Origin of the sequence: Leclercia sp. S52, assembly GCF_039727615.1 — a bacterium.
Classification (GTDB): Bacteria; Pseudomonadota; Gammaproteobacteria; order Enterobacterales; family Enterobacteriaceae; genus Enterobacter; species Enterobacter adecarboxylatus_B.
In genome coordinates this window covers 3565882-3623552 of sequence record NZ_CP152474.1, presented here as the reverse complement: position 1 = coordinate 3623552, position 57671 = coordinate 3565882, and the positions used below count along the sequence as shown (strand labels likewise).

The window sequence follows — 57671 nt, the reverse complement described above, 5'->3', positions numbered from 1 at the left end:
TGGCCGTGGAAGGGCGTAAAGGCTTCTATGCCTCCTTCCAGTACGTAACGTTGATAGGCGGCCAGCTGCTGGCTATCCTGGCGGTAGTGATCCTGCAGCAGGTGCTAAGTGATGAAGATCTTCGTGCCTGGGGATGGCGTATTCCATTTGCACTCGGCGCGGTACTTGCCGTGGTGGCATTGTGGTTACGTCGCCAGCTGGAGGAAACTTCCCGAAAAGAGGTGCGCGCTTTAAAAGAGGCGGGTTCATTTAAAGGTTTGTGGCGTAACCGGAAGGCATTTTTGATGGTGCTTGGCTTTACCGCAGGCGGTTCGCTCACCTTCTATACCTTCACGACCTATATGCAGAAGTATCTGGTTAACACTACGGGTATGCACGCTAATGTGGCGAGTATGGTCATGACGGTGGCGCTCTTTGTCTTTATGCTGATTCAGCCCCTCATCGGTGCGCTGTCAGATAAAATCGGCCGGCGTAGCTCAATGCTGATTTTTGGCGGGTTGTCGACGTTATGCACTGTGCCCATTCTCACGGCACTTCAGCATGTTTCATCTCCTTATGCCGCTTTTGCACTGGTAATGGTAGCGCTGCTCATTGCCAGTTTTTACACCTCTATCAGCGGTATCCTTAAGGCAGAGATGTTTCCGGCTCAGGTACGTGCGCTGGGCGTTGGGTTGTCTTATGCGGTAGCGAATGCGCTGTTTGGCGGCTCGGCGGAGTATGTCGCGCTGTCACTGAAATCGGCAGGCAGTGAGACCATCTTCTTCTGGTACGTCACGCTGATGGGGGCGCTGGCATTTATTGTCTCTTTGATGCTGCACCGAAAAGGAAAAGGGGTCCGCCTTTAGTGCTCTGCCAGTTGCCACAGGCTATAGCCGGTCGTTGCGCCGGCGATATCCCAGGCAAAATCTTTCCAGCTCCAGCCGCTCCCCGCCGGGCGGCTGTCCCATAGCTCCTTCGATGCGCCCAGACTGACCGAAAACATTAAACCGTACGCAGCGCTACGATCGCGGCTAACGCCCTGACGTTGAGCGTATTCATTACCCGCAGCGGATAGCATCGCCGAGGCTAAAAAGTGTTGTGCCTTATCCTGACCAGACCAGCTATCCTGAGCCATATGGCTGCAGCCGGACAGTATCAGACTGCCCATCAACAGGAAATAACGCACAACGACCTCCATAAAAAAAGCCCCGTCAATGACAGGGCTGAAGATTACAAAATGCGGCTAATCAGGCGATCGATTCGGATCCTGCGCAGACGGCGGATCAGCTTTCTGACCTTAACCGGGTAATCGGCAATGCTCTGCAGATCGCGATAGTGGTTAACCACAGTGGTATGGGTACGGATCAGCTCCAGCTCGCGATCGCGCTGAGCAGCCAGTTCATGACGAGGATCGTGGATCAGAATGGCATTCTCAAGATCCAGTCGCCACGCGCGCGGGTTGAGGTTATTCCCCGTCAGCAACATCCACTCATCATCAACCCACATCCCTTTCAGGTGATAGCTGTTGTCCTCATCTTTCCAGAGACGCACCACCAGCTGATCGGTATTCACATAATACTGCAGGCGGCTGAGGAAGCGGCGGAGGTTGATTTCATACAGATAAGGCAGGGCGCCGATGATCTTAAACGGCTGATCTTCCGGGATAAAGAAATCGTTCGCGGTTTTATCGCCGACGATAATCTCAACCTTTTTACCGTCGCGTAAAAGCTGAATGATATTACGCACCAGCACGGCCGGCAGGTTGAAGTACGGTGTGCAGATGGTCAGCTTATGCTCGGTGCACGGCATAAGATGGAAGATGGTTTTATTCAGCAGGCTGGATTTGCCCAGACCCACCAGCGGGGTTACCGCCAGCTGTTCGTTATCCGCATCGCCCTGGAAATGGTACATGGCATCGCGCAGTTCCTGACGGAAAAGGCGAATGTCATTTTTAATCTCCGGGCTTTTTGGACGATGGGGATCGTCGAGACGATTCACGCCGCGACCGCGCACCAGGTGCTGATCCACCCACCCGAACATGACGTCCGCCATGCGGGTATTACGCACCAGGTGATAGCGATCGTAACGGTATTTATCGAGCTGATGCAGATAGACGTCATTCAGACTCGCGCCGCTGTACAGCACGCTGTCATCAATGATGAAGCCTTTGAAATGGAGGACGCCGAGTGCTTCGCGGGTGTTAACCGGGACACCATAAACCGCCACGTCTACGCCAGGGTTCTCCTGCGCCATGCGGCAATACCAGTCGGCATTGGTGTTGGATGCGGCCGCGCCAATACGTCCGCGTTGGGCGCGATGCCAGTCAACCAGGATGCGTACATCCAGTTCAGGGCGCTGACGTTTGGCTTCGTATACTGCGCGTAAAATGGCGCTGCCGCCTTCATCCTGTTCAAGATAAAGCGCGATAATGCAGATACGATGCGTTGCGCTGGCAATTTTTTCCAGCAGCGTCTCCCGAAAATCGGCGGGAGCATAAAAGAACTCTACATCATCAACTGACTGAGAAAGCTTCGGTAGTTGAGCAAGGTGTTGTTGATGTTTATTACGCTTAAATTTGGACAACATCACAGTGCGTTTCTTCTCTGTTCATTGAAGGATTATATGGACTATGCAGACAACAGAAGCGGGCAATCATACCACCAGTGCCGTTTAAAGTGGTCAACATTTCCAGTACCTTACTCTTGTTTACCTGCCGACATTAGCGCCAGCGTCAACCCGACAATGCCGTCTTCCAGCTGAACATCAACGGTAAAGCCTAATTTTCGCGCCAGGGCGATCATGCCACGGTTGTTGGGCATAGTAATGCCATTGAGGCGGATAAGTCCGTGATCTCGCGTATAACTGATTAGCTTTTCCAGTAACCGTCTTCCTAATCCCAGGCCTTTTAGATCGGAACGAACCAGCACTGCAAACTCCGCATCGACGTTATCCGGATCGGAGATCGCACGCGTGACGCCAAGGATCTCATCGCCCTCATCCGTGCGGCGGACGGCAACAAAAGCCATTTCCCGATCGTAGTCGATCTGCGTCATATTGGCTAAATCTTCGTGGGTAAATTCGTTGATTTCACTAAAGTAGCGGTAGTAGAGATCTTCTTTAGTCACCTGGTCGATAAAGCGCTGCAGCTGGGGTTCATCTTCGGGCAGGATGGGACGAAACAGGGACTGCTCGCCGTTTTTCATCTCCACCCACTCTTCAAGCTGATGGGGATAAGGGCGGATCGCGAGACGGCTTTCACGATCGCCGGTAAAGGCTGCCACATCCATCGTTACATCCAGTGCCGTCAGCTCGCTACCGGATACCAGCAAAGGATGAATGTCCAGGCGCTGGATTTCCGGGCTGTCGACAATCAGGTTCGATACCTGCACCAGGAACTGGCTCAGGGCGGCGATATCCAGCGGCCGCAGGGCGCTGCGCCCGCGGATCTTCTTGCTCTTGATCGCCTGGATCACCAGATAACGCGCAAGGTTCATGTTCAGCGGAGGCAGGGCTACTACCGCCTGATCTTCAGGGCGCCACTCCACGCCCCCTTCACCCAGCATGATCAGCGGGCCGAAGACCGGATCGTGTTCCACCACAACCCGTAGCTCCTGCGCCCCTGCGCGGTTGGCCATGCTTTGCACCAGCAGGCCATGAATGCGCGCCTGGGGCCAGGTCATTTTGACGCGATCGATAATGGCATCGGCCGCCTGCTGCACTTCCGCCGCGGTGCGCAGATACAGCATTACTCCCTGAACTTCTGACTTATGCGGGATATCGGGGGAGCGCAGTTTCAGCGCCACCGGATAACCAATCTGCTCGGCGATGTGCACCGCTTCCGCGCTGTCGCTGGCGATCCAGGTCGGCAGGGTATGCATGCCGAAGGCGTTGAGGATCGGCTGCACCTCATGGGTATCCAGCGAACGAGCGCCGTCATCGATGGCGCGTTGTAGCAGGGCCCGGGCGTGGCCGGTATTGGCGGTCAGATTGCCGGGGAGCGCAGGCGTTTCCCGGAGCTGTTTCTGGTTACGCCGGTACTCCACCATATGCATAAACGCGGTGATGGTGCCTTCCGGGGTGCGGTATGTCGGCAATCCCGCCTCGCTGAACAGGCGGCGCGCCTCCTGAGAGGAAAACTCGCCGCACCAGTTGGTCAGAAGCGACACGTATTTGCCTCGCGGATGCTTTTTCACGGCCTCAATCAGTGAACGGGCGCTTTCGCTACCCGGTGCCGCAGCACTCGGAGAGTGAATGACCATCAGGGCATCAAAATCCTGGCTTTCCAGCAGAATGTTGAGGGCGCTGATATAGCGATCGCTGCTGGCATCATCGCGTAAATCGAGGGGATTACCCGGCTCCACGCCGGGCGGTAGCGTATCACGCAGGCGCTGGAGCGTCTCTTCACTCAGTGCAGCCAGCTTCCCGTTGCGCAGCCAGAGTTCGTCCAGCGCCAGCGCGGCCGGCGCGGCACCGTTGCTGATGATCATCAGCCGCTCTCCCCGCAGCGGGCGCATATGGCTGAGCGTTTCGACAGCGGAAAAGAGTTCGTGGGTATCCTGAACGCGCAGTAAACCGGCGCGCTGGATGGCGGCATCCCATGCCGGATCCATCCCTGAATGGGAGTGCAGAAGACGTTGAGCGGCCGGGCTACGTCCGCTTTTGATCACCAGAATCGGTTTATTACGCGAGGCGCTACGGGCCGCCGATACAAAGCGTCGCGCATCGCTGAGATGCTCCAGATAGAGCAAAATCGCGCTGGTTTTGGTGTCTCGCGCCAGGAAATCCAGCAGCTCGTCAACATCGATGTCCAGCCCGTCGCCCAGGGCGATGAAGTAGGAGAACCCCATCTCGCGCTGCTGAGCCCAGTCGAGGATGGTATTGGAGACCGCCGCCGACTGGGAGATGAAGGCCAGTTTGCCTTTACGTATCGGCACGGGAGAGAAACTGGCGTTCAGCCCCTGCCAGGGTGCCAGCAGGCCAAGGCTGTTTGGCCCCAGCAGCCGCATCTGGTATCGCGCCGCGCAGGCCAGCAGCTCCGCCTGTTGTTCCGGCGGCGAGGAGAGAATAATGCAGGTTTTACAGCCTTTTTTCCCCAGCGCTTCGAGTAGCGCGATATTACGTCGGGCATGCGTACACAGCACCGCGAGATCGGGGATAAAGGGCAGGCTGTCCACGTCAGGCCAGGCCAGAACGCCCAGCACCGCTTTATAAGCCGGCGTCACCGGCAGGATCGGGCCGTTAAAACCGCCTGCGAGCAGGTTTCGCATCATCAGGTAACCGGCGCGTTCGGGTTTCATCGACGCGCCAATCACGGCGATGGATTTAGGGCGGAGTAAGGCTTCTAACCCGCGCTGGCTCATACAAGTCTCCTGGAAGGGCGAGTGACCTGATGATTTTAAACGCTTTCCGGCTCCGCTGCTGTGATGCTTCCCTTATGAATGGTTTTTCCGGCCAGATAGCGTTCACGAAAACGCGTGAAGTGATCGCCCAGTGCGCCCGCTGCCTGCACATCACCCGCCAGATCCAGCAGGGCAATCGCCACTTCGGCGGTGCAGTACTGGCCTTCGGCATGGGCTTCGCGCAGGCGATAAGCGGAAACGCGGGACAGATCGACGGAAATCACCGGCAGGGCATCCAGGTAAGGGCTCTTGCGAAACATTTTGCGCGCCTCGGTCCAGGTGCCATCCAGCATAATGAACAGCGGTGGCTTGCCGGAGGGTGGGGCGGCGAGTACTGGACGAGTATCGCCGGCATAGGAGGCCGGGAACACCACCATCGGTTGATAATCGGGGCAGGCGACCAGATCGAGCAGGGCCTGCGGTGGCTCGGTGCGTGACCACTGGAAGGCGGCAGTATCCGGTAAAATGTCGGCGATCAGCCGCCCGGTATTGCTGGGTTTCATCGGTTCGGTATCGAACATCACCAGACAAAAACGGCTGTGGGCATGGCTGGGAGTCAGGGTCGCACAAAGGCACTGCTTAAGCGGCAGCAGGCAGCGCTGACAGCGACGAATGCGGTTACCACGGGCAAGAAAGGGACGAGTCGCACGCGGCAGGCGTTCGGCGCGCAATTGCAGTACGGCGTTATCAGTCATGGGGGAGTGCGCAGAAAAAACGCCATTCTCGCAGAGGCGAGAGCGGGGCACAAGTTACGTGCCCCGGAATATCAGAGGGATTCGTTCAGCCAGCTGTCAAACGGGGCTTTCGGAACGGCGCCGTTCAACATATCAACAACTTCGCCATTCTTGAAAATCATGATGGTCGGGATACTGCGAATGCGGAAACGGGCGCTCAGCTCGCGTTCGGCCTCGGTGTTCACTTTAACGAAACGCATTTTCCCGCTACGCTCTTCTGCGACATCTTCAAAGATCGGCGCGAAGTTACGGCACGGGCCGCACCACGGGGCCCAGAAATCAACCACTACCGGCAGATCGTCCTTCAGCAGTTTATCCAGAGTTGCACCGGTAGCATTAATGACATCACCATCGAACAATTCATGACCGCAGCGTCCGCATTTTGCTCCATCATCAATTCGATCATCCGGAATGCGGTTAAGAGCCTGGCAGTTGGCACATACGGTATTCATAACTAACCTCAGGTAGAGCAGGGGGACAAAGCGGCACTATGCCGGTTATGTTTCCAATATGTTACATATTATCAACGACCCTGTTTGAAACGACAATGCGTTTTATTCAATGAGAACAATAGTCACAGGCTTTTATACGAAGTAATGGCTATGCGCGGGTACATCGGGTAATCTGCGCGCTTCGCGCAGCGCTGGTGGAGAAAAGCATGAACGACGAACTGAAAAACAAAAGCGGCAAGGTCAAAGTGATGTATGTCCGCAGTGATGATGACTCTGATAAACGCACCGAAAATCCGCGTACCGGAAAAGGTGGCGGGCGTCCAGGGCCATCTCGTGCAGACGGTGGCCGTCGCCCCGCCCGCGATGAGAGAAACAGCCGCGGTGATGACCGCAAACGCGACGATCGTAAACGTGACGACCGTAAGCGTGATGATTTCAAACGCGACGACTTTAACCGCGATGCGTCCCCGTGGCGTACCGTTTCCCGCGCACCGGGCGATGAGTCAAAGGCACCCGTCGATCACGGCAGCATGGCCGGTAAAGCGGTAATCGATCCCGAAGTGATCCGCCGTCAGCGCGCGGAAGAGACCCGCGTCTACGGTGAAAACGCCTGCCAGGCCCTGTTCCAGAGCCGTCCTGATTGCATCGTTCGCGCCTGGTTTATCCAGAGCGTCACGCCGCGTTTCAAAGAAGCGCTGCGCTGGATGGCGGCCAACCGCAAAGCCTACCACGTAGTAGACGATGCTGAGATCACCAAAGCGTCTGGCACCGAACACCACGGTGGCGTTTGCTTCCTGATTAAGAAACGTAACGGAACGACCGTTAAGCAGTGGGTTAGCCAGGCAGGTGAAGATGACTGCGTGCTGGCCCTGGAAGATGTGGGCAACCCGCACAACCTCGGCGCGATGATGCGCAGCTGCGCTCATTTCGGCGTGAAAGGGGTACTGTTGCAGGATGCGGCTCTGCTGGAATCCGGTGCGGCAATCCGTACGGCGGAAGGCGGCGCGGAGCACGTTCAGCCGATCACCGGCGACAGCGTGCTGGAAGCCATTGAGCAGTTCCGTAAAGCCGGCTACGCCATTGTGACCACCTCCAGCCATAAGGGCACCACGCCGCTGTTTAAAGCGACACTGCCGCGTAAAATGGTGCTGGTGTTGGGTCAGGAGCGTGATGGTCTGACCGATGCGGCACTGTCCAGCGCCGATCTGAGCGTCTCAATCGATGGCACCGGCAATGTGGAAAGCCTCAACGTATCCGTTGCGACCGGCGTTCTGCTGGCGGAGTGGTGGCGTCAGAACAAAGCGTAATTCCGCTTTGTTCGTGTAGGCCGGGTAAGGCGAAGCCGCCACCCGGCATTTTGCCCGGTGGCGCTACGCTTACCGGGCCTACAAAACAACTCTATTCGCTTTCAGCCGGTAACTCTGGCATCCAGTCAATCGGCGTTTCGCCCTGTTTCTCCAGCCACTCATTCGCCAGCACAAAATGGTTGCAGCCAAAAAAGCCGCGATGCGCTGACAGCGGTGACGGGTGCGGTGCTTTCAGCACATGATGGCGCTGGGTATCAATGATTGCCACTTTCTTCTGCGCGTGCGATCCCCACAGCAAAAACACCACCCCTTCCCGATGCTGGTTAATCAGGCTGATGACTTTATCCGTAAACGTCTCCCAGCCGAGGCTGGCATGGGAGTGCGCCTGTCCCGCGCGAACCGTTAGCACGGTGTTGAGCAGCAGAACACCCTGGCGCGCCCAGCTTTCCAGATAGCCATGCGCGGGCCGGGTAAAGCCGGGTACCGAGGCTTCCAGCTCCTTATACATATTCAGCAGGGAAGGTGGGGTCGCAACGCCCGGACGCACGGAAAAGGCCAGACCGTGCGCCTGGCCCGGCCCGTGATAGGGATCCTGACCCAGGATCACCACTTTGACATCGGCCAATTCGGTATATCGAAAGGCGTTAAACACGTCTTTCTGCGGCGGATAAATAGTGACGCCGTCCTGACGTTCGGCGGCAACCGTGTTCAGCGTGTTGACGAAGTAAGGCTGTTTTTTCTCATCGGCCAGTACGTCGTGCCAGGTTAAAGGTGTTGTCATCTCGCTCTCCTGCGAATTTTCTCTGCCCCTAGCTTAACTGCTTATGACGAGGGAGCAAAATTGCCGGGGAAAAAAGGTCATCCTGTTGAAAAATATTTAAAATTTACGAGATTTTTTGAAATCAGGTGGTGGGGAAAATTGATATAAAACAATAATCTCCTTGTATCACCCTTTCGCTGGTGTGGTTTTTATTGATTTAAGTCAATGAATGGCGGTGGGTTGACTGATATATATACACTCAAGCAACAATGGTTTTACCAATTGCCCTGAACAACGGGCGACACCCAATAGTGTAGTTTAAGGGAGGCAACACATGATTACTGGTATCCAGATTACTAAAGCTGCAAACGACGACCTGCTGAACTCTTTCTGGCTGCTGGACAGCGAAAAAGGCGAAGCGCGCTGCGTATGTGCAAAAGCAGGCTTTGCTGAAGATGAAGTTGTTCAGGTTAACGCGCTGGGCGAGTTTGAATATCGCGAAATCCCTATGGAAATCAAACCGGAAGTGCGTGTTGAAGGCGGTCAGCATCTGAACGTTAACGTGTTGCGTCGTGAAACACTGGAAGATGCTGTTAAGCACCCGGAAAAATATCCGCAGCTGACCATCCGCGTTTCTGGCTATGCCGTTCGCTTCAACTCACTGACTGCAGAACAGCAGCGTGACGTGATTGCACGTACCTTTACCGCCAGCCTGTAATCGTTGGCTGCGTGCAGATATAAAAACGCCGGGTTAACCCCGGCGTTTTTTTTACTCTTCTTTCTGTGAAGCTGGCTCGCTGCCGCTTGGCTTACGACGCTTGCCGATGTTTTTGCTGTCACGGTGACGTTGCTTCACGCGCGGCTTCTCTTTTTCTTTCTCTTTTTTCTCTGCGCGCTTAGCGAGCACTTTCTTCGACGGCTTACCCGTCATTCTCTCACTCGGCGGACGCGTAGTCGGGCGCAGTTCATCAATCACGCGCGCTTTTACCGGCTCGTCGATATAGCGGCCCACTTTCTGCAGCAGCAGATAGTCATGTGCCTCAACCAGAGAGATAGCCGTGCCTTTCAGGCCAGCACGTCCGGTACGACCGATACGATGCAGGTAGGTATCTCCGCTGCGCGGCATGTCGAAGTTAATCACATGGCTCACTTCAGGAATATCGATACCACGCGCCGCCACGTCGGTGGCAATCAGCACATTCACGCGACCTTCGGTCAGGCGTTTAATCCCTTCGGTACGTTTAACCTGCGCCATCTCGCCTTCGAGATAACAGTTGTTAATCCCTGCGGCCCGCAGTTGTTCCGCCAGCTCATGCACACGTTCGCGTTTACGGACAAAAACGATGGTACGTGTCGTATCATCCTGTTTTAACAGATGCTTAAGTAACTCGAGCTTATGCTCGTAGTTATCGGCGCGATAATACCACTGGTGAATTTTTTTACGCTCACGCGTGGACGGCGTGGCAGAAACTTCTGCCGGATCGTCAAGCAGACGCTCAGCAAAGTCCTTAATGGCATCGCCTTCAAGCGTCGCGGAAAACAGCATGGTCTGTTTGCGCCAGCGCGTTTCGCCTGCGATGTGTTCAATATCCTGCGCAAAGCCTAGTTCCAGCATGCGGTCCGCTTCATCCAGAATCAGCGTTTCAACAGCACGACAGTCAAAGTTTTCTTCTTTGATGTACTGCATTAAGCGCCCGGTTGTCGCGACCACGATATCCTGGTTCTCACTGAACACTTCGGCGTGGTTCATATAGGCAACGCCACCGGTGATGGTCGCAATATCCAGATGGGTATTGGCGGCCAGTTCACGTGCATGCTCCGCAACCTGAACGGCTAACTCACGTGTCGGGGTCAGAATAAGGATGCGCGGCGGGCCGGATTTCTTACGCGGAAAATCAATAAGGTGCTGCAAGACGGGCAGCAGGTACGCCGCTGTTTTACCGGTGCCTGTCGGCGCTGAACCGAGTACGTCACGGCCTTCTAACGCAGGCGGAATGGCTGCCGCCTGGATGGCAGTCGGGCGTGTGAAGCCTTTATTCTGGAGAGCTTCCAGAAGGCTTTCGTCGAGTTCAAGTTCGGAAAAAGTCGTTACAGTCATGTTCTACCTCTGTGTGGGGCGCTGATTATAGACGTTATGGCTGCGATCTTCATCTGTTTGTGTGGATATCCCTTTTCCCTCGTTGCGCTTTCACCTATGCTACTCCCGTTTCATTTTGAAGGTTGCTCTGACATGTCTCAACTCAAAGCGCAGCTGCGCCGCGATGGTTTTACCTTTAAGCAGTTCTTTGTCGCGCACGATCGCTGTGCGATGAAAGTCGGCACTGATGGCATTTTACTGGGGGCATGGGCACCTGTAGCAGGCGTTAAACGTATCCTCGATATTGGCAGCGGCAGCGGATTATTAGCCCTGATGCTGGCGCAGCGTACCGGAGAGTCTGTTACCCTGGATGCGGTTGAGCTGGATCCGCAGGCGGCCGAACAGGCGGCGGAAAACGTGGCTGAATCCCCCTGGGCTTCTCGTATTACTCTCCATTGTGCGGATGTTCTGACCTGGGCGCCAGAGCAAACGGCTCGCTATGACTTAATTGTCAGCAATCCTCCTTATTATGAACCCGGCGTCGGGTGCGCAACGCCCGAGCGCGATCAAGCTCGTTCTACCGGCTCCCTCGATCACAGTTCACTGTTAGCCTGTGCGGCAGCGTTGATCACCGAAGAGGGTTTTTTCTGCATGGTATTACCGGAAAGCGCGGGCAGTGCGCTTATCAATAACGCACTGGAGATGGGCTGGTATTTACGTCTGCGTACCGATATTGCTGATACGGACGGCAGGTTACCGCACCGGGTTCTGGTGGCGCTGTCGCCGAAAGAAGGAGAGTGCTTCAGCGACAGGATGGTGATCCGTGGGCCGGATCAGCGTTATTCCGAGGATTACACGGCGCTGACCCACCCGTTCTATCTGTTTATGTGAGTCAGCGGAGAGAGCACGGACGGCCCGGAGTGCTCAAGTTGTTCCGGATAGTCGAGCGTATAGTGCAGCCCGCGGCTCTCTTTACGCATCATCGCGCAGCGCACAATCAGCTCCGCCACCTGAACCAGATTGCGTAACTCCAGCAGGTTGTTCGAGACGCGGAAGTGAGCATAATACTCGTCAATCTCCTGCTGTAGCATGGTTATGCGGCGCAGGGCGCGCTCCAGCCGCTTGGTGGTGCGCACAATTCCGACGTAATCCCACATAAACAGGCGCAGCTCGTGCCAGTTATGCTGGATCACCACCAGCTCATCCGGGTTTTCCACGCGACTCTCATCCCAGGCAGGCAGGTTTTCCGCCTGACGGGCGTAAGGCATGCGCTTGGTAATATCTTCCGCCGCCGACCAGCCGTAAACCAGGCACTCCAGCAGGGAGTTTGACGCCATACGGTTGGCGCCATGAAGGCCGGTATAACTCACTTCCCCGATAGCATACAGGCCGTCAACGTCGGTTCGGCCATGATCGTCCACCATCACCCCGCCGCAGGTATAGTGCGCAGCGGGCACTACGGGCATCGGCTCTTTGGTGATGTCGATGCCTAATCCCAACAGTTTTTCATAGATGGTCGGGAAGTGCTGACGCACAAATTCTGCCGGTTTATGGCTGATATCCAGATACATGCAGTCCACGCCCAGGCGTTTCATTTCATGATCGATGGCGCGGGCCACGACATCACGCGGTGCCAGCTCACCACGCTCGTCGAAGTCCGGCATAAAGCGCGTGCCGTCCGGGCGTTTCAGGTGTGCACCTTCACCACGCAGGGCTTCGGTCAGTAAGAAATTGCGCGCCTGAGGATGGAACAGGGCGGTGGGGTGGAACTGGTTAAATTCCAGGTTGGCCACGCGACAGCCTGCACGCCAGGCCATGGCAATCCCGTCGCCTGAAGAGATATCCGGGTTGGTGGTGTACTGATATACCTTAGAGGCACCGCCCGTTGCCAGCACCACCGATTTTGCCCGGCAGGTTTCTACCGTCTCTTTATTCCGGTTCCAGACCCAGGCACCCACGACGCGGCGCGTACCCGGCAGGCCAATCTTGTCGGAGATGATCAGGTCCACCGCGTTGCTGCGTTCCAGCACCTGGATGTTCGGATGGTTTAACGCCTGGCTGACCAGCGTCGTTTCGACCTCTTTCCCGGTGGCATCCGCAGCGTGCAGGATGCGGCGATGGCTATGCCCGCCTTCCCGGGTCAGGTGGTAACTCTCTTCCCCGTTGGGCTGCACATGCGTATCAAACAACACACCCTGATCGATAAGCCACTGCACACAGTGACGGGCATTACTGGCGACAAACTCCGCGGCGTGTTTATCCACGATACCGCCGCCGGCAATCAGGGTATCTTCCACATGCGAGTCGATACTGTCCGTTTCATCAAACACAGCGGCAATCCCGCCCTGCGCATAGAAGGTGGAGCCTTCGCTGATGGGACCTTTGCTGAGGACAATCACTTTCTGGTGTGAGGCGAGGCGCAGCGCCAGAGAAAGGCCGGCGGCACCGCTGCCGATAATCAGTACGTCACAGGAGAGTTCAGACATTGCGTTCATGATGTGTGTTTAATTTACTAAACAGTGTTTGGTCAGCATAGCATTCGAATGCGATGAATCGCACGTTTTTTTTGCGACTTGTTGCAATGACTAAACAGCCGCTGTTGCGGTGATAAAACAGAAAAAGGGCGAAAATATTTTGCGAAGCAGATCGTTAGCTTCAGATTTTGTGGTGAAATAAAGCCTGTCTTGCGGTACCCTGCAAGCGGTAAAATGGCAATTCTTATCAGAAACTGGGTGCGTTTCAGTATCAGACTTATAATGATAGAAAATGAACAGTCTGCGACGCGATTAACAAAAACAAAGGCGTGACGGAACTTTTTGAAAAAAAGACCCTCAAAGCAACTGCTTGCTCACAGTGCAGTGTTTGGAGTGGCGTTTCGATAACGCGTGGATTTTAGGTTTGGGGAGACATTACCTCGGATGAGCGAGCAGTTAACGGACCAGATTCTGGTTGAACGGGTCCAGAAGGGAGATCAGAAAGCCTTTAACTTACTGGTGGTGCGCTACCAGCATAAAGTGGCGAGTCTGGTGTCCCGCTATGTACCGTCAGGAGATGTTCCTGATGTGGTACAGGAATCTTTTATCAAAGCCTATCGCGCGCTGGAATCTTTCCGGGGAGATAGTGCTTTTTATACCTGGCTGTATCGTATTGCTGTCAATACCGCCAAGAACTACCTCGTCGCTCAGGGGCGTCGTCCGCCTTCAAGCGACGTTGACGCAATCGACGCCGAAAATTTTGAAAGCGGCGGGGCGTTAAAAGAAATTTCGAACCCTGAGAACTTAATGTTGTCAGAAGAACTGAGACAAATAGTTTTTCGCACCATCGAGTCGCTCCCGGAAGATTTACGCATGGCAATTACGTTGCGGGAGTTGGATGGCCTGAGCTATGAAGAGATAGCCGCTATCATGGATTGCCCGGTCGGTACGGTTCGCTCACGGATATTTCGTGCGCGAGAAGCTATTGATAATAAAGTTCAACCGCTAATCAGGCGTTGACGATAGCGGGATACTGGAAAAGGTATTAGGCATGCAGAAAGAACAACTTTCCGCTTTAATGGATGGTGAAACGCTGGACAGTGAGATGCTCAATGAGCTCTCTCGCTCTCCTGAGATGCAAAAAACCTGGGAGAGTTATCATCTCATCCGCGATACCATGCGCGGCGATACCGGCGAGCTCCTCCATTTTGATATCTCATCTCGCGTAATGGCTGCCATCGAGAATGAACCTGTTTCTCAGGCCACTCCGCTGATTCCTGAAGCCCAACCGGCACCGCACCTGTGGCAGAAGATGCCTTTCTGGAACAAAGTGCGCCCTTGGGCGAGTCAACTGACGCAAATGGGCGTCGCTGCTTGCGTATCGCTTGCAGTTATTGTTGGCGTCCAGCACTATAACACCCAATCTGAAGTGAGCCAGCAACCTGAAGCGCCAGTGTTCAATACGCTGCCGATGATGGGCAAAGCCAGCCCGGTAAGCCTGGGTATTCCTTCTGATGCATCGGCAGGCGCCGGTCAGCAGCAGCAGGTACAAGAGCAACGCCGTCGTATTAATGCGATGTTGCAGGACTACGAATTGCAGCGTCGTCTGCATTCCGAACAGCTTCAGTTTGAGCAGGCGCAAACCCAGCAGGCTGCTGTGCAAGTGCCCGGAAACCAAACTTTAGGAACGCAATCGCAGTAATGAAGCAACTTTGGTGCGCCATGTCTCTGATGGCGGGTAGCCTGTTGTTCACTGTCAACGCCTCGGCTGATGTATCGTCCGGGGCGTTGTTACAGCAAATGAACCAGGCCAGCCAGTCACTCAACTACGAGCTGGCTTTTATCAGTATCAATAAGCAGGGTGTAGAGTCGTTACGCTATCGCCATGCCCGTCTTGATAAACAGCCGCTTGCCCAGCTTTTGCAGATGGATGGTCCGCGCCGCGAAGTCGTGCAGCGTGGCAACGAAATCAGCTATTTTGAGCCGGGTCTCGAACCCTTTACGCTGAACGGCGATTACATCGTTGATTCGCTGCCTTCGCTCATCTATACCGACTTCAAACGGCTGGCACCTTACTACGACTTTATCTCCGTAGGGCGTACCCGTATCGCTGACCGGCTGTGTGAAGTGCTGCGCGTTGTCGCACGAGACGGGACGCGTTACAGCTATATCGTCTGGATGGATGCGGAGACCAAGCTGCCGATGCGGGTCGATCTGCTGGATCGTGATGGCGAGACGCTGGAACAGTTCCGGGTGATCTCCTTTACCATTGACGATCAGGTCGGCAACAGCATGCAGAATCTGGCAAAAGCCAGCCTGCCGCCGCTGCTCTCCGTCCCGGCCGGCGATCCTGTCAGCTTCAACTGGGCACCAAACTGGATCCCGCAGGGCTTTAGCGAAGTCTCCAGCAGCCGACGTCAGCTGCCGACGATTGATACCCCGGTCGAGTCCCGTCTTTACTCTGACGGCTTGTTCAGCTTCTCGGTTAACATTAACCGGGCAACGCCGGTGAGTGCCGATCAGATGCTGCGCACCGGACGCCGCACCGTCAGTACCACCGTGCGTGATAACGCCGAGATTACCATCGTCGGCGAACTGCCGCCGCAAACGGCTAAACGCATCGCAGACAGCATTAAATTCAGGGCCGGACAATGATCAAAGAGTGGGCTACTGTCGTTTCATGGCAGGAGGGCGTTGCGCTGGTGAACTGTGACGTTAAAGCCTCCTGCAACAGCTGCGCCTCCCGCGCCGGTTGCGGAAGCCGGGTGCTTAACAAACTCGGGCCGCAGACGTCGCACACCATCAGCGTACCCAGCGCAGAGCCGCTGGTGGCAGGACAAAAAGTCGAGTTAGGGATCGCCGAAGGCAGCCTGCTGGGCTCGGCGATGCTGGTCTATCTCTCCCCGCTGGTGGGGCTGTTTGCCCTGGGCGGCGTATTCCAGGTGCTGTTCGGCACCGATCTGGCCGCGATGTGCGGCGCAGCCCTGGGTGGCGTGGGTGGCTTTTTACTGGCCCGCGGCTTTTCATCGAGGCTTGCCGTACGCGAAGAGTGGCAGCCCGTTATCCTCAGCGTTGGACTGCCCCCCGATGAGCTTCGCGTCGAAATGCTCTCTTCTGAAGCCCGGTGATATCACCGGGCTTTGCTTTATTTACATCTCATAAAAGAAAACGCTGAATCTTCACGCTAAGCTTGCTGGAAGAGCATTTCCCGGTTACGGAGATGTAGTGTAGAATGCTGCGTTTTCGCACTGAAAAACGTCAGGCTAAGAACAGCGGCCTCCAGGAATTCGTAAGGCATAATTATTTAACTATATGAAGAACATACGTAACTTTTCGATCATTGCTCACATTGACCACGGTAAGTCGACGCTGTCTGACCGTATTATCCAGATTTGCGGTGGCCTGTCTGATCGTGAAATGGAAGCCCAGGTTCTGGACTCCATGGACCTGGAACGCGAACGCGGCATCACCATTAAAGCGCAGAGCGTCACGCTCGATTACAAAGCCGCTGACGGTGAAACCTACCAACTTAACTTTATCGACACCCCAGGCCACGTTGACTTCTCCTATGAAGTGTCCCGTTCGCTGGCGGCCTGTGAAGGCGCGCTGCTGGTGGTTGATGCCGGGCAGGGCGTAGAAGCCCAGACGCTGGCCAACTGCTATACCGCGATGGAAATGGATCTCGAAGTGGTGCCGGTACTGAACAAAATCGACCTGCCAGCCGCCGACCCTGAGCGCGTAGCGGAAGAGATTGAAGATATCGTCGGCATTGATGCGACCGATGCGGTGCGCTGCTCGGCGAAAACCGGCGTCGGCGTGACGGACGTACTGGAACGTCTGGTGCGTGACATCCCGGCTCCGGAAGGCGATGCCGATGGCCCGCTGCAGGCGCTGATCATCGACTCCTGGTTCGATAACTACCTCGGCGTTGTCTCGCTGGTGCGTATTAAAAACGGTACCATGCGTAAAGGCGACAAGATTAAAGTGATGAGCACCGGCCAGGTCTATAACGCAGACCGTCTGGGGATCTTCACGCCAAAACAGGTTGACCGTACCGAACTGAAATGCGGCGAGGTAGGCTGGCTGGTTTGTGCCATCAAAGACATCCTCGGCGCACCGGTGGGCGATACCCTGACCCAGGCACGTAACCCGGCAGATAAAGCGCTGCCAGGCTTTAAAAAGGTGAAACCGCAGGTTTATGCGGGTCTGTTCCCGGTCAGCTCCGATGATTACGAGAACTTCCGTGATGCGCTCGGCAAGCTGAGCCTGAACGATGCTTCCCTGTTCTATGAGCCAGAAAGCTCAACGGCGCTGGGCTTCGGTTTCCGCTGCGGCTTCCTCGGCCTGCTGCACATGGAGATCATCCAGGAGCGTCTGGAGCGTGAATACGATCTGGATCTGATCACCACCGCACCGACGGTCGTCTACGAAGTAGAAACCACCTCGAAAGAGGTTATCTACGTCGACAGCCCGTCCAAGCTGCCGCCGCTGAACAATATTCATGAGCTGCGCGAGCCGATCGCGGAGTGTCACATGCTGCTGCCGCAGGAGTTCCTGGGTAACGTCATCACGCTGTGTATCGAAAAACGCGGCGTACAGACCAACATGGTTTACCACGGTAACCAGGTAGCGCTGACCTATGAAATCCCGATGGCAGAAGTGGTGCTCGACTTCTTCGACCGCCTGAAGTCCACCTCCCGCGGCTATGCGTCGCTGGATTACAACTTCAAACGCTTCCAGGCCTCTAACATGGTGCGTGTGGACGTGCTGATCAACAGCGAGCGCGTCGATGCGCTGGCGCTGATCACCCACAACGACAATGCTCCGTATCGCGGTCGCGAGCTGGTCGAGAAGATGAAAGAGCTCATCCCTCGCCAGCAGTTCGACATTGCGATCCAGGCGGCGATTGGCAACCACATCATCGCCCGTTCGACGGTGAAACAGTTGCGTAAAAACGTTCTGGCAAAATGCTATGGCGGCGACGTCAGCCGTAAGAAAAAGCTGCTCCAGAAGCAGAAAGAAGGTAAGAAGCGTATGAAGCAGGTCGGTAACGTCGAGCTGCCGCAGGAAGCTTTCCTCGCCATTCTGCACGTGGGTAAAGACGGAAAATAATCCTTTAAGGAGTTGGCATGGCGAACATGTTTGCCCTGATCCTGGTGATTGCCACCCTGGTGACGGGGCTGTTGTGGTGTCTGGATAAGTTTATCTTTGCCCCGAAACGTCGCGAACGTCAGGCCGCCGCACAGGCGGCCACGGGCGACCAGTTAGATCCAAAAACCCTGAAAAAAGTCAGCCCTAAGCCGGGCTGGCTGGAAACGGGCGCTTCGGTCTTTCCGGTGCTGGCGATTGTGCTGGTGGTGCGTTCATTTATCTATGAACCTTTCCAGATCCCATCCGGTTCGATGATGCCAACGCTGCTGATCGGTGATTTTATTCTGGTGGAGAAGTTTGCCTACGGCATTAAAGATCCGATCTACCAGAAAACGCTGATCGAAACAGGTCATCCGAAACGTGGCGATATCGTGGTGTTTAAATATCCGGACGATCCGCGTCTGGATTACATCAAACGCACCGTGGGCGTGCCGGGCGATAAGGTCACTTATAATCCGGTCTCCAAAGAGGTGACGGTTCAGCCTGGCTGCAGTTCCGGTACGGCTTGCGGAAGCGCGCTGGCGGTCACTTACTCCGGCGTTGAGCCAAGCGACTTTGTGCAGACGTTTGCCCGTCGTAACGGCGGCGAAGCCACCAGCGGATTCTTCCAGCTGCCGAAAGGCGAGACCAAAGAGAACGGTATTCGTCTGAACGAGCGTAAAGAGACGCTGGGTGATGTGACGCACCGTATCCTGACCGTCTCCATCGCTCAGGATCAGCTGGGGATGTACTATCAGCAGCAGGGGCAGCAGCTGGCGACCTGGATTGTGCCGCCGGGACACTACTTCATGATGGGTGATAACCGCGACAACAGCGCGGACAGCCGTTACTGGGGCTTTGTGCCGGAAGCGAATCTGGTCGGTAAAGCGACCACCATCTGGATGAGCTTTGAGAAACAGGAAGGCGAATGGCCGACCGGCGTACGCTTAAATCGTATTGGCGGCATCCATTAATTCCTGATAAATGAGCACGTAGTCTCTTTAATTAGAGGCTACGTGAATTATTTAGGTGATAAATCTCTTCTGACTAACGACAACCCCTGTCGTTGCGTATAGAATATTCCCCCGAAGTTTAAGGTTGGCGCTGATTCAGTGCCACGGCACACGAAACCGCGTTGGCTTTTTCAGGACGGTTTCGTGTGCTGCATTTTTGACGCATTTATTCTATTGGTATCGCATGAACCCCATCGTAATTAATCGGCTTCAACGGAAGCTGGGCTACACTTTTCAGCATCAGGAGTTGTTGCAACAGGCATTAACCCATCGCAGTGCCAGCAGCAAACATAATGAGCGACTCGAATTCCTGGGCGACTCCATTTTAAGTTTTGTTATTGCGAATGCGCTTTATCACCGTTTCCCGCGCGTGGACGAAGGTGATATGAGCCGTATGCGCGCAACGCTGGTACGTGGCAATACGCTTGCCGAAATTGCCCGTGAGTTTGAACTGGGTGAGTGCCTGCGACTCGGGCCTGGCGAACTGAAAAGCGGCGGCTTCCGTCGTGAATCTATTCTCGCGGATACCGTCGAAGCGTTAATCGGTGGCGTTTTCCTCGACAGCGATATCCAGACGGTTGAGCAGCTGATCCTGAACTGGTATCAGTCGCGTCTGGATGAAATCAGCCCGGGTGATAAACAGAAAGATCCAAAAACCCGTTTGCAGGAGTACCTGCAGGGTCGCCATCTGCCGCTGCCATCCTATCTGGTGGTGCAGGTACGTGGCGAAGCACACGATCAGGAATTTACCATCCATTGCCAGGTCAGTGGCCTGAGTGAACCGGTGGTTGGCACAGGTTCAAGCCGTCGTAAGGCGGAACAGGCTGCCGCCGAACAGGCGTTAAAAATGCTGGAGCTGGAATGAGCGAAGAAAAGAGTTACTGCGGTTTTATTGCCATCGTCGGACGTCCGAACGTTGGCAAATCGACCCTGCTGAATAATCTGCTGGGTCAGAAGATTTCCATCACCTCCCGTAAGGCGCAGACCACCCGTCACCGTATCGTCGGGATCCATACCGAAGGGGCGTATCAGGCGATTTATGTCGATACCCCGGGTCTGCATATGGAAGAGAAGCGCGCCATTAACCGTCTGATGAACAAGGCGGCGAGCAGCTCTATCGGTGACGTTGAGCTGGTGATTTTCGTGGTCGAAGGCACCCGCTGGACGGCCGACGACGAGATGGTGCTGAACAAGCTGCGCGACGGCAAAGTGCCGGTGATCCTCGCGGTCAACAAAGTTGATAACGTGCAGGAAAAAGCCGATCTGCTGCCGCATCTGCAGTGGCTGGGTAGCCAGATGAACTTCCTCGATATCGTTCCGCTCTCTGCCGAGACTGGTCTGAACGTGGACACCATCGCGGGCATCGTGCGTAAGCACCTGCCGGAAGCGATCCATCACTTCCCGGAAGATTACATCACTGACCGTTCTCAGCGCTTTATGGCGTCTGAAATCATCCGTGAAAAGCTGATGCGTTTCCTCGGCGCTGAACTGCCGTACTCCGTGACCGTGGAGATCGAACGTTTCCAGACCAACGAGCGCGGCGGATACGATATCAACGGGCTGATCCTCGTTGAGCGCGAAGGGCAGAAGAAGATGGTAATTGGCAACAAAGGTGCCAAGATCAAAACCATCGGCATTGAAGCCCGTAAAGACATGATGGAAATGTTCGAAGCCCCGGTTCACCTGGAGCTGTGGGTGAAAGTGAAATCTGGCTGGGCCGATGACGAGCGCGCGCTGCGTAGCCTCGGTTACGGCGACGACGTTTAAGTCAAAACAACGTGGATGGATGGCAGCGTGCCTTTGTCCTTCACAGCCGTCCGTGGAGCGAAACCAGCCTGATGCTGGACGTCTTCACGGAAGAGTCAGGCCGCGTGCGCCTTGTTGCCAAAGGCGCACGTTCCAAACGTTCTAACCTGAAGGGCGCTCTGCAACCCTTTACACCTTTGCTGGTACGCTTTAGCGGGCGTGGGGAAGTGAAAACCCTGCGCAGTGCTGAAGCCGTCTCTCTGGCGCTCCCCCTCTCTGGTATTACGCTGTACAGCGGTCTGTATGTGAACGAGCTGATCACGCGCGTTCTTGAACATGAGACCCGCTTCTCTGAACTCTTTTTCGACTATCTGCACTGTCTGCAGGCGCTGGCGGGCGCAACCGGCTCGCCGGAACCGGCGCTGCGTCGCTTTGAGCTGGCGCTGCTCGGCCATCTGGGATACGGCGTCGATTTTCTGCACTGTGCGGGCAGCGGCGATCCGGTCGAAGACACCATGACCTACCGCTATCGTGAAGAGAAGGGCTTTATTGCCAGCGTTGTCATCGACAACAGCACCTTCACCGGACGGGATCTGCGGGCGCTGGCGGAGCGTGAGTTTCCCGACGTCAGCACCCTGCGGGCGGCAAAACGCTTTACCCGCATTGCGCTCAAGCCGTATCTTGGTGGCAAGCCTTTAAAGAGCCGCGAATTATTCCGGCAGTTTATGCCGAAACGTTAGACCACAGAACAAAAGAAATCCGAGGATTGTCATGGCTGAATTACTGTTAGGCATCAACATTGACCACATTGCCACCCTGCGTAACGCACGCGGCACGGCATATCCGGATCCGGTTCAGGCGGCATTTATCGCCGAGCAGGCGGGGGCCGATGGTATTACCGTGCACCTGCGCGAAGATCGCCGCCACATCACCGATCGCGACGTTCGCATCCTGCGCCAGACCCTGGACACCCGCATGAATCTGGAGATGGCCGTCACCGAAGAGATGCTGGCGATCGCTGTCGAGACCAAACCGCACTTCTGCTGCCTGGTGCCGGAAAAGCGTCAGGAAGTGACCACCGAGGGCGGGCTGGACGTGGCCGGTCAGCTCGATAAGATGCGTGACGCCTGCAAACGCCTGGCCGATGCCGGGATCCTGGTGTCGCTGTTTATCGATGCCGATGAAGCGCAGATCAAAGCCGCCGCCGACGTTGGCGCGCCGTTCATCGAGATCCATACCGGCTGCTACGCCGATGCCGAAGACGAAGCCACTCAGGCAAAAGAGCTGGATCGCATCGCCAGAGCGGCCACCTATGCGGCCGGTCTGGGTCTTAAGGTCAATGCCGGCCACGGCCTGACCTACCATAACGTCAAAGCCATTGCCGCCATCCCGGAGATGCACGAGCTGAACATCGGCCATGCGATTATCGGTCGCGCGGTGATGAGCGGTCTGAAAGAGGCGGTGGCAGAGATGAAGCGTCTGATGCTGGAAGCCCGCAAGTAATGGCCATTCTCGGCTTAGGCACGGATATCGTTGAGATTGCCCGTATCGAAGCGGTGATCGCCCGTAGCGGCGATCGCCTTGCCCGCCGGGTGCTCAGCGATAACGAATGGGCCATCTGGGAGACGCACCAGCAGCCGGTGCGTTTTCTTGCCAAACGTTTTGCGGTGAAGGAGGCGGCGGCGAAAGCATTCGGCACCGGGATCCGCAACGGCCTGGCCTTTAATCAGTTTGAAGTGTTTAACGATGAGCTGGGCAAACCTCGCCTGCGGCTGTGGGGCGAGGCGTTAACGCTGGCGGAAAAGCTGGGCGTGGCGCATATGCACGTCACGCTGGCCGATGAACGCCATTACGCCTGCGCCACGGTGATAATCGAAAGTTAAATCTTATCCGCATGGTGCATCAGGACAAATTTGTCCCACAGCTGCTCTTCGGATTCAGAATGTGCCGGATCTTTCAGGATAGTATTGGGGATTGGGCACACCTTCTGGCAGGTTGGCGTTTCATAATGACCAATGCATTCGGTGCAGCGGTCGCTGTTAATCTCATAAATGCTGTCCCCCATTGAAATCGCCTGGTTCGGGCATTCAGGTTCGCACATATCGCAATTGATGCATTTTTTGGTGATTAACAGCGCCATCAGGAAATTCTCAGAAACAACACAAACAGGGCGGGCATTATACGCTCGGTCATTCCCTGCTCAAACCAGTTTTTTTACCAGCGCCTCACTGTGGCGGATGCGTTCCGGAGCCCGCTCCAGATCCTGCTGAACCAGCGCCATAAACAGCAGGTCGGTCAGCATCATCTGCGCGCTGGTGGAGGAGATGGCCGCGCTGCGGGTGGCCTGCTCTTCGGCAATGGTGTACAGACAGCGGGTGGCCCGCTGCTGCAGCGCATTGGGGGTAAAGCCGGTAATTGCCAGGATTTTCCCACCCACGCGCAGGGCTTCATCGGCGGCAAGGTTAATCTCGCGACGTTCGCCGGTATAGGAGATGGCCAGCAGCAGATCGTCAGGCGCCATCGCCTGCACGGTGGCCAGCAGGGCGTGCATATCCTGTTCGACAATGGCGATCAGGCCGATCTTGTTCAGCTTCCAGCCAAAATTACGCGCTACCAGCCCTGAAGCGCCGATCCCGGTGAGGATCACCCGCCGCGCCGCGTGCAGCATGGCGACGCTTTCCAGCAGTTTCTCTTCGCTGTTGACGTCCAGCGTGGCGTGCATCGCCGCGACGTTCTCCTTGATCAGCTTTTCACCTACCAGACGCATCGGATCGTCGCCGCGGATCTGGTTGTGCACCGGCATGGATTGCGGATTCGGGTTGCTGGCCAGGGCTTCGCTCAGCGCCAGCTTCAGCGCCGGGAAGCCTTTAAAGCCAATTTTTTGCGCGAATTTAACCACGCTGGACTGGCTCACGCCCGCCTCGCTTGCCAGCTGCTGGGAGCTCAGATGGCGGGCGCGATCGGGCTGGGTGAGCAAAAAGTCCGCCAGCTTCTTATCGCTCTGGGCAAAACCCGCGTATCGCTGGCGGATACGAATTAAACAGTTCATAAGGACTCCTGGCGAAATGTGATGACTGCAGCAAATGCGAATTCTGCTCGCCTGAATGAATTTTATATTCCATTATAATGCGACTATTATGAATTAAAAATTCTTGAGGCACAAAAAAATGAATCTTGGCTCACTGGTATCAGAATCCCGCAATCCACAAACCCTGGATCTCGACGCGCTCTCCACGCTTGAGCTGGTTAATCGCTTTAACCAACAGGATACGCTGGTCGCGCAGGCAGTGAAAGAGACATTGCCCGAGGTGGCGAAAGCCGTGGACGCAGCCGCCGAGGCGCTGAAAGCGGGCGGACGCATTATCTACATGGGGGCGGGCACCAGCGGGCGTCTTGGGGTGCTGGACGCCTCCGAATGTCCGCCGACTTTTGGCGTGCCGCATGGCCTGGTCATCGGCCTGATTGCCGGTGGCCCGGGAGCGCTGCTGAAGGCGGTGGAAGGGGCCGAGGACAGCAAGCAGCTTGGGGAAGACGATCTCAAAGCCCTCAACCTGACCGCGCAGGATCTGGTGGTCGGACTGGCGGCCTCCGGGCGCACACCGTACGTGATTGGCGGCCTTGAGTACGCGAACCAGACCGGCTGCACCACCGTGGCGATCTCCTGTAATCCGGGCTCACCGATTGCTCAGGTCGCTGCTATCGCTATCTCGCCGGTTGTCGGCCCGGAGGCGTTGACCGGCTCCACCCGCCTTAAATCCGGCACCGCGCAAAAGCTGGTGCTGAACATGATCTCCACCGGTGCGATGGTGAAGTTCGGCAAGGTCTACCAGAACCTGATGGTGGACATGAAAGCCACCAACGTGAAGCTCATCGACCGGGCCTGCCGCATGGTGGTGGAAGCCACCGGCACCACGCGCGAAGAGGCGGAAGAGGTATTGAAACAGACCGGGTATGACGTCAAACCGGCGATTCTGATGATCTTAAGCGGGCTGGATGCCGCGGCGGCGCGCGCCAGGCTCGACGCGCATCAGGGATTCTTACGTGCGGCATTAGAAAACTAAAGAGGCGTACATGGAAAAAACAGCAGCCCTCGCCAGCGATATCCTTGCGGGTATAGGCGGGCAGAACAATATCCGGCGTCTGGAAAACTGCATGACGCGGGTGCGGGTGGAAGTTCAGGATGATGACAAGCTTGATCTGGCGCGGCTGAAAAAACTGCCCGGCGTCAGCGGCTACGTGAAGCAGGGGGAGCAGCATCAGCTGATCGTCGGCCCCGGCAAGGCCGCGCAGGTGGTGGATGCCATGCGTTCGCTGATGGGCGGGGCGGTGATGGATGATGCCGAGCGCACCAAAGCGCAGGCGAAGGCCAAATATAAAGCCCCGATGAGCGACGCGCTGCGCCAGCTGGCCAACGTCTTCATACCGCTGATCCCGGCCTTTATTGCCTCGGGGCTGATCACCGGGATCATCAATATCCTTAAACGCCCGGACATTGTCGGCGACTTCGCGACCCACTATCCGAACCTGCTGGGGATCCTCGGCATTTTCGGCAGCGCGGTCTTTGCCATCATGAACATTCTGGTGGGGGTGAACACCGCCAAAGTGTTTGGCGGCTCGCTGGCAATGGGCGGGGTGATGGCGGGGATCCTCTCCAGCCCACAGCTGGCGCAGATCACCCTGTTTGGTGAAGCGCTGCAGCCGGGGCGGGGTGGGGTGATCGCCGTGCTGCTGGTGGTGGTGTTGATGTGCTGGATCGAGAAACGGCTGCGCAATATCCTGCCGGGCTCGCTGGAGCTAATCTTCAATCCGCTGCTGACCACCTTAATCACCGGCAGCGTGGCGATTATTGCTCTACAACCGCTGGGTGGCGTGATATCCGAATCTATCGCCCATGGAGCCTCCTGGGCTATCGATCGCGGGGGATTCCTCGTGGGTGGGGTTCTCTCGGGCACCTTCCTGCCGCTGGTGTTAACCGGCTTACATCAGGGCCTGGTGCCGATCCACGTTGAGCTGGTGCAGGCGCATGGCTATAACGCGCTGCTGCCTATTCTGGCGATGGCCGGTGTGGGGCAGATCGGCGCGGCGATTGCGGTGCTGATGAAAACCCGTAATGAACGCCTGAAAAAGGTGATCAAAGGGGCGCTGCCGGTCGGGCTGCTGGGGATCGGTGAACCGCTGATTTTCGGCGTCACCCTGCCGCTGGGCAAGCCGTTTATCGGCGCCTGTCTTGGCGGCGCGGTTGGTGGGGCGCTCATCAGTTACTGGAAAGTGGCGACCGTAATCACCTTTGGTATTTCCGGATTACCGCTGGCATTAACCATCGTGACCGGAAAAGTCATGCTCTATCTGTTAGGCTATTTGGTAGCGGTGATCGCCGGGTTCCTGTTTACCTGGCTGTTAGGGTTCAACGATCCAGAGGAGTAAGGTTTGGCCAATCACGAGCGTCGCGTAGTCTTTTTTGATCTGGACGGAACGCTGCATCAGCAGGATATGTTCGGCACTTTTATGCGCTATTTGCTGCGCCGACAGCCCCTGAATGCCCTGCTCGTGTTACCCCTGCTCCCCATCATCGGCGGCGCGTTGCTGATTAAAGGCCGCGCCGCCCGCTGGCCGATGAGCCTGCTGCTGTGGGGCTGCACCTTCGGCCACAGCGAAGCGCGGCTCAGACAGCTGGAGAAAGAGTTTGTCACCTGGTTTCGCGGGCATGTCACCGCCTTCCCGGTGGTGCAGGAGCGGCTCACCAACTACCTCAACGCCAACGATGCCGACATCTGGCTGATCACCGGTTCGCCGCAGTCGCTGGTCGAGCAGGTCTATTTCGATACCCCCTGGCTGCCGCGCGTCAACCTGATCGCCACCCAGATGGGGCGCGCCTGGGGTGGCTGGGTGCTGACCATGCGCTGCCTCGGCCACGAGAAGGTGGTGCAGCTGGAGAAAAAAATCGGCACCCCGCTGCGGCTCTACAGCGGCTACAGCGACAGCAAGCAGGACAACCCCCTTCTGTACTTCTGCCAGCACCGCTGGCGCGTCACGCCCCTGGGCGAACTTCAGCAACTGGAATGATTTTGTGATTATGCATAGCGGGTGTGTATAATGCGCCCGCTTTTCAGACTGGAGTATGCTGCGTTGTCCGACCCTGAACTTAATCATGAATACTGGATGCGCCATGCGCTCCAGCTTGCCAAACGTGCCTGGGAAGAGGGCGAAGTCCCGGTGGGCGCCGTGCTGGTCCACAATAACCAGGTCATTGGCGAAGGCTGGAACCGCCCGATTGGGCGTCACGATCCCACCGCCCACGCCGAAATCATGGCCCTGCGCCAGGGCGGGCTGGTGTTGCAAAACTACCGCCTGCTGGACACAACGCTTTATGTCACCCTTGAACCCTGCGTGATGTGCTCCGGCGCGATGATCCACAGCCGGATTGGCACGGTGGTGTTTGGCGCGCGGGATGAAAAAACCGGGGCGGCAGGTTCGCTGCTGGACGTGCTCAGACATCCCGGCATGAACCATCAGGTTAATGTGTTGGGAGGGGTGCTGGCACCAGCGTGTTCGGAGATGCTAAGTGAGTTCTTTCGAATGCGGCGTCAGCAGAAAAAGAGACAAAAGGCAGAATCGAAGTTATCGGGCGAGTAAGCTCGTCCGGCGACACCACTGGATAGCTTTGTGCCAGCTGCTGTGCCGCCTGCGCCTCTCGCTCTTTCTCCATCAGATACCCTACCAGGCTTATCTGATATTTGCGGATATTCTCCACGTAGGCGTACGCCTCGTGGCCGCGCGCATAGCCATAGGTTAATTTGTCGTAATACGGCTTCTGGCTCAGCAGCGGCAGGCGCTGTTTAACGTCTGCCCAGCTGTCGGGATTACCTTTGGTTTTTGCCGTCAGGGCGCGGGCATCAATCATATGGGCATACCCCATGTTGTAGGCCGCCAGTGCAAACCAGATCCGCTCCTCTTCCGGTACCGTCTCCGGTACCTTAGCCATCATATCCTGCAGATAACGTGCGCCGCCGCTGATGCTCTGCTCGGCGTCGGTGCGGTCGGTCAGGCCCAGGCTCTGGGCGGTGTTTTTGGTCAGCATCATCAGGCCGCGTACGCCGGTGGGTGAGGTGGCCAGCGCATCCCAGTGCGACTCCTGATACGAGATGGCCGCCAACAGGCGCCAGTCGATCTCCTGGGCGTACTTCTCAAACAGCGGCTGCAGGTCCGGCAGCACGTTATCCACCGCCCGCAGGAAGCTGCGGGTATCGACATAGTCGAAGTCATCCCCGTGGCCGAGGTATTTCTCCTCCAGACGCGCCAGGGTGCCGTCCTCATTCATCCCGTTGAAGAAATCGAGCATCGCGGCGGAGAGCGTCTGGTCGCCATCGAGGGGGGCTGAACCAGGTAACGGGCTGCTCGTCTGTAACGTCCAGCGCCACCGCCAGCTCCGGGTGGACACGCTGGAACAGGCTGATAGCGACCGAATCTGCGATGGTGTAGGGCAGTTTGCCGTCGGTGACCTGCTCGAGCAGCGCCGTGGTGCCCTGCTTCTCATCCACCGTCCAGCTGAGGTTGGGGTACTTCTTCTCTTTCAGCGCCCGCAGGTCATCAATCACCACATGACCCGGGGCGACGGTAAGCTGCTCGGCGGTGAGGCTGGCAAGGTTACGCGGGCGCAGGCTGCCGACGCGATAGACCAGCTGCTGCGACACGGAGTAATAGGTGGGGCCGGGCTGGTAGTTCTTGCTGCGCTCGCTGTTGTAGACCAGACCGGCGGCCAGCATATCGGCATCGTCATTATCCAGATCGTCAAACAGCTGGCTGATGTTCTGACGTACGGTAATTTTAAGCTTCACGCCCAGGTAGTCAGCAAAGTGCTGCGCCAGTTCATAATCCAGGCCAATCACTTTGTTGTTGATCGCGCTGTAGGTCAGCGGCGAGGACAAGGTACTGACGCGCAGCTCCCCCCCGCGCCTGAATAGCGGCGATACGGTTTTCGGCTTTGCCGAACCAGGGGATTGAAGGCCACAGGGCCGCTGCCAGCAGCAAGGTCACTATGCCGATGAACAGATAATTAATCTTTAATTTTTTCAATAAGTTGATTCTATGTGCTGTCTATTGTTCTGGTTAGTATTGGCCATAGTAAAAACAAGTATTACCAAAGATTTCGCGGCATTTTGCGCAAAGTAACGCCACTTGGCAACTTATTAGCGGGAAAGGCAACACCGATGGTTAAATGGCAACGTCGATTTTATTACGACGCAAACGGTTTCGTCGGCGCTCAGGATCCACTATAATGGCGCCCGTTTTCCCCCTTGCGCACACTGTAAGCGCCTCCGGCGCTTCGAAGACGAGAGACTTATGATGGAAATTCTGCGTGGTTCGCCTGCACTGTCTGCCTTCCGTATCAACAAACTGCTGGCACGTTTTCAGGCGGCCGACCTTCCGGTAAGCAATATTTACGCTGAGTATGTCCATTTTGCTGACCTGAATGCTCCCTTAACGGCAGAGGATTTGGTCCGGCTTGAGCGCCTGCTGAAGTACGGCCCAAGCCTGAGCAGCCATACCCCGAACGGTAAACTTCTGCTGGTTACGCCTCGTCCGGGCACCATCTCCCCCCTGGTCTTCTAAAGCAACCGACATCGCCCGCAACTGTGGTCTGAGCCAGATTGACCGTCTGGAGCGCGGCGTGGCGTATTACGTTGAAGCCTCTACCCTGACCGACGCCCAATGGGCCGTTGTAGCAGCCGAACTGCACGATCGCATGATGGAGAGCGTGTTTGCCTCTCTGGACGACGCACAGCAGCTCTTCTCTCACCATCAGCCTGCCCCCGTCCAGAGCGTGGACCTGCTGGGTGAGGGCCGTCAGGCGCTGATTGACGCCAACCTGCGTCTGGGCCTGGCGCTGGCCGAAGATGAAATCGACTACCTGCAGGATGCGTTCGTTAAGCTGAACCGCAACCCGAACGACATCGAACTCTATATGTTCGCCCAGGCTAACTCCGAGCACTGCCGCCACAAGATCTTTAACGCCGACTGGGTTATCGACGGCGAGCAGCAGCCGAAGTCGCTGTTCAAAATGATCAAAAACACCATGGAGAAAACCCCTGACCACGTGCTGTCTGCCTATAAAGACAACGCCGCGGTAATGGAGGGTTCCGAGGTGGGCCGCTTCTTCGCCGATCGCGAAGCAGGGCGCTATGACTTCCACCAGGAGCCTGCGCATATCCTGATGAAAGTCGAAACCCATAACCACCCGACGGCGATCTCGCCGTGGCCGGGTGCGGCAACCGGCTCCGGCGGTGAAATCCGTGACGAAGGCGCAACCGGTCGTGGCGCTAAGCCAAAAGCGGGTCTGGTGGGCTTCTCCGTCTCCAACCTGCGTATCCCGGGCTTCGAACAGCCGTGGGAAGAAGATTTCGGTAAGCCGGAACGTATTGTTACCGCGCTGGACATCATGACCGACGGCCCGCTGGGCGGCGCGGCCTTTAACAACGAATTTGGTCGTCCGGCCCTGAACGGTTACTTCCGTACCTATGAAGAGAAAGTGGAGAGCCACAACGGCGAAGAGCTGCGCGGCTACCACAAACCGATCATGCTGGCGGGCGGGATCGGCAACATTCGTGCCGATCACGTGCAGAAAGGCGAGATCGTGGTGGGTGCGAAGCTGATCGTCCTCGGCGGCCCGGCGATGAACATCGGTCTGGGCGGTGGGGCGGCCTCCTCAATGGCCTCCGGTCAGTCTGATGCGGATCTCGATTTCGCCTCCGTACAGCGCGACAACCCTGAGATGGAGCGCCGCTGTCAGGAAGTGATCGACCGCTGCTGGCAGCTGGGCGACGCCAATCCGATCCTGTTTATCCACGACGTGGGCGCGGGCGGTCTCTCTAACGCCATGCCGGAGCTGGTAAGCGACGGCAACCGCGGCGGCCGCTTCAACCTGCGCGACATCCTGAGCGATGAGCCAGGCATGAGCCCGCTGGAGATCTGGTGTAACGAATCTCAGGAGCGCTACGTGCTGGCCGTTGCTCCGGATCAGCTGCCGCTGTTTGATGAGCTGTGCCGCCGCGAGCGCGCGCCGTACGCGGTGATCGGTGAAGCCACCGAAGAGATGCATCTCTCCCTGAGCGATACCCACTTCGACAACCAGCCGATTGACCTGCCGCTGGACGTGCTGCTGGGCAAAACGCCGAAGATGACCCGCGACGTACAGACCCGCAAAGCCAGCGGCAAAGCCCTTGACCTGCAGGGTGTGACCGTTGCCGAGGCGGTTAACCGCGTTCTGCATCTCCCGGCCGTGGCGGAGAAAACCTTCCTCGTCACCATCGGCGACCGTACCGTGACCGGCATGGTTGCCCGCGATCAGATGGTTGGCCCGTGGCAGGTGCCGGTGGCGAACTGCGCGGTGACCACTGCCAGCCTCGACAGCTACTACGGTGAAGCGATGGCGCTGGGCGAACGCTCCCCGGTTGCCCTGCTGGACTTCGCCGCCTCTGCCCGTCTGGCCGTAGGTGAAGCGCTGACCAACATCGCCGCTACCCAGATTGGCGACATCAAACGCATCAAGCTCTCCGCGAACTGGATGGCCGCAGCCGGTCACCCGGGTGAAGACGCCGGGCTGTACGAAGCGGTGAAAGCGGTGGGCGAAGAACTCTGCCCGGCGCTGGGCCTGACCATTCCGGTGGGCAAAGACTCTATGTCGATGAAAACCCGCTGGCAGGAAGGCAGCGAGCAGCGTGAGATGACCTCGCCGCTGTCGCTGGTCATTACCGCGTTTGCCCGTGTGGAAGATGTGCGTCATACCATCACGCCACAGCTTACAACTGAAGACAACGCCCTGCTGCTGATTGACCTGGGTAAAGGTCATAACGCGCTGGGGGCCACCGCGCTGGCGCAGGTTTACCGCCAGCTGGGTGACAAGGCGGCAGACGTGCGCGACGTGGCGCAGCTGAAAGGCTTCTACGACGCTATTCAGGCGCTGATTGCTCAACGCAAACTGCTGGCCTACCACGACCGTTCCGACGGCGGCCTGCTGGTTACCCTGGCCGAGATGGCCTTCACCGGCCACTGCGGCGTGGAAGCCAACATTGCCAGCCTGGGCGACGATCGTCTGGCGGCGCTGTTCAACGAAGAGCTGGGCGCGGTAATTCAGGTGCGTGCAGCGGATCGCGAGGCGGTGGAAGCGCTGCTGGCGCAGCACGGTCTGGGCGACTGCGTACATTATCTGGGTAAAGCGGTGACCGGGGATCGCTTTGTTATCGAGGCCAACGGTCAGGCCGTCTTTGCCGAAAGCCGCTCCACGCTGCGCATGTGGTGGGCTGAAACCACCTGGCAGATGCAGCGTCTGCGCGACAACCCGGCCTGCGCCGATCAGGAACACGAGGCGAAAGCCAACGACCAGGATCCGGGTCTGAACGTCAAGCTGTCCTTCGACATCAACGAAGACATTGCCGCGCCGTATATCGCGAAGAGCGCCCGTCCGAAAGTGTCCGTTCTGCGTGAGCAGGGCGTGAACTCCCACGTCGAGATGGCGGCCGCCTTCCACCGTGCCGGCTTCGATGCCATCGACGTCCATATGAGCGACCTGCTGGCAGGCCGTACCGGTCTGGCCGATTTCCAGGCGCTGGTGGCATGCGGCGGCTTCTCTTACGGCGACGTGCTGGGGGCAGGCGAGGGCTGGGCGAAATCCATCCTCTTCAACGACCGCGTCCGCGATGAGTTCGAAACCTTCTTCCACCGTCCGCAGACCCTGGCCCTGGGCGTCTGTAACGGCTGCCAGATGATGTCGAACCTGCGCGAGCTGATCCCGGGCAGCGAAGCCTGGCCGCGCTTTGTGCGTAACCAGTCCGACCGCTTCGAAGCGCGTTTCAGCCTGGTAGAAGTGACCCAGAGCCCATCTCTGCTGCTGCAGGGGATGGTGGGATCGCAGATGCCAATCGCCGTGTCTCACGGTGAAGGTCAGGTTGAAGTGCGTAATGCCGCGCATCTGGCGGAACTGGAGAGCAAAGGCCTGGTGGCGCTGCGCTTTGTCGATAACTTCGGTAAAGTCACGCAGACCTACCCGGCGAACCCGAACGGCTCAGCCAACGGTATCACCGCGGTGACCAGCGAAAGCGGTCGCGTGACGGTGATGATGCCGCACCCTGAGCGCGTGTTCCGCACCGTCAGCAACTCCTGGCACCCGGAGAACTGGGGCGAGGACAGCCCGTGGATGCGCATCTTCCGCAACGCGCGTAAGCAGTTGGGTTAAGAGATCGTTGTTGTGCCCGGTGGCGCTTCGCTTACCGGGCCTACAAAGGCCGGTTGAGTTTTGTAGGCCGGGCAAACGCAGTGCCGCTCGGCATTTCTCTGGTGTCGCAAATGTGCGACAACCCTCACATATTGATGTCGTCAATTGGCGACATTTAACTTATTGATATTTATAGAGCCGATAATAACCCTGTAAGGGTGTTGCTAATAAGCGACAGATAGCCTGCAAATCATCCTTTCCGCACCTGCAGTAAATCCCTATAAAACCTTATATAAATTAACAATTTAATATTTTTATTTGCAATATGGCACATCTGTTGCATAATAATAACCAGTGGCTCATTCACCCTCTTATGTCAGCCCCTTCGGGACGCGCTACATAAACTTCGAATGACGCACAAAAAGGTGCCTGCCGTCCAACTACTGATCATAGCGCTGCTTTATCAGACCCAGGGCGAAACGTCGAGTTAGGCACCGCCTCATTCCATAACAAAGCCGGGTTTTTAACCCGGCTTTGTTGTATCTGAAGGGTTGTCCAGCTAGCATCCTCTTACCCCCTCGTAACAGAGAGTAATGCGTTGAAACGCTGGCCTGTTTTTCCTCGCTCCTTGCGACAGTTAGTCATGATGGCATTCCTGCTGATCCTGCTGCCTCTGCTGGTCCTGGCATGGCAGGCATGGCAGAGCCTGAACGCCCTCAGCGCCCAGGCGGCGCTCACCAACCGTACCACCCTGATTGATGCCCGCCGCAGCGAGGCGATGACCAATGCCGCCCTGGAGATGGAGCGCAGCTACCGGCAGTATTGCGTGCTCGACGACAGAACCCTGGCGCGGGTGTATCAGAATCAGCGTAAGCGCTACAGCGAAATGCTCGATGCCCATGCCGGCGTGCTGCCGGACGATAAGCTCTATCAGGCCTTACGCCAGGATATCAACGCGCTGGCACAGCTCCAGTGCCTTAACAGCGGCCCCGATGCGATGTCTGCCATGCGGCTGGAGGCTTTTGCCAACGCCAATACCGAGATGGTGCAGGCAACCCGGGCAGTGATCTTCTCCCGCGGGCAGCAGCTCCAGCAGGAGATTGCCGAGCGCGGCCAGTTCTTCGGCTGGCAGGCGCTGGTGCTGTTTCTGGTCAGCCTGGTCTTAGTTCTCCTCTTCACCCGCATGATTATCGGCCCGGTAAAGGGCATTGAGCGGATGATCAACCGGCTGGGGGGAGGGGCGCTCGCTGGGCAATACCGTGGTCTTTACCGGCCCGCGCGAGTTGCGCTCGGTCGGGCAACGCATCATCTGGCTCTCTGAGCGGCTGGCGTGGCTCGAATCCCAGCGCCACCAGTTTCTACGCCATATCTCCCACGAACTGAAAACCCCGCTCGCCAGCATGCGCGAGGGGACCGAACTGCTGGCCGACGAGGTCGCCGGGCCGCTGACGCCGGAGCAGGGAGAGATTGTGGAGATCCTCGATGCCAGCAGCCGCAATCTGCAAAAACTGATTGAGCAACTGCTCGACTACAACCGCAAGCTGGCCGACGGCATTCCCGAGCTGGAGCGCGTCGAGCTGGCCCCGCTGGTGGAAATGGTGCTCTCCGCCCATAGCCTGCCTGCACGGGCTAAAATGATGCATACTGAACTGGCACTTTCGACGCCCGCCTGTTTAGCTGAACCCATGCTGCTGATGAGCGTGCTGGATAATCTTTATTCCAACGCGGTGCACTATGGCATTGAATCCGGTACCATTTATGTTCGCAGTTTTACGCGCGGCTCGCGAGTCTGTATCGATGTCGCCAACACCGGAAACCCGATCCCCGACGATGAAAAAACGATGATCTTCGAACCCTTTTTCCAGGGGGAGCCATCAACGCAAAGGGGCGGTTAAGGGAAGCGGTCTGGGGCTGAGCATCGCCCGCGACTGCATTCGTCGTATGCAGGGAGAGCTTAATCTTGTCAATGACGACCGTACCGATGTCTGTTTTCGCATCGAACTGCCGCTTGAGTCGGAAAAATCACTGAAATGAATCTAAGTCTGGTGAGTATGTCACACGTCTTTTCCCGCGCCATTAACGCGGTATTTTCCGGCCACTTTATCCGCCTGAGTCTTCCCTGCCTGCTGCTGGCCGGCTGCGTCACCCACGCACCCGCTCCAACGATTAGCGACAAGCAGGATGAAAAATTGCCTGAACATCAGCTGGCGGACTTCCTCTCTACGGACTGCAATAATATCTGGCAGCTTCACGGTCAGGAGACCGACAGCAACCCGCTTTTCTGGCTGCGCGGCATGGACTGCGCGGATCGTCTCTCACCCGCGGCCGCGCGCGCAGAGGCGCGGGGCTGGACCGATGACACCTGGCAGGAGAGCTTTAAACGCGGACTCCTGCTGGCGAATGCCAAAATTAACCCGGTGGAGCGGCGAGAGTTGACCACCCGGCTGGATGCGCTGAGCCCGCAAATCCCGGCCCAGGTGCGCCCGCTGTATCAGCTCTGGCGACACGGGCAGGTACTGCAGCTGCAGCTGGCGGAGGAGCGCTCCCGCTACGGCAAGTTACAGCAGACGACCGACGGTGAGCTGGATACCCTGCGCCAGCAGCAGCAATATTTACGCACGCAGCTGGATACCACCACCCGGAAGCTGGAAAACCTGACCGATATTGAACGGCAGCTCTCCACCCGCAAGCCGGTCAGTAACTATCTGCCGGATGCGCCGAAAGCCGCCGATGGCGACGCGACGGTGCCGGACAGCGATACCCCGAAACAAGAGGACGTAAAGCCATGACAAGCCGAAAACCTGCACATCTTTTGCTGGTGGATGATGACCCCGGCTTGCTGAAGCTGCTGGGTATGCGTCTGGTGAGCGAGGGCTTCAGCGTGGTGACCGCCGAGAGCGGTCAGGAAGGGCTGAAGGTGCTGGGACGCGAGAAGATCGATCTGGTCATCAGCGACCTGCGGATGGATGAAATGGACGGCATGCAGCTGTTCACTGAGATCCAGAAGCTGCAGCCCGGCATGCCGGTCATTATCCTTACCGCTCACGGTTCGATTCCCGATGCCGTGGCGGCCACCCAGCAGGGGGGTCTTCAGCTTCCTCACCAAGCCGGTGGACAAAGACGCGCTCTATAAAGCGATTGACGATGCGCTGGAGCACGCCGCGCCGTCCGGGGATGAGACCTGGCGGGAGACGATTGTCACCCGCAGCCCGATTATGCTGCGACTGCTGGAGCAGGCGCGGATGGTGGCGCAGTCCGATGTCAGCGTGCTGATTAACGGCCAGAGCGGCACCGGGAAGGAGATCCTCGCCCAGGCGATCCACAACGCCAGCCCGCGCGGCAAAAACGCCTTTATCGCCATCAACTGCGGGGCGCTGCCCGAGCAGCTGCTGGAATCGGAGCTGTTTGGTCACGCGCGCGGGGCCTTTACCGGGGCGGTCAGCAGCCGGGAAGGGCTGTTCCAGGCCGCTGAAGGCGGGACCTTATTCCTCGATGAAATTGGCGATATGCCGGCCCCCCTGCAGGTCAAACTGCTGCGCGTGCTGCAGGAGCGCAAGGTCAGGCCGCTCGGCAGCAACCGCGATATCGACATCAACGTGCGCATTATCTCCGCCACCCACCGGGATCTGCCCAAGGCGATGGCGCGCAACGAGTTCCGTGAAGACCTCTTCTATCGTCTCAACGTCGTCAACCTGAAGATCCCGGCGCTGGCGGAGCGGGCAGAAGATATTCCGCTGCTGGCCACCCAGCTGTTGCGCCAGTCCGCCGAGCGGCATAAGCCCTTTGTGCGGGCCTTCTCCACCGACGCCATGAAGCGGCTGATGACCGCCAGCTGGCCCGGTAACGTGCGTCAGCTGGTGAACGTGATTGAGCAGTGCGTGGCGCTCACCTCCTCGCCGGTGATCAGCGATGCGCTGGTGGAGCAGGCGCTGGAGGGAGAGAACACCGCCTTGCCGACCTTCGTCGAGGCCCGCAACCAGTTTGAGCTTAACTACCTGCGTAAGTTACTGCAGATCACCAAAGGCAACGTTACCCACGCCGCGCGAATGGCCGGACGTAACCGCACCGAGTTTTATAAGCTGCTGTCGCGCCACGAGCTGGAAGCAAACGATTTTAAAGAGTGATGCGCTAAATTCCGCCTGAATATGATACTGTGAGCAACCGATTACGAGGCAGCTGACAGGCATAAGTTTAAGGACCACCATGAAAAAGATTGATGCGATTATTAAACCTTTCAAACTGGATGATGTACGTGAAGCGCTGGCGGAAGTCGGCATCACCGGTATGACGGTGACAGAGGTGAAAGGCTTTGGTCGTCAGAAGGGCCACACTGAACTGTACCGTGGCGCGGAATACATGGTCGATTTCCTGCCGAAGGTAAAAATTGAAATCGTGGTGTCGGACGACATCGTGGAGACCTGCGTGGATACCATTATCCGCACCGCGCAGACCGGCAAAATCGGTGACGGTAAAATCTTCGTCTTTGACGTGTCGCGCGTGATCCGTATCCGTACCGGCGAAGAAGACGACGCCGCGATTTAACATTGCTAACGGTTTTGTAGGCCGGGTAAGGCGCAGCCGCCACCCGGCGAAAAAAAGCCCCTCGTGAGAGGGGCTTTTTTGCATTACAGCACCTTATGCGGGCCGAAGCATTCGTAGTGAATGTTGTCTTTGTTAACGCCCAGCTCAACCAGCTGCGCCGCGGCATACTGCATAAAGGCTACCGGGCCACAAACGTAGAACTGCATCTCCGGGGCGTGGAACTGCTCTTTATGCTGGCTTAACGCCATCAGGCCTTCGCTGTCAAAGCGGGCTGCGGCACGGTCGTCATCCGACGGCAGGCGATACCAGGTATGGGCGGTAAAGTGCGGCAGCCCGGCAGCCAGGGATTTCACTTCATCAGAAAACGCATGTACTTCGCCATTCTCTGCGGCGTGGAACCAGTTGACCTGGGCTTTATGCTGCGATTTCGCCAGGGTATCCAGCATCGCCAGCATTGGCGTCTGGCCGACACCGGCGGAGATCAGCGTCACCGGGGTATTGGCATCCACCGCCATAAAGAAATCGCCCGCCGGCGCGGCCAGATGCACCACGTCACCGACGCGGGCTTCGTCATGCAGCCAGGTTGAGACCTGACCGCCTTCCTCGCGTTTCACCGCAATGCGATAGCCTTTGCCGTTTGGCTTGCGGGTCAGGGAGTACTGGCGGATCTCCTGATGCGGGAAGCCTTCCGGTTTCAGCCACACGCCCAGATACTGGCCCGGCTGGTAATCGGCAACCGGCTGGCCGTCGACCGGCTCAAATTCAAAGCTGGTGATAAGCGCACTGCGCGGCGTTTTTTCCACAATACGGAAGGCGCGGGTGCCTTCCCAGCCGCCGTTCTTGCTGGCGTTTTCGCTGTAGATCTGCGCTTCACGGTTGATAAACACGTTAGCCAGCACGCCGTAGGCTTTGCCCCATGCGTCCAGCACTTCCTGGCCCGGGCTGAACATCTCATCCAGGGTCGCCAGCAGATGGCTGCCAACAATGTTGTACTGCTCGGGTTTGATCTGGAAGCTGGTATGTTTCTGGGCGATTTTTTCCACCGCTGGCAGCAGCGCCGGCAGGTTCTCGATATTGCTGGCGTACGCGGCAATGGCGTTGAATAACGCTTCACGCTGATCGCCGTTGCGCTGGTTGCTCATGTTGAAAATCTCTTTGAGCTCCGGGTTGTGCGCGAACATACGATCGTAAAAATGGGCGGTGAGTTTAGGGCCGGTTTCAACCAGCAGGGGAATAGTGGATTTAACGGTCGCGATGGTTTGTGCGTCTAACATAGCAGCTTCCTTCAAATGTTACTTTAATGATGTATTTTATATGCATCTTATAAAAAATAACCCTGCTTTGTAAATGGTTCTTTGCAACTTGAATTAACTGCATCACAAACCTGAAAAGAAATCCGTTTTACCCGGTGAGTGCGTTATTGCTCAAACCCTTGCGTGGCGGGTAGGTAAACGTTTGCGTAAAATCGTTTGTCAAGACCTGTTATCACTCTGCTAATCAGTTATACTGTTGCCCGTCGTCCAACTGGACCGCCTTTTTCAGGCAAAAATTTACTTGTTAGCTGAGTCAGGAGATGCGGATGTTAAAGCGTGAAATGAACATTGCCGATTATGATGCCGAACTGTGGCAGGCTATGGAGCAGGAAAAAGTACGTCAGGAAGAGCACATCGAACTGATCGCCTCCGAAAACTACACCAGCCCGCGCGTGATGCAGGCGCAGGGCTCTCAGCTGACCAACAAATACGCTGAAGGTTACCCGGGCAAGCGCTACTACGGCGGTTGCGAATACGTTGATATCGTTGAGCAGCTGGCGATCGACCGTGCCAAAGAGCTGTTTGGCGCAGACTACGCTAACGTGCAGCCGCACTCCGGCTCTCAGGCTAACTTCGCTGTTTACACCGCGCTGCTGCAGCCGGGCGACACCGTTCTGGGTATGAACCTGGCGCAGGGCGGTCACCTGACTCACGGCTCCCCGGTTAACTTCTCCGGCAAACTGTACAACATCATCCCTTACGGTATTGATGAGACCGGTAAAATTGACTACGAAGACATGGCGAAGCAGGCCAAAGAGCACAAACCGAAGATGATCATCGGTGGCTTCTCTGCTTACTCCGGCGTGGTTGACTGGGCAAAAATGCGTGAAATCGCCGACAGCATCGGTGCTTACCTGTTCGTCGACATGGCGCACGTTGCCGGTCTGATCGCCGCAGGCGTTTACCCGAACCCGGTTCCACACGCCCACGTGGTCACCACCACGACTCACAAAACCCTGGCAGGTCCACGCGGTGGCCTGATCCTGGCGAAGGGCGGCGACGACGATCTGTATAAAAAACTGAACTCTGCGGTATTCCCAAGCGCGCAGGGCGGCCCGCTGATGCACGTGATCGCGGCGAAAGCCGTGGCGCTGAAAGAAGCGATGGAGCCTGAGTTCAAGGTTTACCAGCAGCAGGTTGCTAAGAACGCTAAAGCGATGGTGGAAGTGTTCCTGAACCGTGGCTACAAAGTGGTCTCCGGCGGCACTGAAAACCACCTGTTCCTGCTGGATCTGGTTGATAAAAACCTGACCGGTAAAGAAGCTGACGCTGCCCTGGGCCGCGCCAACATCACCGTTAACAAGAACAGCGTACCAAACGATCCGAAGAGCCCGTTCGTGACCTCCGGTATCCGTATCGGTTCTCCGGCTGTGACTCGCCGCGGCTTTAAAGAAGCGGAAGTGAAAGAGCTGGCTGGCTGGATGTGTGACGTGCTGGACAACATCAACGACGAAGCCGTTATCGAACGCGTGAAGGCCAAAGTGCTGGATATCTGCGCGCGCTTCCCGGTTTACGCATAATTCTGCCCGGCAGAACAAAAAGGCCGCGCATGCGGCCTTTTTTTATGGCTAACGGCGGTCGATGGAGATAGCCCCCGGCCCGGCGACCGCCAGCAGGAGAAATCCGCCGGCGATACTGATGTTCTTGAAGAAGTTAATCATGTTGGGCATCACCGCGTCGCCGCTCATATCCCAGTAGTGGTGACCAATCACCGCCGTACCCAGGGTATAAAAGACGAACAGCACCGCCAGCGGACGGGTAAAAAAGCCGAGCACGATCAGAATCGCGGCGGGCACTTCCATGATCACCGCCACAATGGCCGCCAGCGTCGGCATCGGAGCGCCCAGCTTCGCCATATATTGCACCGTGCCGTCGAAACCGAACATTTTTGGCACACCGAAAATAATAAACAGGGCGATGAGGGCGAGACGGGCGATCAGCAGGATCAGCGCCCGGGACTGACCAAAATCGAAATACCGTAGTGTGTTCATAGCAGGCTCGTTGTGGGTGGGATTTATCTTAAAGCTAATACACAAAATGCCGGCCCGCCATTCAGCTTTTCTTCATAAATCAGGCGTTAGACTGATGTAAATTTGCCTGACTGCGGCATCTTCCCCTCAGCCTGCCTCCAGCGCATCCTCCACAAACAGATAACCAATACCGATGATCTGCTGCTGTCGGGTCAGGCCGCCAAAGGCGATTTCCGTTTGCCGGTTGCGCACGGCGTCCCCCTGATCGAAGGGGGTAAAACCAATCTGGCGATTAATGGTCTGCAGCCAGCGCTCGCCAAAGGCGCAGCTGCGGCCGTAGAACCAGATTTGGTTGATGTTGAGGATGTTGAGCAGATTGTAGAGCGTCAGGCCGATGGCGTTGGCGGCCTCGTCTGCCCAGCGCTGAATATTGGCATCACCCTGACGCCAGGCGTCAAGCAGCTGCAGGCTGGTGAGGGTGTCCGGGTCGAGACTCAGGGAGCCGGGCTGGGATTTCAGCCACAGCCGCGCCTGTTTTTTGAGGGCCGACAGGGAGGCGACCGTCTCCAGGCAGCCGTATCGCCCACAGGCGCAGGCCACGCCGTCGCGATCGAAAATAGTGTGGCCAATCTGCCCGCTGCCGTTCAGCGTCCCGCGATAGACTTGGCCGTTAATGACGAACGAGGAGCCGATGCCGTAATCGACGTTAATCACACAAAAATCGTCGCGGTTGGCCGGGTTTTGCCATTTTTCCGCCAGCGCCAGCATTACGCAGTCGTTATCCACCATCACCGTGATGCCCAGCTTCTCTTCCAGCAGATACTTAATCTCGATCGGTTTTTTCCAGGGTGCCTGGGGCATGATCTGGGACACCCCGGTGGCGGTATCCACCTGGCCGTGGATCCCGAGCGCCAGATTGATCCGCTGCCCTGGCCAGCGTTTACGCTGCTGCTGCCACAGGCCTTCGATGGCCTGCAACAACGCCTCTGGCGTGCGGGCGTTAACGTCGGTCCAGGTAAAATCGCCCAGCGGCGACATGCGCCCGTCGATCAGCTGGCTCTCTATGCTGGTGGGGCTGACATTCATGCAGAGTATCAGTGGGCCCTCATCGGGGATCTGATAATGGCCGCTGTTCATCCCCCGGGTGCTGAGATTTTCACTGGAATGCCCCAGCTTTTTATCGGCTACCAGCTCGTCCAGAATTTTACTCACGGCGGGGATCGACAGCCCTGTGTGCTGCGCCAGCTGCGATTTACTCAGGCGCTTGTAGCGCCAGATCAGCGCCATGATCGTGCGTCGGTTATGCTGCCGCACCCGCTGGTTGTTCAGACCGGCTATCTGCATTTCACTAAACTCCGTTAATAGTATTGCGTGAGCATTACGCAATCAGCGCGCTGAATTCCTCTCTACACTGCCATCTTATCGCTTTTTACTGTTATTTGTTTACTGGAGAGTGAATATGTCTGGAGCAGTGAAGGTCTGGCGGGAGACCGTCGCATTACCGACGTGGACCACCGGCGCAGAAGATACCAACCCGATGTTCCTCGAGAAACGCGTGTACCAGGGTTCCTCCGGCGCGGTCTACCCCTACGGCGTAACCGATACCCTGACCGGGAACCGCGAGATGCGCGATTACCAGGCGGTGTGGATGGAAAACGACTTCATCCGCATCATGCTGCTGCCGGAGCTGGGCGGACGTATTCATCGCGCGTATGACAAAGTCCAGGAGCGCGATTTCGTCTACTACAACGAAGTGGTGAAACCCGCGCTGGTGGGCCTGCTGGGGCCGTGGATCTCCGGCGGCATCGAATTTAACTGGCCGCAGCACCATCGCCCGACCACCTTTATGCCGGTCGACGTGACCATCCAGGCCCAGGAGAGCGGGGCGCAGACCGTCTGGCTGGGCGAGGCCGAGCCGATGCGCGGCCTGCAGGTAATGACCGGCTTTACGCTCTACCCGGACCGGGCGTTGATTGAAATCACCGGCAAAGTCTTCAACGGCAACGCCACGCCGCGCCACTTCCTGTGGTGGGCCAACCCGGCGGTGAAGGGCGGGGACGATCATCAGAGCGTCTTCCCGCCGGACGTCACCGCGGTGTTTGACCACGGTAAGCGCGCGGTCTCGGCCTTCCCGATCGCCACCGGCACTTACTATAAGATCGATTACTCGGCGGGCGTGGACATCTCGCGCTACAAAAACGTGCCGGTCCCCACCTCCTACATGGCGGAAAAATCGGACTACGATTTTGTCGGCGCTTACCATCACGGCGAGCGCGGCGGCCTGCTGCACGTGGCCGATCACCACGTTTCTCCGGGTAAAAAGCAGTGGTCCTGGGGCCATGACGATTTTGGCCGCGCCTGGGATCGCAATCTGACCGATGAAAACGGCCCTTATATCGAGCTGATGACCGGCGTCTTCACCGATAACCAACCTGATTTCACCTGGCTTGCCCCTTATGAAGAGAAGATCTTCGTGCAGAACTTCCTGCCCTACAGCGAACTGGGGCAGGTGCAGAACGCCAACACGCAGCTGGCGCTTAAGCTGGAACGCCGCGAGCAGCAGCTTCACCTCGGCCTCTACGCCATCGCCCCGCTTAACGCCGTGCGTCTCGAACTGACCGCAGAGAGCAAGCCGGTGTGGGAGACGCAGCTGACCCTGATGCCGGGCGAAAGCTGGCAGCAGGCGCTGGCGGATGCGTGGCCGCAGCGCTTAACCCTGACGGTAAAAGAGACCTCGGGCCACACCCTGCTGCATTACCAGGAGCATATCGCCGAAGAGACCCCGCTGCCGGATCCGGCCACCGCGCCCGCGATGCCGGAAAACATCAGCAACAGCGATGAACTCTATTTTATTGGTCAGCATCTGGAGCAGTACAACCACGCCAGCCGCTACGCGGAGGATTACTACCGCCGCGCGCTGGACCTGGATGCCCACGACTATCGCAACAACGTGGCGCTGGGCACCCTGGCGCTGAACCGCGCCGACTGGGGGCTGGCGCAGCGCTGTGCCGAAGCCGCGCTGGTGCGGGCCCATAAGCTGAATAAGAACCCGCGCGATGGCGAAGCCAGCCAGCTGCTGGCGACGGCCCTGGAGCGGCAGGGGAACGATGATGCTGCCTGGGATCGCTACTACAAAGCCTCGTGGAGCGGAAACTGCCGCGATGCTGCGTTCTGGTCGCTGGCCCGGCTGGCGATGAAGCGCGGCAATTACGCTGACGCGCTGGAAAAAGTCGACATCAGCCTCGGGATCAACGCCAGTAACAATCTGGCGATGGGGCTGAAAGCCCTGGCCCTGGCTCAGGTTGAAGGCGAAAGCGCCGCACTCGCGTACATTGCAAGCTGCCTGCAAACCCATCCCCTCAGTTACGCCCTGCACTACGCCCGTTGGGCGATCGGCCGGGACGAGGCCGCGCGCGATCGGCTCCTGCAGGTTACCGGCCGTCGCGGAGCCAATGCCTGCGTGCTGGCGGGCTGGTTAACCTCGATGGGGATGCGCGACGCCGCCCGGGAGATGCTGGATCTGCTCGACAGCCAGGAGACCTTGCCCCAGCTCTGGCAGGCCGCCTTAAGCGACGATCCCGCCACGCGCGCCCATTACATTGCCGCCGCGCGCCGCAGCGAACCTAACCGGGTACGTTTCCCGAACGCGCTGGATGAAGTGCAGATGCTGCAAACCCTGCAGGATGATCCCTTCGCTCGCTATCTGCTGGGCTGCTTCTGGTACAGCAAGCGCCGCTACGACGATGCGGTGCTGTGCTGGCAAACCACCCTGGAACAGGAGCCGCAGTTTGCGCCGGCGCACCGCCTGCTGGGGATCTACGCCTGGAATAAAGAGCACAACCTGGCGCTGGCCGAGCTGCATCTGCAGCGCGCCGTGGAGCTGGAGCCGGATAACCCACGCTTCCTGTTTGAGCTGGATTATCTCCATAAGCTCACCGGCCAGCCGGTGGCGAAACGCCTCGCCATGCTCACCGAGCGGGAGGAGGTGGCGCTGAAACGCGATGACCTCACTGCAGAACTGTTAAGTCTGTGGAACGGTTCCGGGCGCTACGACGCTGCGGCGCAGGTGCTTCAGGCGCGTCAGTTCCATCCGTGGGAAGGCGGCGAAGGCAAGGTGACCGGGCAGTATCTGCTCAACCAGCAGCATCGCGCCTTGCAGCACATCGCCCGCGGCGAGTTCCGCGAGGCGATAGCCCTGCTGCAGGCGGCCCTGCGCTATCCGCACAATCTGGGGGAAGGGCGTCTGCCGGGGCAGACCGATAACGATATCTGGTATCTGCTGGGCTACTGCCACGCCCGCGGCGATGCGCAGGCCGAGGCGCAGCGCTGCTTTGCCCGGGCGGCGCAGGGGAGCTCGACCCTCGATGCCGGACGCTACTACAACGATCAGCCGGCGGATTACCTGTTCTGGCAGGGGATGGCCCTGCGGCAGTTGGATGACAGCGCCGCGGCGGAGCGCCACTTCCAGGGGTTCCTGGCCTGGGTGGAAGCCCATCGCGACGACGTGCCGGAGGCCGATTTCTTTGCGGTCTCGCTGCCGGATCTGGTGGTGCTGGATACCCCAGCCGGTCATCAGCATCAGCAGCACTGCCTGTTTATTGAGGCGCTGGGCTATGCCGGGCTGGGTGATGTTGCGGCCTGCAAACGCCAGCTGGCGGCCTTGCTGGCACTGAACCCGGCCCATGATAAAGCGCATCTGATTCAGCATGCGCAGGCCACCAACATTTTCCATTAACTGACCCGGCGGGTGGGGAGACTCACCCGTTAACCCTCTGTACCCTGCGTTTCCCTTAAAGAGGAATCAACATGAATAACAGTGCGCAGACACAACTGAAAATGGGCTACGTCTGGACAATCTGTCTGGTCGCCGCCTGCGGTGGATTACTGTTTGGCTACGACTGGGTGGTAATTGGCGGGGCCAAACCCTTCTATGAAGCCTGGTTCTCGATCACCGATCCGGCGCAGTCCGGCTGGGCGATGAGTTCGGCGCTGGTGGGCTGTATCTTCGGGGCGCTGGTTTCCGGCTGGTGTGCCGATAAATTTGGCCGCAAATGGCCGCTGATCCTCTCGGCGGTGCTGTTCAGCGCCTCGGCGTGGGGCACGGCGGTGGCGAGCAGCTTTGACATGTTCGTGGTCTATCGCATCGTCGGCGGGGTCGGGATTGGCCTCGCCTCCGCGCTCAGCCCGCTCTATATCGCCGAGGTCAGCCCGGCGGATAAGCGCGGTCGCTTCGTGGCCATCAACCAGTTGACCATCGTCGTGGGTGTGCTGGCGGCGCAGCTGATTAACCTGATGATCGCCGAGCCGGTGGCGCCTGGGGCGACCCAGGAGGCCATCGTCCAGACCTGGAACGGACAAACCGGCTGGCGCTGGATGTTCGGTGCCGAGCTGGTTCCGGCCCTGGCATTCCTGGTGCTGATGTTCTTTGTTCCTGAATCCCCGCGCTGGCTGATGAAGGCGGGTAAGCCGGATCGTGCCCGCGCCATGCTGGAGCGTATTGGCACCCCGGAATACGCCAGCCAGACTTTAAAAGAGATCGCCCACACCCTGGAAAAAGACACCCAGAAAGTGGCGTTCTCCACCCTGCTGCAGCCGCAGGTCAAACCGATCGTCATCATCGGCATGGTGCTGGCGATGTTCCAGCAGTGGTGCGGGATCAACGTCATCTTCAACTATGCCCAGGAGATCTTCGCCTCGGCCGGGTTTGATATCAACGACACCCTGAAGTCGATTGTGGCGACCGGCATCATCAACCTGGTCTTTACCCTGGCGGCGCTGCCGCTGGTGGACAAGATTGGCCACCGCAAGCTGATGCTGTTGGGCGCATCGGGCTTAACCATCATCTACGTGCTGATCGCCAGCGCCTACGCCATGAACATCATGGGCTGGCCGGTTCTGCTGCTGGTGCTGGCGGCAATTGCCATCTATGCCCTGACCCTGGCCCCGGTGACCTGGGTGCTGCTGTCGGAGATCTTCCCCAACCGCGTACGCGGTCTGGCGATGTCGATGGGGACGCTGGCGCTGTGGATCGCCTGCTTCCTGCTGACCTACACCTTCCCGCTGCTCAATGCCGGGCTGGGGGCGGCGGGCAGTTTCCTGCTCTACGGCGTGATTTGCGCTGCCGGGTATCTCTACATCCTGCGTAAAGTCCCGGAAACCAAAGGCGTGACGCTGGAGGCGCTGGAGGAGCAGCTGGAGAAACAGCACAGCAAAGTGGCCGCGACGGCAGATGCCGGGCGCGTACACTGATGGACCTGCTGTTGATAGAAAACGCGCATCTGCGGATGCGCGTCAACCCGCAGGGCGGCGGGTTGCAGGAACTTTTCTCTCTCACCCATGGGCAGCCCGTGTTGTGGGATGAGGGGGAAAGCGCGCTGTTTCCGATGGTGCCGCTGGCCAACCGGGTGGCAGGCAATCGCTTTGCGTTTCAGGGGCGGGAGATTACTCTGCCGCAAAGCCCGGTGGATGAGCGTTTCTTTTTACACGGGGATGGCTGGCAGGCTCTCTGGCAGGTGGTGTCGCTCACCGATACGGAGTGTGTTCTGACGCTGCGCCGTCAGCATGCGTGCGGCTTTGATTATCAGGCGACGCTGCGCTATCAGCTGCGTGGAAACGTGCTGCGGGCGGAGCTAATGCTCACCCATCTTGGGCCGCAGCCGATGCTGTACGGCCTGGGCTTTCACCCGTGGTTTTACTTTGATGCCCGCAGTCGCCTGCAATTTTGCGCCAGCGGCTACTGGCCGGAAGGGGAGCACCATTTACCCCAGGCGTGGCAGAGCGAGATCCCGCCCGATATCGATTTCACCACGGCGCAGCAGGGGGGGCGATGGCTGGCTGAATGTCGGCTACTCCGGCTGGAACGGCGTGGCGACGATCCATCGTGATGTGATGAACATCACAATTACCGCGCAAACTCCTTGGCTGATGCTGTTCAGAATGTCGGGTAAATCATTCTTATGCCTCGAGCCGCAGAGCCACCCGGTCAACGCCCACAACCTGCCCGGGCAGCCTGGGCTGGTGGTTTTACGCCCGGGCGACAGCACCCAGTTTGCGATGGAAATTGCCGTTGAAAGCACTGCCGGTAGTTGTTAATAAGCGGTTAATGCCCGCTTGCGCCAGCCTGTTTTTACCGCCAGACTATCGCCTCCAAAACGGGAGGGATTCATGGTTTTGCATTCCACACGCTGGCTGGCGCTCAGCTACTTCACCTACTTTTTTAGCTACGGTATTTTTCTGCCTTTCTGGAGCGTCTGGCTCAAGGGAATCGGTCTCACTCCGGAGATGATTGGCGTCCTGCTCGGCTCGGGCCTGGTGGCGCGTTTTCTCGGTAGCCTGCTTATTGCCCCGCGCGTCAGCGATCCCTCCCTGTTAATCAAAGCCGTGCGCGTGCTGGCGCTGCTCACTCTGGTGTTTATGGCCGGCTTCTGGGTCAGCCAGCAGTTTGCCTGGCTGGTGGTGGTGATGGTGGGCTTCAACCTCTTCTTCTCGCCGCTGGTGCCGCTGACCGATGCGCTGGCCAATACCTGGCAAAAGCAGATCACCATGGACTATGGCCGGGTGCGGCTGTGGGGCTCAATCGCCTTTGTGATTGGCTCGGCGCTGGTGGGCAAGCTGGTAAGCCTGTATGACTATCGCGCCATTCTGGCCCTGCTGAGCGTCGGGATTATGTCGATGCTGCTCGGGATGCTGCTTCGCCCATCGGTAATGCCGCAGGGCGAGAGCCGCCAGCAGGAGAGCGCCGGCTGGCCGGCATGGCGCTCGCTGGTGGCCCAGAGCTGGCGTTTCCTCGCCTGCGTCTGCCTGCTGCAGGGAGCCCATGCCGCCTACTATGGCTTCAGCGCCCTCTACTGGCAGAGCGCCGGGTATTCCGCTTCGGCCGTCGGTTATCTCTGGTCGCTGGGCGTGGTGGCGGAGGTCATCATCTTTGCCCTCAGCAACCGACTGTTCCGCCGCTTTACCGCCCGGGATCTGCTCCTGCTCTCTGCCGTCTGCGGTATCGCCCGCTGGGGGATCATGGGCTGGACCACCGAGCTGCCGTGGCTGATTGTCGCGCAGATCCTGCACTGCGGCACCTTCACGGTGTGCCACCTGGCAGCGATGCGCTATATCTCGGCGCGTAAAGGCGGGGATGTGATCCGCCTGCAGGCGGTCTACTCGGCGGTGGCGATGGGGGGCAGTATTGCGATCATGACCGTCTTCGCCGGTTTCCTTTACCAGCATCTCGGTCACGGGGTGTTCTGGGTGATGGCGCTGGTAGCGCTGCCCGCGGTCCTGCTGCGTCCGCGGGTGGCAGCGCGCTAAGACTCCAGCATGGCGCGAATATGTTCCTGCTGCTGCGCATTCAACGCCTCGACGGCGTGGATGAGCGGCGGCGAGAACAGCGGCAGGGCGGTGGTATAGGGCGTGACCACCAGGGCGGCCTCGCGCGGGGCCCCCTCCTTCTGAAAGGCCTGTAACGTCACATAGCGAATGTTCAGCGGCAGCAGGGTCAGCTCCCGCAGCTGCTGTTCAATCAGCTCCTCGCAGGCTTTGTCCTCTCCGGTCAGCAACACCACCTGCTTTTCATGCAGATCGCTCTCCTGCATCAGCCAGGCGCCAAAGATCACCGCCACCAGGCTCGACTCCTCCTCGGAGAACCGCAGGCCAAACTCCGCCTCCAGCTCGAACAGCACCTCCCGGGTGGTCCGCATCAGGCGTGGATAGAGACGGTGGATCTCCTCGGGCAGGCTGTTGTCGATACCGATGCCAAACAGCGAGCGGTCCAGGGCCTGGGCCAGATGGATATAGAGCTGGTCGGTAAGCCCCTGCTCGTCGCTGAACTGCATCCCGGTTTGCCCATGAAAGCGGGCGATCATGCGGGTGATGGTGCGGCGCAGGCGGTCATCTTCCTGGTGCGCATCGCGCAGGGGATCCGGCGTGCGGAGCATCATAAACAATAGCGCCAGAAACGGCTGCTCATCGGCGTGAGGCACCTGCGCCACGCGGCGCTGCCAGTGGCGCACAATCTCCTGCGCCATCAGATATTCGTTGCGCGACTGGGTCCAGTTGCGCTGAACCACAGAAAACTCCGGGCTCAGGCCCAGCTGGTGCTGGAGCAGGCAGTACTGCAGATAGAGCTGCAAAAACTGCGTGTCCCGGCATTCAAACTGGCGCTGCAGGCGGCGGGAGCAAAAATTAATCAGCGCCCGCAGGTTGGTATCGTCATATAAAGTGCGGGCGATGCCGAGCTGCTTTAGCGCGATTTTCAGAGATGGGGTAAACTGCTGCGCGACGAAATGGGGGCAGAGGCGTAATGCCCGACGCAACCAGTGCAGCAGGCATAAGCGTTGATTAAGGTGGCTACCTTCCAGCAGGTAACAGCCATCGTGCTGTGTCGCAATGTCGAGCTGGTGATAGCGCTGGATCTCCATGCGCATCTCGTCGATATCCTGCCGGCAGAGGGCATCATCGACACCATTGATTTCACCGATGCTTTCCAGAGTGGCGCGAAAGCCCGGTACGTACAGCATCAACAGAACCTGGCAGCGGCGCTGCGAACTGGAAAGTGCAGATGGCATTTCGAGAGTCGTCATCATCTGTCGGGTTCCAGTGAGGGTGTTTGATAAGAATAGCTAAAGGATGTACCCCGTAGCACAGGATGCCGGGCTTTCCTTCAGGAATGCGGGTGAACATCACAGAATTTTTGACGTGAGGATGAGATGCAAACAGTGAAACGCAGCGCAACGACGCTTTTTTTGGCGGTTTTGTCTTTTGCCGCCGCCGCGCACCCTCACAGCTTTATCACCCTGAAAACGCAGATCGTGGTGAAGGACAATCAGCTTACCGGGCTGAAGATGCGCTGGGCGATGGATGAGCTGACCTCCGCCGATCTGCTTTACGATGCCGGAAATGCAAAGCCGGGGGATGAGATCTGGAAAAAGCTGGCGGCAGAAGTCATGGCCAACGTGCTCGGTCAGCACTACTTCACCGAGTTCTGGCATAACGGGCAGAAAGTGAAATTCCTCAACCGGCCCACCCGGTACGGCATGACCCGCCAGGAGCATCAGGCGGTGCTGACCTTTATCCTGCCGCTGGCGGAGCCGCAGCCGCTGGCCGGCCAGAAATATACCTTCTCCACCTTCGATCCTTCCTACTACGTGGACATGAGCTACGCCGAGGATGACGATGTGTCGCTGCCTGCTGAGCTGCAAAAAAAGCTGTTCCGTCAGCGTGGATACTCCGGAGCCCAGCGATGAGACGCTGAACTTTGCCAGCTCGCTGGATAAAGACGATGCGCCTCCGGAAGATATGGATCTTGGCAAACAGTTTGCCCAGACGGTGACCCTGCAATGTCAGTAGTTCGCGCACGCCGCGGGTGGGATCTCTGGCCGCTGGCGCTGTTTCTGGTGGTGGCGGTGGCGGGGGGGAATCTGGCTCTGGCAGGCGTGGCCGCAGGTGATGCGCCAGAGCATTCTCTGGCAGCGGGACGTCAACCAGCAGATGAGCGGCCTGCTGAAGGCGGTGGCCGACAATCCGACGGCGGCGGGCGGGTCGTTGCTGATATTCAGCTTTTTATACGGCGTGCTGCACGCCCTGGGGCCGGGCCACGGCAAGATCGTTATCGCCACCTGGCTTGCCACCCATCCCTCAAAGCTGAAATCGAGTATCGGCTTAACCCTGGCCTCCTCTTTGTTACAGGGATGGGTGGCGATCGGTCTGGTGGTGGGAGTGTTAACGCTGCTGCAACTCCCGGCGCGGGATCTGCACATGAGCAGCTTCTGGCTGGAGAAGGGCAGCTATGCCCTGGTGGGTGTGCTGGGGCTGATGCTCTGCTGGCGGGCGCTGAAAAAACTGCGCGCCCTGCTGCGTAAACCGACCTTTAAAGCCTTTACCCCGCATCACGTTCACGATGCCAGCTGCGGCTGCGGCCATCAGCATTTGCCGAGCCCGACGCAGATCCAGCGCGCGGACGACTGGCGGGCGCGGACGATGATTATTCTGTCGATGGGCATGCGACCCTGTTCCGGGGCGATCATGGTGCTGCTGTTCAGTAAGGTGATCGGCGTGTTCAGCTGGGGCGTGGCCTCGGCGCTGGCCATGGCGGCGGGAACGGGGCTAACAATCTCTTCTCTGGCGCTGCTGGTGCACGGTTTTCGTCAGCTGGCGGTCAGGCTCAGCGGCAATAAAGCGCCGGTGCTGTGGCGACAGATCGGATGGACAACCCTGGCATTAGCCGGTGGGGTAGTGTTGCTGGTGGCGGCGGTGATGATGTGGGTCAGTGCGGTGCCGGCGGGCAGGGGGATGCGGCCGTTTTAATATTGCCGGGCGGCACTGCGTTTGCCCGGCCTACGGTCTTGTAGGCCCGGTAAGCGCTAGCGCCACCGGGCAAGACAATCAGAATTAACGCTTCAGCGCTTCACTCAGTTCGTCACGCATGTTCGCCAGCATTGCTTTCACAACGCGTGGGTTACCTGCAACGATGTTGCCGGACAGCATATAGTTGTGGCCACCGGTGAAGTCACACACCAGCGCACCCGCTTCACGGGCAATCAGTTCGCCAGCAGCGAAGTCCCACGGCTTCAGGCCAATTTCAAAGTAACCGTCAACGCGGCCAGCGGCAACGTAGGCCAGATCCAGCGCAGCGGAACCGGTGCGGCGGAAGTCAGCGCACTCGGTGAAGAGTTTGCCCAGAATTTTCATGTACGCAGGTGCGTGCTGTTTGGCTTTGAACGGGAAGCCGGTCGCCAGGATGGTGCCGTCGAGATCGCGAGCGTTGGTGCCGCGCAGACGGTAGCCGTTCAGCTGTGCGCCCTGACCGCGGGTCGCGGTGAAGAGTTCGTTACGCATTGGATCGTAAACCACAGCCACTTCGGTACGGCCTTTGATGCGTACGGCGATAGAAACAGCGAAGTGTGGCAGACGTTTAACGAAGTTGGTGGTGCCATCCAGAGGATCGATAACCCACTGAACATCCTGATCTTCGCCTGCATGCTCACCGCTTTCTTCGGTGATGATGGTGTGCTGCGGGTAAGATTTGCGAATGGTTTCGATAATAATCGCTTCTGCGGCTTTATCGACGTTAGTCACAAAGTCATTGCTGCCTTTCTGGCTGGTTTCTACGGAATCTGGGGTCTCGTAGTGTTTGGCAATTACATTACCCGCCTTGCGCGCTGCGCGCACGGCGATGGTCAACATAGGATGTTGCATCGGTTACTCTCACTGGATGTTAAAGAACGGGGATACGAAAACGGCGCAGAGTATACCAGCGGGATCGGAATATGTCTTCCGTTTATGATAACATCACCGAATATTCTCCAGACTCAGAAAAATTATGCTGCAAAATATCCGAATCGTGCTGGTCGAAACATCGCATACCGGCAATATGGGCTCCGTGGCCCGCGCTATGAAAACCATGGGCTTAACCAATCTCTGGCTGGTTAACCCGCTGGTGAAACCTGACTCCCAGGCCATCGCCCTCGCCGCAGGTGCCAGCGACGTGATTGGCAACGCGCAGATCGTCGATACCCTGGATGAAGCTTTAGCCGGTTGTAGCCTGGTGGTCGGCACCAGCGCGCGTTCGCGCACCCTGCCGTGGCCGATGCTCGATCCGCGTGAATGCGGGCTGAAAAGCGTTTCCGAAGGCCAGCATGCCCCGGTGGCGCTGGTGTTTGGCCGTGAGCGCGTGGGGCTGACCAACGATGAGCTGCAGAAGTGCCATTATCACGTCGCCATTGCCGCCAACCCGGAGTACAGCTCGCTGAACCTGGCGATGGCCGTGCAGGTTATTGCCTACGAAGTGCGGATGGCGTGGCTGGCAACGCAGGAGAAAGAGACTTACGCTGCGCCGGAAGAGACCCCGTATCCGCTGGTGGATGACCTCGAGCGTTTCTATGGTCATCTGGAGCAGACCCTGCTCGCCACCGGCTTTATCCGCGCCGGTCATCCGGGGCAGGTGATGAACCGTCTGCGCCGCCTCTTTACCCGCGCACGTCCGGAAAGCCAGGAGCTGAACATCCTGCGCGGTATTCTGGCGTCGATTGAGCAGAAGAATAAAGAGTAGTGCCGTTTGTTTCCCCCCCCTCTCCCCGTGGGAGAGGGCCGGGGTGAGGGCATCAGGCCGCACGCAAGCGAAGCGCCGCCGGGCAAAACTCATGAGCGCACAGAAGGTTAAATACCTGACTAAAACAGTCAAGTAAATAGTTGACCAAATTAGTCGGGAATGTCAGACTTGGCCCTGCTATGCAATACCCCCACTTTACAATAAAAATCCCCGGGCAGGGGCGAGTTTGAGGTTAAGTAAGACATGAGACTGACATCTAAAGGGCGTTATGCCGTGACCGCGATGCTGGACGTTGCGCTCAACTCCGAAGCGGGCCCGGTTCCATTGGCTGATATTTCTGAACGTCAGGGAATCTCCCTCTCTTATCTGGAACAGCTTTTCTCCCGACTGCGTAAAAATGGCCTGGTTTCCAGCGTCCGCGGTCCTGGCGGTGGATATCTGTTAGGTAAAGACGCGGGCAGTATTGCCGTTGGCGAAGTCATTAGCGCAGTTGACGAATCCGTCGACGCGACCCGTTGCCAGGGTAAAGGCGGCTGTCAGGGCGGCGATAAATGCCTGACTCACGCGCTGTGGCGCGACCTGAGCGACCGTCTGACCGGCTTCCTGAATAACATCACCATTGGTGAACTGGTTAACAACCAGGAAGTGCTGGACGTCTCCGGCCGTCAGCACTCGCACGAGTCCCATCGTAATACCCGCACGCAGGACGCTATCGACGTTAAACTGCGCGCGTAATAAAAAACCATAAGTATTTTAGAATCAGGCCGGGGCGTTCACGCGCCCCGATGACCCGGTTGTACATCCGGCCTGTCGCCTGGTTCCTTGCATTGAAGCGATGTACGGAGTCTATAGAGCAATGAAATTACCTATCTATCTCGATTACTCCGCAACCACGCCGGTGGACCCGCGTGTTGCCGAGAAAATGATGCAGTGTCTGACCCTGGACGGAAACTTCGGTAACCCGGCTTCCCGCTCCCACCGTTTTGGCTGGCATGCTGAAGAGGCGGTTGATATCGCCCGTAATCAGATTGCCGAGCTGGTTGGCGCTGACCCGCGTGAGATTGTTTTCACCTCAGGCGCGACCGAATCCGATAACCTGGCGATCAAAGGTGCGGCCAATTTCTATCAGAAAAAAGGCAAGCACATCATCACCAGCAAAACCGAACACAAAGCCGTGCTGGACACCTGTCGCCAGCTGGAGCGTGAAGGGTTTGAAGTAACCTATCTCGCCCCGCAGCGCAACGGTATCATCGACCTGAAAGAGCTCGAAGCGGCCATGCGTGATGACACCATTCTGGTCTCCATCATGCACGTGAACAACGAAATCGGCGTGGTACAGGATATCGCCACTATCGGCGAACTGTGCCGTGCGCGCGGTATCATCTACCACGTGGATGCGACCCAGAGCGTGGGCAAACTGCCTATCGACCTGAGCCAGCTGAAAGTGGACCTGATGTCCTTCTCCGGTCACAAAATCTATGGCCCGAAAGGTATTGGCGCGCTGTACGTGCGTCGTAAGCCACGTATCCGTATCGAATCCCAGATGCACGGCGGCGGTCACGAGCGCGGTATGCGTTCCGGTACTCTGCCTGTTCACCAGATCGTGGGTATGGGTGAAGCCTACCGTATCGCCAAAGAAGAGATGGAAACCGAGATGGCGCGCCTGCGTACGCTGCGCAACCGTCTGTGGGAAGGCGTGAAGGATATGGAAGAAGTCTACCTGAACGGCGATCTCGAGCAGGGCGCACCGAACATCCTCAACGTCAGCTTCAACTATGTTGAAGGCGAGTCGCTGATCATGGCGCTGAAAGACCTGGCCGTCTCTTCCGGTTCTGCCTGTACTTCTGCAAGCCTGGAGCCATCCTACGTACTGCGTGCGCTGGGCATGACCGACGAACTGGCACATAGCTCTATCCGTTTCTCTTTAGGTCGTTTCACTACCGATGAAGAGATTGACTACACCATCAAACTGGTTCGCAACTCCATTGGCCGTCTGCGTGAACTTTCTCCACTGTGGGAAATGTTCAAAGAAGGCGTGGATCTGAACAGCATTGAATGGTCACATCACTAATCGGTTTGTAAGGAGAATTCAACATGGCATACAGCGAAAAAGTTATCGATCATTACGAGAATCCACGTAACGTGGGCTCCTTCGACAACAGCGACGACAGCGTGGGCAGCGGCATGGTGGGTGCACCGGCCTGTGGCGACGTGATGAAGTTGCAGATTAAAGTCAACAATGAAGGTATCATTGAAGACGCGCGCTTCAAGACCTACGGTTGCGGTTCCGCAATCGCCTCCAGCTCCCTGGTCACCGAGTGGGTGAAGGGCAAATCCCTGGACGAAGCGCAGGCGATTAAAAATACCGATATTGCTGACGAACTCGAACTGCCGCCGGTGAAAATTCACTGCTCTATCCTGGCGGAAGATGCGATTAAAGCCGCAATCGCGGATTACAAAAGCAAACGTGAAGCAAAATAATTAGTTGAGGTTGTTATGTCGATTACCCTTAGCGACAGCGCTGCCGCGCGAGTAAGCTCCTTCCTGGCAAACCGTGGCAAAGGCTTTGGCCTGCGACTGGGTGTACGCACCTCCGGCTGTTCCGGTATGGCGTATGTACTGGAATTTGTTGACGAACCTGCGGCGGAAGATACCGTGTTCGAAGACAAAGGCGTGAAGGTGGTGGTCGATGGTAAAAGCCTGCAGTTCCTGAACGGCACTCAGCTGGACTTTGTAAAAGAAGGCCTCAACGAAGGGTTTAAATTCACTAACCCGAACGTTAAAGACGAGTGCGGCTGCGGCGAAAGCTTCCACGTTTAATTGCGTATCACCTGTTAACCCCACCGCAGCCAGGCTGTGTGTGGGGTTTGCTTTAATCAGCTAACCCTGAGATTGTTATGGATTACTTCACCCTCTTTGGGTTACCAGCCGGGTATGAAATTGATACTCAGGCGCTGGCGGCCCGTTTCCAGGATCTGCAACGTCAGTATCACCCGGATAAGTTCGCCAGCGGCACGCAGGCGGAACAGCTGGCGGCGGTGCAGCACTCTGCGACCATCAATCAGGCGTGGCAAACCCTGCGCAATCCGCTGAGCCGGGCAGAATATCTGCTTTCGCGTCACGGATTTGATCTCTCCAGTGAGCAACACACCGTCCGCGACACCGTCTTCCTGATGGAACAGCTGGAGCTGCGTGAAGAGCTGGATGAGATCGAACAGGCCAAAGACGAAGCCCGTCTGGAAACCTTTATTAAGCGCGTAAAAGGGATGTTCGATACCCGCCATCAGCAGATGGTTGACCAATTGAATAACGAGACGTGGGACGTGGCGGCGGATACTGTTCGCAAGCTGCGTTTTCTCGATAAACTGCGAAGCAGTGCTGAACAACTCGAAGAAAAGCTGCTCGATTTTTAATTTCGGAAGCAATTATGGCCTTATTACAAATTAGTGAGCCGGGCTTAAGTGCCGCACCGCACCAGCGTCGTCTGGCGGTGGGCATCGACTTAGGCACCACCAACTCGCTGGTGGC

The 57671-nt window shown here is 57.7% G+C and carries 47 protein-coding genes and 7 pseudogenes (2 of these 54 only partly in view); 38 read left to right on the top strand and 16 right to left on the bottom strand.

Features of this window, described 5'->3' with window-relative positions; translation table 11 throughout:
• Nucleotides 1–845, top strand: partial view of an MFS transporter gene (locus AAHB66_RS17320; protein ID WP_347113780.1) — the 3' portion only. The gene continues 463 nt to the left of window position 1, outside the view; the window shows 845 of its 1308 coding nt (coding positions 464–1308); its start codon lies off the left edge, out of view; it ends in the stop codon at nt 843–845.
• Here the strand turns inward: AAHB66_RS17320 and AAHB66_RS17315 are convergent.
• The 5 genes from AAHB66_RS17315 to trxC all read right to left on the bottom strand — a co-directional run bounded on the left by AAHB66_RS17315 (nt 842) and on the right by trxC (nt 6564).
• The gene (locus AAHB66_RS17315) at nt 842–1165 is read right to left on the bottom strand and encodes a YfiM family lipoprotein (RefSeq protein WP_347116512.1); all 324 of its coding nucleotides are present in this window, start codon (nt 1163–1165) and stop codon (nt 842–844) included. The genes AAHB66_RS17320 and AAHB66_RS17315 overlap by 4 nt on opposite strands.
• Nucleotides 1166–1209: 44 nt before the next feature.
• The gene (pssA, locus tag AAHB66_RS17310) at nt 1210–2565 is read right to left on the bottom strand and encodes a CDP-diacylglycerol--serine O-phosphatidyltransferase (protein WP_347116511.1); all 1356 of its coding nucleotides are present in this window, start codon (nt 2563–2565) and stop codon (nt 1210–1212) included.
• A 110-nt stretch (nt 2566–2675) separates the two neighbouring features.
• On the bottom strand, nt 2676–5339 hold the full coding sequence (gene pat / locus AAHB66_RS17305; RefSeq protein ID WP_347113779.1) for a protein lysine acetyltransferase: 2664 nt from the start codon (nt 5337–5339) through the stop codon (nt 2676–2678).
• A gap of 35 nt (nt 5340–5374) precedes the next feature.
• Nucleotides 5375–6073, bottom strand: coding sequence for a tRNA-uridine aminocarboxypropyltransferase (tapT, locus tag AAHB66_RS17300; RefSeq protein ID WP_347113778.1), 699 nt, complete (start codon nt 6071–6073; stop codon nt 5375–5377).
• A 71-nt stretch (nt 6074–6144) separates the two neighbouring features.
• The gene (gene trxC / locus AAHB66_RS17295) at nt 6145–6564 is read right to left on the bottom strand and encodes a thioredoxin TrxC (protein WP_142486746.1); all 420 of its coding nucleotides are present in this window, start codon (nt 6562–6564) and stop codon (nt 6145–6147) included.
• Nucleotides 6565–6770: 206 nt separating this feature from the next.
• On the opposite strand from trxC, the gene AAHB66_RS17290 reads away from it, so the two are divergent.
• Entirely contained in the window at nt 6771–7871 is a 1101-nt protein-coding gene (locus AAHB66_RS17290; protein ID WP_337013882.1) for a tRNA/rRNA methyltransferase, read from the top strand.
• A gap of 91 nt (nt 7872–7962) precedes the next feature.
• Here the strand turns inward: AAHB66_RS17290 and ung are convergent, their stop codons facing one another.
• Nucleotides 7963–8652 (bottom strand): uracil-DNA glycosylase, encoded by a 690-nt coding sequence (ung, locus tag AAHB66_RS17285; RefSeq protein ID WP_347113776.1) that lies wholly within the window; start codon nt 8650–8652, stop codon nt 7963–7965.
• Between the two features lie 313 nt (nt 8653–8965).
• Between ung and grcA the strand changes: the two genes are divergently transcribed.
• Nucleotides 8966–9349: an autonomous glycyl radical cofactor GrcA gene (gene grcA, locus AAHB66_RS17280; protein ID WP_103180763.1), complete on the top strand. Its 384-nt coding sequence runs from the start codon at nt 8966–8968 to the stop codon at nt 9347–9349.
• Between the two features lie 51 nt (nt 9350–9400).
• Here the strand turns inward: grcA and srmB are convergent, their stop codons facing one another.
• Nucleotides 9401–10729: an ATP-dependent RNA helicase SrmB gene (gene srmB / locus AAHB66_RS17275; RefSeq protein WP_347113775.1), complete on the bottom strand. Its 1329-nt coding sequence runs from the start codon at nt 10727–10729 to the stop codon at nt 9401–9403.
• Between the two features lie 132 nt (nt 10730–10861).
• Between srmB and AAHB66_RS17270 the strand changes: the two genes are divergently transcribed.
• Entirely contained in the window at nt 10862–11599 is a 738-nt protein-coding gene (locus AAHB66_RS17270) for a tRNA1(Val) (adenine(37)-N6)-methyltransferase (protein ID WP_347113773.1), read from the top strand.
• On the opposite strand, the gene nadB is transcribed toward AAHB66_RS17270, so the two are convergent.
• Nucleotides 11584–13203, bottom strand: a complete 1620-nt coding sequence (gene nadB, locus AAHB66_RS17265; RefSeq protein WP_347113771.1) for an L-aspartate oxidase — start codon at nt 13201–13203, stop codon at nt 11584–11586. The genes AAHB66_RS17270 and nadB overlap by 16 nt on opposite strands.
• A gap of 423 nt (nt 13204–13626) precedes the next feature.
• On the opposite strand from nadB, the gene rpoE reads away from it, so the two are divergent.
• The 11 genes from rpoE (at nt 13627) to acpS (ending at nt 22954) form a co-directional block, all read left to right on the top strand.
• Nucleotides 13627–14202 (top strand): RNA polymerase sigma factor RpoE, encoded by a 576-nt coding sequence (gene rpoE, locus AAHB66_RS17260; RefSeq protein WP_032613187.1) that lies wholly within the window; start codon nt 13627–13629, stop codon nt 14200–14202.
• Between the two features lie 31 nt (nt 14203–14233).
• Nucleotides 14234–14884, top strand: a complete 651-nt coding sequence (gene rseA, locus AAHB66_RS17255; protein WP_347113769.1) for an anti-sigma-E factor RseA — start codon at nt 14234–14236, stop codon at nt 14882–14884.
• Nucleotides 14884–15837: a sigma-E factor regulatory protein RseB gene (gene rseB / locus AAHB66_RS17250; RefSeq protein ID WP_347113768.1), complete on the top strand. Its 954-nt coding sequence runs from the start codon at nt 14884–14886 to the stop codon at nt 15835–15837. Before rseA ends, rseB begins: the two co-directional genes overlap by 1 nt.
• Complete coding sequence (gene rseC / locus AAHB66_RS17245) at nt 15834–16310, top strand: SoxR-reducing system protein RseC (protein WP_347113766.1); 477 nt, start codon at nt 15834–15836, stop codon at nt 16308–16310. Before rseB ends, rseC begins: the two co-directional genes overlap by 4 nt.
• A 184-nt stretch (nt 16311–16494) precedes the next feature.
• On the top strand, nt 16495–18294 hold the full coding sequence (gene lepA / locus AAHB66_RS17240; RefSeq protein ID WP_347113765.1) for a translation elongation factor 4: 1800 nt from the start codon (nt 16495–16497) through the stop codon (nt 18292–18294).
• 17 nt (nt 18295–18311) lie between these two features.
• Nucleotides 18312–19286 carry a signal peptidase I gene (lepB, locus tag AAHB66_RS17235; RefSeq protein ID WP_337013898.1) on the top strand — a complete coding sequence of 325 codons (975 nt, stop codon included), beginning with the start codon at nt 18312–18314 and terminating at the stop codon, nt 19284–19286.
• 223 nt (nt 19287–19509) lie between these two features.
• Nucleotides 19510–20190, top strand: a complete 681-nt coding sequence (gene rnc / locus AAHB66_RS17230) for a ribonuclease III (RefSeq protein WP_032613175.1) — start codon at nt 19510–19512, stop codon at nt 20188–20190.
• Nucleotides 20187–21092, top strand: a complete 906-nt coding sequence (era, locus tag AAHB66_RS17225) for a GTPase Era (protein ID WP_347113763.1) — start codon at nt 20187–20189, stop codon at nt 21090–21092. Before rnc ends, era begins: the two co-directional genes overlap by 4 nt.
• 11 nt (nt 21093–21103) lie before the next feature.
• The gene (gene recO / locus AAHB66_RS17220; protein ID WP_347113762.1) at nt 21104–21811 is read left to right on the top strand and encodes a DNA repair protein RecO; all 708 of its coding nucleotides are present in this window, start codon (nt 21104–21106) and stop codon (nt 21809–21811) included.
• A 31-nt stretch (nt 21812–21842) separates the two neighbouring features.
• Entirely contained in the window at nt 21843–22574 is a 732-nt protein-coding gene (gene pdxJ / locus AAHB66_RS17215) for a pyridoxine 5'-phosphate synthase (protein ID WP_347113760.1), read from the top strand.
• Complete coding sequence (acpS, locus tag AAHB66_RS17210; protein ID WP_337013907.1) at nt 22574–22954, top strand: holo-ACP synthase; 381 nt, start codon at nt 22574–22576, stop codon at nt 22952–22954. The genes pdxJ and acpS overlap by 1 nt, the downstream gene beginning before the upstream one ends.
• Here the strand turns inward: acpS and AAHB66_RS17205 are convergent.
• Complete coding sequence (locus tag AAHB66_RS17205; RefSeq protein WP_106994567.1) at nt 22951–23211, bottom strand: YfhL family 4Fe-4S dicluster ferredoxin; 261 nt, start codon at nt 23209–23211, stop codon at nt 22951–22953. The two genes, acpS and AAHB66_RS17205, sit on opposite strands and share 4 nt — an antisense overlap.
• Nucleotides 23212–23271: 60 nt before the next feature.
• On the bottom strand, nt 23272–24120 hold the full coding sequence (locus AAHB66_RS17200; RefSeq protein WP_142486731.1) for a MurR/RpiR family transcriptional regulator: 849 nt from the start codon (nt 24118–24120) through the stop codon (nt 23272–23274).
• Between the two features lie 118 nt (nt 24121–24238).
• Here AAHB66_RS17200 and murQ point away from each other — a divergent pair, with 118 nt between their 5' ends.
• From murQ to tadA, 4 genes are read left to right on the top strand one after another with little or no spacing between them, the layout of a single operon-like run.
• Entirely contained in the window at nt 24239–25132 is an 894-nt protein-coding gene (gene murQ, locus AAHB66_RS17195; protein WP_347113759.1) for an N-acetylmuramic acid 6-phosphate etherase, read from the top strand.
• Between the two features lie 10 nt (nt 25133–25142).
• Nucleotides 25143–26495, top strand: a complete 1353-nt coding sequence (locus AAHB66_RS17190) for a PTS transporter subunit EIIC (RefSeq protein ID WP_347113758.1) — start codon at nt 25143–25145, stop codon at nt 26493–26495.
• A gap of 3 nt (nt 26496–26498) precedes the next feature.
• Complete coding sequence (gene yfhb, locus AAHB66_RS17185) at nt 26499–27134, top strand: phosphatidylglycerophosphatase C (RefSeq protein ID WP_347113757.1); 636 nt, start codon at nt 26499–26501, stop codon at nt 27132–27134.
• A gap of 30 nt (nt 27135–27164) precedes the next feature.
• Nucleotides 27165–27704, top strand: a complete 540-nt coding sequence (gene tadA / locus AAHB66_RS17180; RefSeq protein WP_347113756.1) for a tRNA adenosine(34) deaminase TadA — start codon at nt 27165–27167, stop codon at nt 27702–27704.
• Here the strand turns inward: tadA and mltF are convergent.
• A pseudogene (gene mltF / locus AAHB66_RS17175) lies at nt 27586–29144 on the bottom strand (membrane-bound lytic murein transglycosylase MltF). The gene tadA and the pseudogene mltF sit on opposite strands and share 119 nt — an antisense overlap.
• A 267-nt stretch (nt 29145–29411) precedes the next feature.
• On the opposite strand from mltF, the pseudogene purL reads away from it, so the two are divergent.
• The 5 genes and pseudogenes from purL (at nt 29412) to glnB (ending at nt 37821) form a co-directional block, all read left to right on the top strand.
• Nucleotides 29412–33300 (top strand): annotated as a pseudogene (gene purL, locus AAHB66_RS17170) (phosphoribosylformylglycinamidine synthase).
• Between the two features lie 577 nt (nt 33301–33877).
• A pseudogene (gene qseE, locus AAHB66_RS17165) lies at nt 33878–35313 on the top strand (two component system sensor histidine kinase QseE/GlrK).
• Entirely contained in the window at nt 35310–36068 is a 759-nt protein-coding gene (gene qseG, locus AAHB66_RS17160; RefSeq protein WP_347113754.1) for a two-component system QseEF-associated lipoprotein QseG, read from the top strand. Before qseE ends, qseG begins: the two are co-directional and overlap by 4 nt.
• Nucleotides 36065–37403, top strand: a pseudogene (gene glrR, locus AAHB66_RS17155) (two-component system response regulator GlrR). Before qseG ends, glrR begins: the two are co-directional and overlap by 4 nt.
• Before the next feature lie 79 nt (nt 37404–37482).
• A complete protein-coding gene (gene glnB / locus AAHB66_RS17150; RefSeq protein WP_039029746.1) occupies nt 37483–37821 on the top strand; it encodes a nitrogen regulatory protein P-II in 339 nt (112 codons plus the stop codon).
• An 83-nt stretch (nt 37822–37904) separates the two neighbouring features.
• On the opposite strand, the gene hmpA is transcribed toward glnB, so the two are convergent.
• Nucleotides 37905–39095, bottom strand: a complete 1191-nt coding sequence (gene hmpA / locus AAHB66_RS17145; RefSeq protein WP_347113752.1) for an NO-inducible flavohemoprotein — start codon at nt 39093–39095, stop codon at nt 37905–37907.
• 305 nt (nt 39096–39400) lie between these two features.
• Between hmpA and glyA the strand changes: the two genes are divergently transcribed.
• A complete protein-coding gene (gene glyA, locus AAHB66_RS17140) occupies nt 39401–40654 on the top strand; it encodes a serine hydroxymethyltransferase (protein WP_166183378.1) in 1254 nt (417 codons plus the stop codon).
• A 48-nt stretch (nt 40655–40702) separates the two neighbouring features.
• On the opposite strand, the gene AAHB66_RS17135 is transcribed toward glyA, so the two are convergent.
• On the bottom strand, nt 40703–41125 hold the full coding sequence (locus tag AAHB66_RS17135; RefSeq protein WP_347113750.1) for a DoxX family protein: 423 nt from the start codon (nt 41123–41125) through the stop codon (nt 40703–40705).
• Between the two features lie 126 nt (nt 41126–41251).
• The gene (locus tag AAHB66_RS17130; protein ID WP_347113748.1) at nt 41252–42448 is read right to left on the bottom strand and encodes an ROK family transcriptional regulator; all 1197 of its coding nucleotides are present in this window, start codon (nt 42446–42448) and stop codon (nt 41252–41254) included.
• A 115-nt stretch (nt 42449–42563) separates the two neighbouring features.
• Between AAHB66_RS17130 and AAHB66_RS17125 the strand changes: the two genes are divergently transcribed.
• From AAHB66_RS17125 to AAHB66_RS17110, 4 genes and pseudogenes are all read left to right on the top strand, one after another.
• Nucleotides 42564–45839 (top strand): DUF5107 domain-containing protein, encoded by a 3276-nt coding sequence (locus AAHB66_RS17125; protein WP_347113747.1) that lies wholly within the window; start codon nt 42564–42566, stop codon nt 45837–45839.
• A gap of 71 nt (nt 45840–45910) precedes the next feature.
• Nucleotides 45911–47353, top strand: a complete 1443-nt coding sequence (locus tag AAHB66_RS17120) for a sugar porter family MFS transporter (protein ID WP_347113745.1) — start codon at nt 45911–45913, stop codon at nt 47351–47353.
• Nucleotides 47350–48196 (top strand): annotated as a pseudogene (locus AAHB66_RS17115) (aldose 1-epimerase). The gene AAHB66_RS17120 and the pseudogene AAHB66_RS17115 overlap by 4 nt, the downstream one beginning before the upstream one ends.
• Nucleotides 48197–48268: 72 nt before the next feature.
• Nucleotides 48269–49405, top strand: a complete 1137-nt coding sequence (locus AAHB66_RS17110; RefSeq protein ID WP_347113744.1) for a 3-phenylpropionate MFS transporter — start codon at nt 48269–48271, stop codon at nt 49403–49405.
• Here AAHB66_RS17110 and csiE read toward each other — a convergent pair.
• Nucleotides 49402–50679 (bottom strand): stationary phase inducible protein CsiE, encoded by a 1278-nt coding sequence (csiE, locus tag AAHB66_RS17105; RefSeq protein WP_347113743.1) that lies wholly within the window; start codon nt 50677–50679, stop codon nt 49402–49404. The two genes, AAHB66_RS17110 and csiE, sit on opposite strands and share 4 nt — an antisense overlap.
• 123 nt (nt 50680–50802) lie before the next feature.
• Here csiE and AAHB66_RS17100 point away from each other — a divergent pair.
• Nucleotides 50803–51442 (top strand): annotated as a pseudogene (locus AAHB66_RS17100) (DUF1007 family protein).
• Nucleotides 51433–52399: pseudogene (locus tag AAHB66_RS17095) on the top strand (nickel/cobalt transporter). The pseudogenes AAHB66_RS17100 and AAHB66_RS17095 overlap by 10 nt, the downstream one beginning before the upstream one ends.
• Nucleotides 52400–52483: 84 nt before the next feature.
• Here the strand turns inward: AAHB66_RS17095 and suhB are convergent.
• Nucleotides 52484–53290 (bottom strand): inositol-1-monophosphatase, encoded by an 807-nt coding sequence (gene suhB, locus AAHB66_RS17090; RefSeq protein WP_142486710.1) that lies wholly within the window; start codon nt 53288–53290, stop codon nt 52484–52486.
• Between the two features lie 124 nt (nt 53291–53414).
• On the opposite strand from suhB, the gene trmJ reads away from it, so the two are divergent.
• From trmJ to hscA, 7 genes are all read left to right on the top strand, one after another.
• A complete protein-coding gene (gene trmJ / locus AAHB66_RS17085) occupies nt 53415–54143 on the top strand; it encodes a tRNA (cytosine(32)/uridine(32)-2'-O)-methyltransferase TrmJ (protein ID WP_142486709.1) in 729 nt (242 codons plus the stop codon).
• A gap of 243 nt (nt 54144–54386) precedes the next feature.
• Nucleotides 54387–54878, top strand: coding sequence for a Fe-S cluster assembly transcriptional regulator IscR (gene iscR, locus AAHB66_RS17080; RefSeq protein ID WP_337013947.1), 492 nt, complete (start codon nt 54387–54389; stop codon nt 54876–54878).
• Between the two features lie 121 nt (nt 54879–54999).
• Nucleotides 55000–56214, top strand: coding sequence for an IscS subfamily cysteine desulfurase (locus tag AAHB66_RS17075; RefSeq protein WP_142486707.1), 1215 nt, complete (start codon nt 55000–55002; stop codon nt 56212–56214).
• A 23-nt stretch (nt 56215–56237) separates the two neighbouring features.
• Nucleotides 56238–56624, top strand: coding sequence for a Fe-S cluster assembly scaffold IscU (gene iscU, locus AAHB66_RS17070; RefSeq protein WP_004866383.1), 387 nt, complete (start codon nt 56238–56240; stop codon nt 56622–56624).
• A gap of 15 nt (nt 56625–56639) precedes the next feature.
• Complete coding sequence (gene iscA / locus AAHB66_RS17065) at nt 56640–56963, top strand: iron-sulfur cluster assembly protein IscA (RefSeq protein ID WP_039029731.1); 324 nt, start codon at nt 56640–56642, stop codon at nt 56961–56963.
• Between the two features lie 77 nt (nt 56964–57040).
• Nucleotides 57041–57556, top strand: coding sequence for a co-chaperone HscB (gene hscB, locus AAHB66_RS17060; RefSeq protein ID WP_347113740.1), 516 nt, complete (start codon nt 57041–57043; stop codon nt 57554–57556).
• A gap of 14 nt (nt 57557–57570) precedes the next feature.
• Nucleotides 57571–57671: the 5' portion of a Fe-S protein assembly chaperone HscA gene (gene hscA, locus AAHB66_RS17055; RefSeq protein WP_347113738.1), read on the top strand. It continues 1750 nt past the right edge of the window; 101 of the gene's 1851 nt are visible here — the first part of the coding sequence; its start codon is at nt 57571–57573; the stop codon falls past the right edge of the window.

Coding starts and splice junctions, on each gene's coding strand:
- iscU (WP_004866383.1), top strand. CDS start 56,238: ATGGCATACAGCGAAAAAGTTATCGATCATTACGAGAATCCACGTAAC.
- AAHB66_RS17130 (WP_347113748.1), bottom strand. CDS start 42,448: ATGCAGATAGCCGGTCTGAACAACCAGCGGGTGCGGCAGCATAACCGA.
- glnB (WP_039029746.1), top strand. CDS start 37,483: ATGAAAAAGATTGATGCGATTATTAAACCTTTCAAACTGGATGATGTA.
- AAHB66_RS17270 (WP_347113773.1), top strand. CDS start 10,862: ATGTCTCAACTCAAAGCGCAGCTGCGCCGCGATGGTTTTACCTTTAAG.
- pssA (WP_347116511.1), bottom strand. CDS start 2,565: ATGTTGTCCAAATTTAAGCGTAATAAACATCAACAACACCTTGCTCAA.
- AAHB66_RS17135 (WP_347113750.1), bottom strand. CDS start 41,125: ATGAACACACTACGGTATTTCGATTTTGGTCAGTCCCGGGCGCTGATC.
- qseG (WP_347113754.1), top strand. CDS start 35,310: ATGAATCTAAGTCTGGTGAGTATGTCACACGTCTTTTCCCGCGCCATT.
- tadA (WP_347113756.1), top strand. CDS start 27,165: ATGCGCCCGCTTTTCAGACTGGAGTATGCTGCGTTGTCCGACCCTGAA.
- hmpA (WP_347113752.1), bottom strand. CDS start 39,095: ATGTTAGACGCACAAACCATCGCGACCGTTAAATCCACTATTCCCCTG.
- trmJ (WP_142486709.1), top strand. CDS start 53,415: ATGCTGCAAAATATCCGAATCGTGCTGGTCGAAACATCGCATACCGGC.
- pdxJ (WP_347113760.1), top strand. CDS start 21,843: ATGGCTGAATTACTGTTAGGCATCAACATTGACCACATTGCCACCCTG.
- rpoE (WP_032613187.1), top strand. CDS start 13,627: ATGAGCGAGCAGTTAACGGACCAGATTCTGGTTGAACGGGTCCAGAAG.
- iscR (WP_337013947.1), top strand. CDS start 54,387: ATGAGACTGACATCTAAAGGGCGTTATGCCGTGACCGCGATGCTGGAC.
- trxC (WP_142486746.1), bottom strand. CDS start 6,564: ATGAATACCGTATGTGCCAACTGCCAGGCTCTTAACCGCATTCCGGAT.
- ung (WP_347113776.1), bottom strand. CDS start 8,652: ATGACAACACCTTTAACCTGGCACGACGTACTGGCCGATGAGAAAAAA.
- era (WP_347113763.1), top strand. CDS start 20,187: ATGAGCGAAGAAAAGAGTTACTGCGGTTTTATTGCCATCGTCGGACGT.
- murQ (WP_347113759.1), top strand. CDS start 24,239: ATGAATCTTGGCTCACTGGTATCAGAATCCCGCAATCCACAAACCCTG.
- acpS (WP_337013907.1), top strand. CDS start 22,574: ATGGCCATTCTCGGCTTAGGCACGGATATCGTTGAGATTGCCCGTATC.
- grcA (WP_103180763.1), top strand. CDS start 8,966: ATGATTACTGGTATCCAGATTACTAAAGCTGCAAACGACGACCTGCTG.
- AAHB66_RS17205 (WP_106994567.1), bottom strand. CDS start 23,211: ATGGCGCTGTTAATCACCAAAAAATGCATCAATTGCGATATGTGCGAA.
- hscB (WP_347113740.1), top strand. CDS start 57,041: ATGGATTACTTCACCCTCTTTGGGTTACCAGCCGGGTATGAAATTGAT.
- lepA (WP_347113765.1), top strand. CDS start 16,495: ATGAAGAACATACGTAACTTTTCGATCATTGCTCACATTGACCACGGT.
- rseB (WP_347113768.1), top strand. CDS start 14,884: ATGAAGCAACTTTGGTGCGCCATGTCTCTGATGGCGGGTAGCCTGTTG.
- AAHB66_RS17075 (WP_142486707.1), top strand. CDS start 55,000: ATGAAATTACCTATCTATCTCGATTACTCCGCAACCACGCCGGTGGAC.
- rseC (WP_347113766.1), top strand. CDS start 15,834: ATGATCAAAGAGTGGGCTACTGTCGTTTCATGGCAGGAGGGCGTTGCG.
- AAHB66_RS17120 (WP_347113745.1), top strand. CDS start 45,911: ATGAATAACAGTGCGCAGACACAACTGAAAATGGGCTACGTCTGGACA.
- AAHB66_RS17125 (WP_347113747.1), top strand. CDS start 42,564: ATGTCTGGAGCAGTGAAGGTCTGGCGGGAGACCGTCGCATTACCGACG.
- csiE (WP_347113743.1), bottom strand. CDS start 50,679: ATGATGACGACTCTCGAAATGCCATCTGCACTTTCCAGTTCGCAGCGC.
- AAHB66_RS17110 (WP_347113744.1), top strand. CDS start 48,269: ATGGTTTTGCATTCCACACGCTGGCTGGCGCTCAGCTACTTCACCTAC.
- iscA (WP_039029731.1), top strand. CDS start 56,640: ATGTCGATTACCCTTAGCGACAGCGCTGCCGCGCGAGTAAGCTCCTTC.
- tapT (WP_347113778.1), bottom strand. CDS start 6,073: ATGACTGATAACGCCGTACTGCAATTGCGCGCCGAACGCCTGCCGCGT.
- rseA (WP_347113769.1), top strand. CDS start 14,234: ATGCAGAAAGAACAACTTTCCGCTTTAATGGATGGTGAAACGCTGGAC.
- AAHB66_RS17190 (WP_347113758.1), top strand. CDS start 25,143: ATGGAAAAAACAGCAGCCCTCGCCAGCGATATCCTTGCGGGTATAGGC.
- AAHB66_RS17200 (WP_142486731.1), bottom strand. CDS start 24,120: ATGAACTGTTTAATTCGTATCCGCCAGCGATACGCGGGTTTTGCCCAG.
- pat (WP_347113779.1), bottom strand. CDS start 5,339: ATGAGCCAGCGCGGGTTAGAAGCCTTACTCCGCCCTAAATCCATCGCC.
- nadB (WP_347113771.1), bottom strand. CDS start 13,203: ATGAACGCAATGTCTGAACTCTCCTGTGACGTACTGATTATCGGCAGC.
- rnc (WP_032613175.1), top strand. CDS start 19,510: ATGAACCCCATCGTAATTAATCGGCTTCAACGGAAGCTGGGCTACACT.
- glyA (WP_166183378.1), top strand. CDS start 39,401: ATGTTAAAGCGTGAAATGAACATTGCCGATTATGATGCCGAACTGTGG.
- AAHB66_RS17290 (WP_337013882.1), top strand. CDS start 6,771: ATGAACGACGAACTGAAAAACAAAAGCGGCAAGGTCAAAGTGATGTAT.
- lepB (WP_337013898.1), top strand. CDS start 18,312: ATGGCGAACATGTTTGCCCTGATCCTGGTGATTGCCACCCTGGTGACG.
- suhB (WP_142486710.1), bottom strand. CDS start 53,290: ATGCAACATCCTATGTTGACCATCGCCGTGCGCGCAGCGCGCAAGGCG.
- srmB (WP_347113775.1), bottom strand. CDS start 10,729: ATGACTGTAACGACTTTTTCCGAACTTGAACTCGACGAAAGCCTTCTG.